Genomic DNA, 56,018 nt, shown 5'->3' with positions numbered 1-56,018 from the left:
GATTACCTCGGGAAAATAACGGCCTGCCACTGCCTTGTTGCTAGTCTCTCCCCCTCGAGGAAGCTATGGATTTAACCAAACTTCAGCACCAATGGATTGAGTTATATTACAAAATGAGTCGTGCCCCCGATCTGGTGGCCGAAAAACTTGCTGCACCTTTTCTCAGTACACTGACTGAAGAAAACAAACAAAACCATTCACGAAACGTACTTTACATAGGAAAGGCGACCGCAAAGGATTGGTACAAACCTAATTTCGAGGCCGAGCCAACAGTTCAGGCTCGACACCAGAAAACATGCGAATTCTTACAATGGATTGAAGGTGGAGGGTCTACCTCAGCTTTTTGGAGGCTTGGAAAACGTTTCAATGATTTAATGGCACAGAAACAGACCGCTTCTTTGTCAAATTTGATTTGGACCAATATCGCAAAAATTGGAGTAGATAGAGGCAACCCGTCACGCACCTACCTCAGACACCAACAAGAGTTAGCAATATTAACGTTAATCGAAGAGATCAAAGGATATAAACCAAAATTGATCGTCTTTGTTTCAAGCGATTACGCCAAAGATATCGTTCGAGAAGTTTTTCAGTCATTCGATGCAGATCAAGACGATCCATCTTGGATTAAGAATGACGAACACATTTGGTGGCGACCAGCATTAGGCCAATTACCTTTCGTTGCTTGCGTCGGACACCCTCAACGCAAAACATGCCAAACTTTGGATACTTGGTTCAGCACCATTCGCACCGAAGCTGGCCTATAAAACAGGCTACTTCCCAAACACCACCACGCTCTCCAAATTCTCCGAATACGGAAACTGGTCAATCGGCGTAGCGGCAAGAACCGAATACCCAGCGCGGCGGAGTGCCCCGGTATCCGCCGCCAGCGCCTCCGGATTGCAGCTCACGTAAATCACGCGCGCCACGTTTGCCTGCACGATAAAGCGCATCTGCGCCGCCGCCCCGGCGTAAGGCGGGTCCAGAACAATGGCGGCGGCTTTCGCCATTTCGGCGGCTTGCAGCGGGCGGCGGTGCAAATCGCGCCGCGCGATGCTCACGCGCCCGGCCAAACCAGCCGCGCGTGTGGCGATCTCGGCGGCGGCGGGCGCGAACATATCACCCTCATACGCCTCCACCCGCGCATGTTGCGCCAGCGGAAAGGTGAGCGTGCCACAACCCGCGAACAGCTCCACGATGCGCGATTTAGCGGTGAGCTTCGGCAGCCCGGCGAGCATGGCGGCCACAATCGCGGCCTCGCCCTCGGGGCTGGCCTGCAAGAACCCGCCCGGCGGCGGGGTAACGGCCACACCGGCAAACCGGATCACCGGGTTACGCAGGATAATCGCGGGCTCCGGGTCCGCATTGCCGGTGGCAATGGCGATGCGCGGCACGTCATGCGTCTTGGCGAAGTCGATGATGCGCTTGCGGTCGGGGAGCTGGAATTCGGCGTCCAAGCGGAGCAGGATGTCCGGCCCGTTCTCGAGCCAGTTGATAACCACCGAGCCCGCCCGGCGGAACGCCAGCAGGCTGCGCAGCAACTCGCGCAGTGGCGGCAGCAGGGGAACAATTTCGGGGCGCAGCAGCGCGCATTCGCGCATGTCCACCACCTCCGCCCCGCGCGCCTTGTGCAGGCCAAGCGAGATGTCCACCCCCTTGCGCGTGGCGGCGAGGTCCACGCGGCGGCGCGTGCCGGGCGGCACCTCCACCAGCGGGGATACGGGCGCATCCAGATACCCGGCGCGGGCCAGGGCACCTTCCAGCAGCGCGGATTTGTCGATAGCGTGGCGGTCCGCGACGGCACAGCCACCGCAGACGCCAAAATGCTGGCAATGCGCCATGATCAGCTCAGGATTCGGCGTTGCCGCCGTTCTCCTCGGGGATCACGTCCGGCGCCTCTTCTTCGTTCACATCCTCCACCACCGGGGTGGCGCCACGGCGGCGGATGAGCATGAAGGCGGGAACGGTCTCGCCGAAGCCGAGCACCGGGGCGCCCAGATCCCTGTCGTAACGCGGCTCGCGGTCACGCTCGCGCTCCCGGCGGGGGCGCTCACGGTCACGCTCACGCGGTGCCTCACGTTCACGGGCTGCCTCACGCTCACGCGGAGCCTCAGGCTTGGGCGCGCGTTCGGGCTGGGGCTTCGCCTCGCGGGCGGCGGGTTTCTCCTTGACGCCCTTCTTGTCGCCACCGCGAACAACACGTCCGCCACGGCCACGCTTGCGGCCATCGCCCTCGGCCCACTCCACAACATCCAGCCCCGGAATCTCGATGCGCGGAATCGGCGCGCCGGTCAGCTTCTCCACCGCCTCCACGGCCAGACGGTCATCCGGCGTGGCGATGGTGTAGGCATGGCCCTCGCGCCCGGCGCGGCCGGTGCGGCCGATGCGGTGCACGTAATCCTCGGCGTGATGCGGCACGTCGAAGTTAAATACATGGGACAGACCGCCGATATCGATGCCGCGCGCCGCGACATCCGAGCAGGCCAGCAGCTTCAGCTCGCCCGCCTTGAACTTCTCCAGCGTGGCGAAGCGCACGCTCTGCGGCAGATCGCCATGCAGCGCCCCGGCGGCAAAGCCGTGCTTGAGCAGGGATTTCAGCAGGATATCCACATCGCGCTTGCGGTTGCAGAAGATGATGGCGTTCTGCACGTCATCCGAGCGGATAAGGCGGCGCAGCGCCTCGCGCTTGTCGTGCTCGTTCACCAGCACGAGGCCGGAGGTGATGGTGGTCGCCACGGTCGCCGGCTTGGAGACGGTGATCTCCTTCGGCGCGGTGAGGAAGGCGTCGGCCAGACGGCGGATTTCCGGCGCCATGGTGGCGGAGAAGAACAGCGTCTGCCGGTTGGCGGGCAGCATCGAGACGATGCGCTCAATGTCGGGGATAAAGCCCATGTCCAGCATGCGGTCGGCTTCGTCGATCACCAGCACGCGCACATCGGTGAGCAGCAGCCCTCCGCGCTCGAACAGGTCGATCAGGCGGCCCGGCGTGGCGATCAGCACGTCCACGCCCTTGGAGAGCACTTCCTTCTGATCGGACATGCTCTCGCCGCCGATGAGCAGCGCATGGTTCAGCTTGAGGTACTTGCCGTATTGGACGAAGTTTTCCGCCACCTGCAGGGCCAGCTCACGCGTCGGCTCCAGGATGAGCGAGCGCGGCATGCGCGCGCGGGCGCGGGAGCCGGAGAGGATATCCAGCATCGGCAGGGTGAAGCCGGCCGTCTTGCCGGTGCCAGTCTGGGCACAGCCCAGCACGTCCTGACCCATGAGCACCACGGGAATGGCCTGCGCTTGGATCGGCGTCGGGTTCAGATAGCCCTTTTCGTGCAGGGCCTTGAGAATGGGCTCGGAGAGGCCGAGCGCGGCGAAGCCGTCCTGCTCCGCTTCCGGCTCCTGCGGTGCCACTTCCTGTTCGGGCTGCGGCTCGGGCGCGGCCTCCTGCGCCGGGGCTTCGGCGGCGTGTGTATTCGTGGTTTCGTCCTGCGCCGGGGGTTCGGCTTGATCGGCTACCGTGTTGTCAGACAAAAATTGGACCCGTTCGGTTTGAGTTGCCGCGCGTGAAAACACGCCTAGCGCACGCCGCGCCAGCTGCAATGCGCCCCGTATCGGCAGTTTGAACCGAGAAGTCAAGAATTAGCGCGGGATAAACGCCCCCGTGCCTCCGCTATTGCCGTGGGTGTGACATGTTTCATCAGCGTTTCCAATGCCGCAGGCGCAGGGCGTTGCCAAGTACGCAGAGAGAGGACGCGGCCATCGCCCCGCCCGCCAACGCCGGACTGAGCAGGCCGAAAGCCGCGGCGGGGATACCAAGCGCGTTATAGATCAGCGCCCAGAACAGCCCCTGCACCAGCACCACCCAGGTCTTGCGCGCCAGCCCGATGGCCTCGGGCGCCAGCTCAGGCGCCGGGCGCAGGAGCGAGATATCCGCCGCCTCGATGGCAACATCCGCGCCCGAGCCCATGGCCATGCCCACGCTGGCGGCGGCCAAGGCGGCGGCGTCGTTAATGCCATCCCCTAACATGGCGGGGCGCTGCCCGGCGGCGCGCAGATCCTGGATCACCTTCAGCTTCATCGCCGGGTCGGCCTGGGCGATGATCTCCACATCCAGCCCCAACGCCTCGGCCGCCGCGCGCCGGTCGCCGGTGAGTAGCAGCACCCGCACCCCCATCTCGCGCAGGCGCTCCACGGCCTCGCGCGCGCCGGGGCGCAGCGTGTCGGTAAAGGCGAAACCAGCGAGCACCACACCGTCCTCCTCCGCCAGCCAGGACCATGTGGCGGCATCGGTGGCGGCGGGCGCATCGGGCACCAGGGCCGTGGAGCCCAGCACATAGGCCTTGCCCGCCACCTCGCCGCGCACGCCCTTGCCCGGCAGGGCAGCGAAATTCTCCGCTGGTTGCACATCCGGCTGGCGCAGCGCGGCGCTCAGGGGGTGCGTGTCCCGCGCCGCCAGCGCGGCCGCGATCTCGCGGATTTGCGCCTCGGACAGGCTACCCACCAGCTCCACGCTTTGCAGACGCGGCTGGCCGGTGGTGAGCGTGCCGGTCTTATCGAACACCAGCGTGTCGATATGCGCGGCCTGCTCCAGCGCGTCGGCGGTGCGGAACAAGATGCCCTGCTTCGCCGCCGCCCCCGTACCCGCCAGAATCGCCGCCGGGGTGGCGAGGCCCATGGCGCAGGGACAGGCGATGACCAACACCGAGACCGCGTTGATGATGGCCTGCGGATAAGCCTCCCCATGCGCCAGCCAAGCCAGCAGGGTGAGCAGCGCCAGCCCCACCACCACGGGCACAAAGACCGCCGCCACCTGATCCGCCAACTTCTGCACGCGCGGCTTGGTGGCCTGCGCGTCCTCGATCATCCGCGCCATGCGGTCGAGGAAGCTCTCCCCCGCCGCCGAGGTCACTCGCAGCCGCAACACCGCGTTCAGGTTCAACGTGCCTGCCAGCAGCTTCGCCCCCGGCCCGCGCGTTACCGGCAAAGCCTCGCCGGTCACCGGGCTCTCATCCAGGCTGCCGGTGCCCTCCGTCACGATGCCATCCACCGGCACGCGCTCACCGGGGCGCAGCTCGATCTCGTCGCCCGGCACCAGAGCCACCACGGCTGCATCCGTGCCATCCACCCGGTGCGCCACCTCCGGCCGCAGCTTATGCAGCGCGGTGATGGCGCGGGCGGCGTCGCGCTTCACCCGGCCTTCCATGTATTTACCGAGCCTCACTAGCGTGATGATGGCCACCGAGGACTCGAAATAAAGCGGCCCGGCGGTGAAATAGTCCCACACCGAGAGCCCCCAGGCCGCCGAGGTGCCGAGCGCCACCAGCAAATCCATATTGCCCGAACCCGCGCGCAAAGCCGCAAACCCGGCACGGTAGAAGCGCGCGCCAAGCCAAACCTGCACGATACTGGCCAACACCAGCGCCGCCACATCCGGCACGCGCAGCACCATGCCCGCCACCACGGGGGCGGAGAGGATGAACGCCGCGATCAGCTCGGCTTTTTCACGCCGCTCGTCATAGGGTTTGGCGGCTTCCAGCGGCGTGGCAGTATAACCGGCGCGCTGCACCGCCGCGATGAGCGTCTGCACCGCCACCTCCGGCCCGGCCTGCACCTGCGCCATCTCGGTAGCCAGATTTACCGACGCTTCCCTCACCCCCGGCACACGGCGCAGCACTTTTTCCACTCGGGCGACGCAGCTCGCGCAGGTCATCCCGCCAATGGCAAGCTCAATCCGGTGGGGGGTAGGCATGGTCTGTTCCATGCCCCAGGATATGGGCAGCCTCCCGGCATAAGGTCAATGCGCTTGGCCCTGATATGCCGAAGCCCCTTATCTGGAACCGATAGGAGACCTGAAATGAGCCAGACCACTCTGACCTTCAACATACCCGATATGGATTGCCAATCCTGCGTCCGCTCGATCACCGCGGCGGTGCAGCAGGTGGATGCCAAGGCCGAGATCAGCGCCGATCTGCCCGCCAAGCGCGTAACGGTACGCGGCACGGGCAGCACGGCAGCTTTTGCCGCGGCCATCGAGGATGCCGGGTTTACCGCGCAACTTGCCGAAAAGACCGCCTAGCCCCATTCAGACAAGCCCCGCCGCCAGCACTCTGCGCGGCACGGCGTTAGCGCGGGGCTTCGGCATTGCCGGTGACGCCTTACGCACAGACGGCGGGACAATAGCCGGCAATCCCTCGCCAATCTGGAACCGCCCGACGAGCTTCGCCAGCTCCCGCGCTTCGGCTGCCAAACCGTGGCTGGCGGCGGTGCTTTCCTCCACCATCGCGGCGTTCTGCTGGGTCACGCGGTCCATCTGGTTCACCGCCTCGTTCACCTCGCCCAGGCCAGCCGCCTGCTCGCCAGCGGATTTGGCAATGCGCCTCGCCAGTTCGTTGAGCTGCTCCACCTGCCCGACAATGCGCGCGAGCGCCCGCCCGGTCTCGCCCACCAGCCGCACACCGGCTTCCACCTGCGCGCCGGATGTGGAGATAAGCCCCTTGATCTCCTTCGCGGCATCGGCGGAACGCTGCGCCAGGGCGCGCACCTCGGTCGCCACCACTGCGAAGCCGCGCCCGGCATCGCCCGCGCGCGCGGCCTCCACCCCGGCGTTCAGCGCCAGCAGGTTGGTCTGGAAGGCGATCTCGTCGATCACGCCGATAATGTTGGAAATCTGGCCTGAAGACGCCTCGATTCCGCTCATCGCCGCCACGGCGTCCCTCACCACGGCGCCCGAGCGCTCCGCATCCTCCCGCGCCATGCGCACCAGCTCATGCGCCTGGTTCGCCCCCTCGCTGCTGGCACGCACGGCGGAGGTAATCTCGCCCAGCGCCGCCGCCGTCTGCTCCAGTGTCGCCGCCTGCTGCTCGGTGCGGCGGGAGAGATCATCCGACGCCGCCGTCATTTCCGACGCGGCGGCGCTCACCCCGCTTGCATGGGCGGCGATGCCCTGCATGGATTGCCGGAACGCATCGATGGTGGTGTTGAAATCCGCACGCAGCGCCTCGTACTCGCTGGCAAAAGCGGTCTCGAAGCGCACGGTCAGATCGCCCTTCGCCAGCCTTGCGAAGCCCTGGGTAAAGGCGCCCATCACGCGGTGCTGTTCGGCGGCCATCTTCTCCTGCCGCGCCTGCGCCGCCACCAGCGCCCGCCGGTCCTGCCAGATGGAGACCATGGCCGGCTGCCCCTGAATGGTGGCGAACATCAGCGTGACGGTAACGGGCAGCGGCGAGCTGTCATGGCGCTGGTGCATCCAGTCGAATCTTATGGCGCCTTTCTTGCCGGACAGTTCGGCGAGCTTACGCATCGCCCCCTCGGAGGACAGTTCGCCATCCGGCTGGCGCTCGGGCGAGAAGCGGTCCGGCGTCATGCCGAGCAACTGCTCCCTGCGGCAGCCGAGCAGTGTTTCCATCGCAGGGTTGCAGTCGATCACCCGGCCATCGCGCAGGACAAAATAGGCATCCGGCGCGTTGTTGAAGATGAAATCCGCGATCTCCTCGCGGGCGGTTTGCTGGCGCGGCGGCTCTGCGCGCGAAAACAAGCGCATTGGCGTATCCCCATTTTTGTTGCTGGGGAGCATCGTAACCGCGCCGTGGTGAACGACTCGTAAACGCCTAGCCTGTGCGCATGCCGGTGAGCACCGCCAGCAGCACTACGAACAGCGTGGCCAACACCACGATAGAAACGCCCCAGCGCAGCGCGAGGTAATTGACCGCGACCACGCCGCGCCCGCGCCCGATCGTCTCCACCACGACGGTGATGAGAAACCCGGCCAGCAGCAGGAACAAAGCCAAGGCGGGGGCATTGAAATGCAGCATCAACGAGAGCGCCACCCAGCCGATCAGCGCAGGGACAATGCCGAAGATAAGCAACTGCCGCTCCGCCCCCAGCACGGCGGGCGGCAGCGGCGTGCCATTCACCGGGTGCGCCGTGTCGCGCAGGGCGAAACCCCAGTGCACCGCACCGAGAAAGGACAGGATGACGGCGCCGTAAGAGATCAGCACCTCGATGGCGGTTTTCGCCGCCACCGGGTCCAGCAGCACAACGGCGCCCAGCATCAGGAACGGTATGGCGCCCGCGAAGCTGAGCAGTACGGCGATGGTGAATGGTTGCTTGAACATGGTGGCTCCTTCTTAATCCTCGATCACATACCCCAGCTGCTCGATCACCGGCTGCAAGCTCTCCAGCACGGGGGCCAGATGCTTCAAATAAGGCCGGTAGCGGTAGCGCGAGCGGCCGTAGAGCTTCTCCGTCACCTGCGCGTAGGAGGCGGTGCGGGCATAGCGCGTGTTCTGCTCGAAGTTCAGGCAGCGCGGGTCGAACGCCACACCGATGAAATCGAGGATCTTCCGCACATTGGCCTCCTGGTCCACCACCATGTCCTCATAGCGCACCGGCAAATAGCGCATATTCACGTTCCGCCGGTAATGCGCGACGAGGTCCGCCACCAGATTATAGTGCCTGGCGATGCTTTCCATCTGCGCCGCGCAGCAGAAGCCATGGGTGAGATGGTTGGAATAGACCGAGAGCAGCACGTCCAGCGGGTGGCGGATGACATGGATGACCGGCGATTGCGGAAACAGCAGCGCGATCAGCCCGAGATTAGTCTCGTTCAGCGGCATCTTGTCGGTGAAGAAATCCGCGCCGGGCTTGAAGATGCCACTCTTGGCCGCGCGGTTCAGGTAATAGTCGCGCAGCTCGTTCAGCCCGTCGCGCTGGTCGCCCATCCATAGCTCGGCCAGCGCCTCGGGGTAGGTGAGCGGGCTCGCCAGCAGGCGAGGCATGATCTGGGTGATGTCGTTGAGGTAGGGCAGCTCGTCGCCCGCCGCGATGCGCGGATGCACTGTCAGCGTCTGCTCGATGAGCGTGGTGCCCGAGCGCGGAAAACCGACGATGAACACCGGCTGGGGCATGCCCGGGCGAAGTTCCGCCACCGGGAGTGTCTTCATTCTCCGCTCGGTGAAGAAGCCCTTCAGCCGTGCCGCCAGATCCACCGCCGCATCGGCCATGTAGGTGCGCCCCCCCATGTCCAGCGCGCGCTGCTTGCCCGCGGCAAAACAGGCGAAGGCTTCGTCATACCGCCCAAGCTGGTCGAGCAGCCGCCCCTTCTCCGACATTTCCGACGGCCCCAGCCGCAAACGCCCGTCTTCCGGCTCGTGCAGGATGGCCAAGGCCTCCTCGGTACGCTTGAGCCGGGCCAGCACCGTGGCGCGGGTGAGTTGCACGGAAGGATTGCCCGGCAGCAGCCTCTCTGCCTCGTCCAGCAGTTCCAGCGCGCGGCCGAACTTGCGGTCGGCCTCCTCCATCTTGGCGTAGCCCAGCACGGTCTGCAGCACCCCCGGCTTCAGCGCCATGGAATGCTCATACAAAGCACGGGCTTCCTCGATCCGCCCCTGGTTTTTCAGGTTCCAGGCCAAGTTGGCCAGGGTGATCGGCTCCTCGCCCTCAGCCAGCTCCAGCACCTTGCGGTAATGATACTCCCCGATCAGCGGGCGGTTCCCCTCGGTGAGCACGAGGCCCATCAGGTTATGCGCCTGGGCGTTTTGCGGCGCGATGCGGATAGCGTTGCGGGCGTGGATCTCCGCCTCGGCCAACGCGCCCTTGTTAATGAGCAGCAATGTCAGCTCGTTGGTCGCCCAGAAATTATTCGGGTTCAGCGCCACCACACGGCGGATCAGCGCCTCGGCCGCCGCCACTCGCCCCTGCTGCTGGCATAGCCGGTAGTGGAACAGCAGTGCGTCCTCCCGCCCTGGCGCCAACTCCAGCAGATGCCGGGCGTAAACCTCCGCCATCGCCATATTCCCGGCATTCAGCGCGGTCTCGGCCTGGGCCAGCATCGGCGCCAGCGCGTTAGTCGCCTCGGGTGGGGAGAGCGTGGCAAAATCCAGTGCACAACAGCGCACACGCCGCAAACCGGAACCGCACGGGCAAGGGGTAAAGTCCACCATGCCCCGGACTGTAATCAGCCCGGGGCCAGCCGGCTAGGCGGGGTCAGAAGGTCAGGTGCCGGTCCAGGGCGGCGGGTCGCTCGCGGGGAATGTCTCGTCCCCGGCTTCGTCAACCACATCGAATTCCGCCGGGGCGGGCAAGGCCAGCGGCTTGCGCAGCTGGAGCAGGCATTTCACCCCGTCGGCGCCGACGGCCTCCAGGCTGGTCAGCATGCCATTCGCTCCCTCGACATGCACAGATTTCGGGTTATGGATGATATGCTCCAGCCCTTCGAGCGAAATCACCAGGATGTCATCCTTGTGGTCGTAGATGACACCTCTAAGCGGCAACCATTCCGCCTCGACCTGGCTGCCAAGCTTCAACCCCGAAACCCGCACCTCGCCTTCCTCACCCGAGAGCTTTTTGGACAGCTCATCCAGATACGGACGCCAGAGCGCTCTCTCCAATTTTTGCATGGTCATTTCCTCATCCCCCTATTATTTGCCTAAAGGTTGGACGTGACACTGAGATAATAAGTTTCCGCCGCTTTACCAGGGGCCAGTTGTGCCTGGCTGGTGCTCCGCGCTATGCCCTTGCGCATGAGCACAACCCATCCCGCCTGCCCGCAATGCTCCCTGGAAGAGGTGCATCTCCAGGGTGCGAATTATGTCTGCGACACCTGTGGCTATGAATGGCCCGCCGAACTTGCCGAAGCGACCGAAGTGGTGCGCGATTCCAATGGCAACGTCCTAGCCGATGGCGACACGGTGGTGCTGATCAAGGACCTCAAGGTGAAGGGCTCCTCCACCACGCTGAAGGTTGGCACCAAGCTCAAGGGAATCCGCATCACCGGCAGCGGCGACCATGCGGTGGAGCATGGCGGCATCATGCTGAAGCAGGAATTTCTGCGCAAAGCCTGACTAAATCACCCGGAACATGACGAACGCATCCACATAGCCCTGTTCCGGGTGCTTGAAGGCCAGCGGAAGCCGCCCAACGACATCAAACCCCAAGGACTGCCACAGCCGCACGGCCCGGTCGTTGGTGCTGACGACGAAGTTGAACTGCATGGCGCGGTAGCCGCGTAATCTCGCATGCGCCAGCGAGTGTTCATACATTCGCCGGGCAACGCCCCGCCCGGTGGCCGAGGCGCTTGTCATGTACCCGCAATTGCACACATGAGCGCCGCCGCCAGCCTGATTCGGGCGTATGTAATAGGTGCCAAGGATCACACCATCCTCCTCGGCCACGAAAGTCTCTTTATCCGCCCCCAGCCAATATGCCAGCGCCTCCGCTTCGCCCATGCTCCGGTCGAGCGCATAGGTTGCGCCAGCCCGGATCGTAGGACCGAGGATTGACCAGATTGCAGTTTTGTCCTCGGGACGAGCAGGGCGGATCAACATGATGAGTTCCTAGGACAAGCCCCCTTCGAGAGCAAACCACCCTTAAATACCGCTCACACAAAAACGGCGCCCGAAGGCGCCGTTTTCAATTTCAGTGAACTTCTTCCGGCGTCTTCTCGTCGTCGCCGTCGGCCTCGGGCTTGGGCAGAGCGGGGGGCACGGCTTCCGTCACGTCGAAGGCCAGCTTGCCGTCCTTCACCGTCACCTTCACCGCACCACCCTTCACCAGCTTGCCGAAGAGCAGTTCCTCCGCCAGCGGCTTCTTGATCAACTCCTGGATCACCCGGCCCAGCGGCCGCGCGCCATAGAGCGGCTCGTAGCCGCGCTCGGCAAGGAACTCCTTCGCCGCCGAGGACAGCTCGATGGTCACGTTGCGATCCGCGAGCTGCGCCTCCAGCTGCATCACGAACTTCTCCACCACGCGGCCGACGATTTCCGGCGTCAGCGGCGCGAAGGGGATGATCGCATCCAGGCGGTTGCGGAATTCCGGCGTGAATAGGCGCTTCACCGCGTCCTCATCCTCGCCGGTGCGCACCGTGCGGCCGAAGCCGATGGCGGGCTTCTGCATATCCGCCGCGCCCGCATTCGTCGTCATGATCAGGATGACGTTGCGGAAGTCGATCTTCTTGCCGTTATGGTCGGTCAGCTTCCCGTGATCCATGATCTGCAACAGGATATTGAACAGATCCGGGTGCGCCTTCTCGATCTCGTCGAGCAGCAGCACGCAATGCGGGTGCTGGTCGATGGCATCGGTGAGCATGCCGCCCTGGTCGAACCCGACATAGCCCGGCGGCGCGCCGATGAGCCGCGAGACCGAGTGCCGCTCCATGTACTCGGACATATCGAACCGCATCAGCTCGATGCCAAGCGTGGTGGCGAGTTGGCGGGCGACCTCGGTCTTGCCGACGCCGGTGGGGCCGGAGAACAGATAGTTGCCAATCGGCTTCTCCGGGTCACGCAGACCGGCGCGGGAGAGCTTCATCGCCGCCGAAAGTGCCTCGATGGCGGCATTCTGCCCGAACACCATCGCCTTCAGGTCACGCTCCAGATTGCGCAGCACTTCCTTGTCGTCGCTGGAGACCGATTTGGGCGGAATACGCGCGATCTTGGAGACCATGTCCTCGATGTCCTTCAGCGTCACCGTCTTGCGGCGCTTGCTCTCGGGCAGCAGCATGCGCGCGGCCCCAGCCTCGTCGATCACGTCGATCGCCTTGTCCGGCAACTTGCGGTCGTTGATGTACTTCGCCGCCAGCTCCACCGCAGCGCGGATCGCCTCCTCGGTATAGCGGACCTTGTGGTGCTTCTCGTAGGCGCCCTTCAGCCCCCTCAGGATCCGCACCGTATCCTCGACCGACGGCTCGTTCACGTCGATCTTCTGGAAGCGCCGGACCAGGGCGCGGTCCTTCTCGAAGTAGTTGCGGAACTCCTTGTAGGTGGTGGAGCCAATGCAGCGCAGCGAGCCTTGGGCCAGAGCGGGCTTGAGCAGGTTGGAGGCATCCATCGCCCCGCCTGAGGTCGCCCCAGCGCCGATCACGGTGTGAATCTCATCGATGAACAGCACCGCGCCGGGCGAGTTCTCCATCTCTGTCACGACCGCCTTCAGCCGCTCCTCGAAATCGCCGCGATAGCGGGTGCCGGCGAGCAGCGCGCCCATGTCCAACGCATAGATGGTGGCGTTGAGCAACACCTCGGGCACGTCGCCATCGATGATGCGCTTGGCCAAGCCTTCCGCGATGGCGGTCTTGCCCACGCCCGGATCGCCCACATAAAGCGGGTTGTTCTTGGTGCGGCGGCAGAGGATCTGGATCGTGCGCTCGATCTCGTGCTCACGCCCGATCAGCGGGTCGATCTTCCCGTCCCGCGCCTTCTTGTTCAGGTTGATGCAGTAGGTGGAGAGCGCATCCTGGCCGCGCTTGGCGCTGGCCTTCTCCTCGCGCTCCGGCTCGGCGTTCTGGTCGGCCCCGGTGGGGGGGCGCGGCGCGGACTTGCCGGGGCTCTTGGCGATGCCGTGCGAGATGAAATTCACCGCATCCAGCCGCGTCATGTCCTGCAATTGCAGGAAATACACGGCATGGCTCTCGCGCTCCGAGAACAGGGCGACAAGCACGTTCGCGCCGGTCACCTCCTCGCGCCCGGAGGACTGCACATGGATGGCCGCGCGCTGCACCACGCGCTGGAACCCGGCGGTGGGCTTGGGGTCGCCCGCGCGGTCGGTAGCCAAGCCCGCAAGGTCTTTGTCGAGGAACTCGGTCAGATCCTTCTTGATCTTCTCGATGTCCACGCCACAAGCGCGCAGCACAGTCACCGCGTCGGCATCATCCACAAGCCCGAGCAGCAGATGCTCCAGTGTCGCGTATTCATGCTTGCGCTCGGCCGCCAGGGAAAGCGCGCGGTGCAGGGTCTGTTCTAGGTTGCGAGACAGCATGGACTAACTTCCTTTGCGCTGGAAACCAGCGCGCTTGATTCCGGACATTCTACCTGCCTGCCGGGCTGGCATCTCGGCTGCGCCGCCACTGTGGCTGCGCATATTCGTAGATAGTGACGCTGATACGAAATACAGCCTCATTCTTTCTCAATCGTGCATTGCAGGGGATGCTGGTTCTGGCGGGCCAGATCCATCACTTGCGTCACCTTGGTCTCAGCCACCTCATAAGTATAAACGCCACACACCCCCACGCCGCGCCGATGCACATGCAGCATGATCTGCGTCGCCTGGTCGCGGGATTTCTGGAAGAAACGCTCCAGAACGTGCACGACAAACTCCATCGGCGTGTAGTCGTCGTTCAGCATGAGAACCTTGTACATGGTTGGCTTACGGGTCTTGGGCCGCGGCTTCACGACCACGCCGGCATTCGTCCCGTCGCCACCTTTACGCTTGTCGTTCTCGCTCATTCTTCAAACACCCTGGGCGACACCATGGTCCCGCCTCCTCTTCAGCCGGGCGGGTTTCACGCCGCCATATGGGGAGCATATCGAAAGCACGGCCGCCTATGAAAGAGAGAATTTCTCTCAACTGCAAAAAACATGGGCACGGCACCGGTAAATATCCAGTAACCAAGCCTGGGGAAGAACAACACTCCACGACAGCAAAAAGGCCGGACACCTTGGGTGGCCGGCCTTTTTGCGCACACGCCTAAAGCGCGCGCCGTATCGGTAGGTTAGCTCCCAATCCCGACGCGCATGACACGCGCCGGGAAAGCGGGAGCAAACCGGATTAGCGGGTCTTCCCGAAGGTCTCGACCGCGAGGGTCACGCGGGCGGTCAGCGGGGCAATGGCCTGCTCGGTCAGCTTCACGGCGGCGTCGGCGAGCTTGTTGGACTCGGCAACGGCCTTCTCGATGCTGGCCTTGGTGTAGCTGGTCTGCAGATCCACGGCTTCCTTCACGGACTTCACGCCGATCAGCGACTTGCCGAACGCGACGGATTCCTCAATGGATTCCTTGGAGGTGGCGGCCAGGTGCTTGGACAGGTCCTGGAAGCCGGTGGCGTAGATCTGGGTGGCCTTCACGAAGGCTTCCAGGTTGCCCTGGCTGAACGCCAGCATTTCTTCAGAGGTCTTCACGGCTTTCTCAACGCCTTCCTTCAGCTTGGCCTGGGAGGACTCCAGACCCTTCGTGGCTTTCTCGATGCCTTCACGCACGGCGGAAAGGGACTTCTCGAAGCCCTTCACGGAGGCTTCGGTCGCGGATTCGATGGTGGCGGCCGCGGTGTCGGCGGCGGCGGTGGAGGCTTTGGCTTTCGTGGCGCTCATTTTAACAATTTTCTCCCGCAAGCAATTAAGAACGAAACTGCACGGCCCCAACCAGGCGAGCAAAACGGCGCATACCGCAATGCAGCATGCGTTTTGTAGAATGATAAATTCCTTTCGTCAACGATTTTGTGCGCCGCACAAAATCGTCATGAGTCCGTCATTTTCACCCCCTGCCCCACCTTGTTCGGGCCGATACCCCAGGTGCCTCAAAAACCCAACTTAACCCTATGTTCTTGGAAAAGATTTTATGGTTTTGCGCTGGACAGTCCGGCAGCGTGGCGATTAAACTGCGGTATGATTTTGCAATGACGGGGTTAAGGGCGATCATGCGAAGCTGGCGGACAAACACCGGAGTCATGGCAGCTTGGTTGTGCGCGGCCGCGTTTACCGCGGCGCCAGCCACCGCGAAGCAGCATCACCATACGGCGCATCATGTCGCGCAGCCGGCGCCGCAGGTGCAGCCCACCGCCGATGATACCGGCTACGGCCCGACCGCGCCGGGTGTCAGCACCATCCTTGTCGACGCGCAATCCGGCCAGGTGCTCGGCGCCAGCGGCGCGGACACGCCGCGCTACCCCGCCAGCCTGACCAAACTGATGACGCTGGACCTCGCCTTCCAGGCGCTGCGCAGCGGGCAGATGACGCTGGACACGCAGATCCCCGTCTCCGCCCACGCCACCTCGGTTCAGCCGGTCAAGCTCGGCCTGGTGCCCGGCTCCACCATCGCCGCGCGGGACGCCATCCTGGCGATGACCACCATGTCCGCCAACGACGCCGCCACCGCCCTCGGCGAGTATCTCGGCGGCGGCTCCGAGTATCGTTGCGCGCAGATGATGACCCAGCGCGCCAAGCAGCTCGGCATGGCGCAGACGAATTTCGCCAACGCCTCCGGCCTGCCCAACCCCAACCAGGTGACCACCGCGCGGGACCTCTCGCTGCTGGCGCGGGACATCGTGCAGAACTTCCCCGAGGACCAGCAGTTCTTCGAGGTGCAGAGCTTCAATTTCCGTGGCCGCACCGTGTTCAGCAACAACCAGATGCTGAAGACCTATCCCGGCGCCACCGGGATGAAGACCGGCTATACCGACCTCGCCCGCCACAACCTCATCACCAGCGCCCAACGCAACGGCCATGTGCTGATCGGCGTGGTGCTGCACGAGCCGAGCTGGGGTGCCACCTACACCCAGATGCGCGCCCTGCTCGACAGCGGCTTCGGCGGCCGCGCCCCCACGACCACCACCGTGGCCTCGGCTGCCAAGCCGGTGATGCCGCAGGGCGGCACGTTGCAGATGGCCTCGAACACTCATCCGCGCACCGCGGCCCCCATCCCCTCCGCCAACCGCTCCCATGCCACACCGGCCAGCGGCTGGGTGGCGCAGCTTGGCGTATATAGCCGCATGGCCAAGGCGCGCACGGCGGCGCTCACCGCGCATCACCTGCGGGGCGAGGGCATCCCGCGCATCGCCAAGGTGGAGACCAAGGGCCATACCATGTGGAGCGCCCAGCTCGCCGGGCTGACCTCCAATGGCGCCCGCGCCACTTGCAGCGCCATGGCCGCGCGGGGCAATTCCTGCAAGGTCATTCCGCCCAGCGCCGATCATCTGGCCATGCTGACCAACGCCGACGGAACTTAACCCCGTCCGGATTTGGCCTGGAGCCGATCTGGCTCTATGTGACGCCGCATGACACTTATCAGCTTAGCCGGGTTGCTCGCGGCAGCGGGCGGCAACAAGTTGTTGCAGGCCTCGGCGGTCATTGCCGGCACCTTCATCCTGGAGGACGCCGCGACTCTGCTGGCCGCCATGCAGGTGGCCAGCGGCGCGCTTTCCCTGCCGCTGGCGCTTGGTTCGCTTTACGCTGGCATCGTGCTGGGCGACCTCGGGCTGTACGGGCTGGGCTGGCTCTCCGGCAAGCATGAATGGGCAAAGCGGCTGGTGCCGGCGCAGCGGCGCGACCTCGGCCAGCGCTGGGTGAAGCAGCGCGTGTTCCCCTTGGTCATGGTGAGCCGTTTTGTTCCCGGGCTGCGCCTGCCCACCTACACCACACTCGGCTTCCTGCACGCGCCGCTGGTGCAGTTCGCCCTGGCCGCCATCGCCGCCACGCTGATCTGGACCTCCGGGCTCTTCTTCGTCAGCCTGCATCTGGGTGTGCTGATGATGCACTACCTGGGGCTTTGGCGCTGGGCCGGTCTTGCTGTATTTTTGTTGATCATCATCACGGTCGGGCGGCTTGCCACGCGGCTCTACTATATAAAAAGAAGGGACACGCCATGAGCGACGCATCTTTCGCCGGGGCGCTGGGCGCACCGGGGCGCGGCAAAGGCAAGTCTCCGGTTTCATTCTTCGAGTTCTGGCCGGGCTGGCTGTTTTACGCGCCGGTGGTGGTGTACTGGGTGCTCAAGTCGCTTCGCTATGGCAGCGTCACCCTCCCTTCCCTCGCCAATCCCCGCATCGCGGCGGGGGGTATCTGCGGCGAGTCCAAGAACGAGATTCTCAACCTCGCCGGTCCCGAAGCCCGGCAATGGATCGCCAATTTCGTAGGCCTGACCACCTCCGGCCATCGTGGTGGCAACGACCTTGCCCTGGCCCGCAACGCCATGGCCGAGACCGGCCTGAGCTACCCCGTGGTGGCCAAGCCGGATATGAGCTGCAACGGCGTCGGCGTGCGGGTGGTGCATAACGATGCCGAGCTGGCCGACTATCTGGCCGCCTTCCCCCGCGCCACGGCGCTGCAATTGCAGGCGCTCATCCCCTATGAGGGCGAGGCCGGAATTTTCTATATCCGCCGTCCAGGCGAAGCACAGGGGCGCATCACATCGGTGACGCTGAAATACGCCCCCATCGTGACCGGCGACGGCAAGCGCAGCGTGCGCGAGCTGATAGCCGCCGATACAAGGCTCAATGCCGTTTCCGCCCTGCTGCTGAGCAAGATCGGCGCCAAGGCCAACACCATCCCCGCCCCGGGCGAGCGCGTTCGGCTGGTGTTCGTCGGCAATCACTGCCGCGGCTCCACTTTCAAGGACGGACTGGACATCGTCACCCCCGCCCTCACCGCGCGCATTGACGAGATCATGCACGACATGCCGGATGTGTATTTCTCCCGCATCGACCTGCGCTACGACACGCTGGACGCCCTGCGCGACGGGCGGGATTTCAAGATCATCGAGTTCAACGGCTCCGGCTCCGAGGCCACCAATATCTGGGACCCGGCGATGACGCTGGGCCGCGCCTACACCACGCAGTTCTTCCACTACGGCGAGTCGTTCCAGATCGGCGCGGAAATCCGCCGCCGCTTGGGGCTGAAGCCGGTAGGGCTGCTCAAGCTGGCGGCTTTGTGGTGGCACCAGAAGCGGCTCATGGCCGCCTATCCGGCGAACGACTGATTACATGAAAGACACCGGGTCGATATCCACATCGACTCGCACCACACGCGGCACTTCCACCCGCGCCAGCCAGTCCCGCAGCAAGGGCTGCACGGCAATCTCTCGTGTTGTCTTCAGCAATAGCCGCCGCCGGAACCGTCCGCGCAGCAGCGCGATGGGCGCGGGTGCCGGCCCCAGCACCTGAATCCCCTGCCCGCGCGGCGCCGCACGGGCGAGATCGCGCGCCGCCTGATCGGCCATGCGCTCATCGGTGGCGCTGATGATGAGCGCCGCCAGCCGCCCGAAAGGCGGCCAATGGCCGGGCCGACGCTGCGCCGCCTCCTGCGCCAGGAACTCCTGCAGATCGCCCGAGAGCAGTGCGGCGATCACCGGATGCTCGGGCGCGAAGGTCTGCAGCAGCACCTGCCCCGGCGCCCCAGCCCGCCCGGCGCGGCCCGCTACCTGATGCAGCATCTGCACCGTATGCTCGCTTGCGCGCAGATCGCCTCCCGCCAGCCCCAGATCGGCATCCACCACCCCCACCAGCGTGAGCAGCGGAAAATGCCAGCCCTTGGCCACCATCTGCGTACCAATGATGATCCCCACCTCGCGCGCATTGATCCGCCGCGCCGCCTCCGCCGCCTGGGCCGGGCCGACGATGATGTCCGACGCCATGACCAGCGCTCCCGTATCGGGGAAGGCTTCGGCCACCTCCTCGGCAATGCGCTCGACACCGGGGCCGATCGGCACGAAGGAATTCTCCGCCTCGCAGGAGGGGCATTGCACCGGCTTGGGGATGGTATGGCCACAGTGATGGCAGATCAGCCGGGCGTGGGAGCGATGCTCCACCAGCCAGGCGCTGCAATGTGGGCAGGCAATCCGGTGGCCGCATTTGCGGCACAGCGTCAGCGGCGCGTAACCCCGACGATTAAGGAACAACATCGCCTGCTCGCCGCGCTCCAGCGTCTCGCGCATCGCCGCCAGCAGCCGGGGCGAGAGGAACTTCCCCCGCTCCGGCGGGGCCTGGCGCAGATCGATGGCGTGGGTCTTGGGCAGGGACGCCCCGCCATGGCGTGAGGGCAGGTCCAGCTTACGGTAACGCCCCTGGGCAGCGTTCTCCACACTCTCCAGGCTTGGCGTGGCACTCACCAACACCACAGGGCAGGCACAGAACTTGGCGCGCACCACCGCCATGTCCCGCGCGTTATACATCACGCCATCCTCCTGCTTGAAGGCGGTCTCATGCTCCTCATCCACCACGATGAGCCCAAGCTTGGGGAACGGCAGGAACAACGCCGAGCGCGCCCCCACCACCACATCGGCCCGCCCTTCGGCCACGGCGCGGTAGGTCTCGCGCCGGTGCGCCGGGGTGAGCTCGGAATGCCAGACCGCCGGGGCAGTGCCGAAGCGCGCAGCGAAACGCTCAAGAACCTGGATGGACAGCGCGATCTCAGGCAGCAGCACCATCACTTGACGGCCCAGGCGCAACGCCTCGGCCACGGCTTCCAGATACACCTCGGTCTTGCCCGAGCCGGTAACGCCGTCGAGCAGCGTCACCTCGAATTTTTGCGCCCACACAGAGGCGCAAAGCGCCGTGGCCGCCGCCTCCTGCGCCGGGGAGAGCACCGGGCCAGGAAGAGCGGGGTCAGCGCCGCCAAACGCGAATTGCTTGGCGCGCTTGGGCGGGGCGACGAGTAGTTGCTCCTTTAGCCCCAAAGCCAGCACATCGCCGCGCCGGGCCAGGGTGTAGCCCGCCACCCAGTCGATGAACTTGCGAGTCGTCTCCGGCAGCGGCGGGACGGCATACACCCCGGCAATGGGCTTCACCTTCACCGCCATATCTGGCGCATCATCCCACACCGCCCCCACCACCACGCGCGAGCCCAGCGGCACTCTTACTAATGTGCCCGGCGCCAACGGTTCGTCAGCCGCATAGGTGAAGGCGGTGTCGAACTTATAGGGGAGCAATACGCTCACACGGGTTGTTTGGGCGGAGGGCTCCATGCTGTATGCTTAACCAGGAACCCAGACCACCGGAAAGTAACCCATGAAATTCTTTGTAGATACCGCCGAGATCAACGAAATCCGCGAGCTGGCCGAAACCGGCCTGTTGGATGGCGTGACCACGAATCCCTCCCTCATCGCCAAGTCCGGCCGCAAGATTCTCGACGTGATCGCCGAGATCTGCGAGGTGGTGGACGGCCCGGTGAGCGCCGAAGTGGCCGCCACCGAGTACAAGCAGATGCTCAAAGAGGCCAAAGTGCTGCGCAAGATCGCCAAGAACGTGGTGATCAAGGTACCCCTGACGCCGGACGGCCTGCGCGCCTGCCACACCCTCTCGCAGGATGGCGTGATGGTGAACGTGACCCTGTGCTTCTCCGCTGCCCAGGCGCTGCTGGCGGCCAAGGCCGGCGCCACCTTCATCTCCCCCTTCATCGGCCGCCTGGACGATATCGGCCAGAACGGCATGGATCTGATCGCCGACATCGTGCAGATCTACGCCAACTACCCGAACATCAAGACCGAGGTTCTGGCTGCCTCCATCCGCAACCCGATCCACCTGATCGAGGCCGCCAAGATGGGCGCCGATGTCGCCACCATCCCGCCGGGCGTGATCAAGCAGCTCTACAACCACCCGCTCACCGACAAGGGCCTCGCCGCCTTCATGAAGGATTGGGCTGCCACCGGGCAGAGCATTGTCTGAGAGCCTCACCGAGGATTTCTGCTCCTGGCTCGGCGCTGAGCGCCGGGCCGCTGAAAAGACGCTGGAAACCTATGCGCGCGATGTGCGCGGGTTTTTGGGCTTCCTCGCCGGGCATACCGGCGAGGCTGTCACCCTGGGCAGCCTGCGCGCCTTAAGCGCCGCCGACTTTCGTGCCTGGCTCGCTTTGGCCGCCAAGGCGGGCGACATCAACGCCACCCGCGCGCGCAAGCTCTCTGCCATCAAAACCTTCTTCCGCTTCCTGAAAAAGCGCCACGGTGTCGAGACCACGGCGCTGGAGCTGATCTCCCGCCCCCGCCCCAAGCGCCCGCTACCCAAGGCCCTGAGCGCCACGGACGCCATCAGCGTGGCCGAAGACATCGGCGAGGTTGAGGATACCCCCGCCCTGCAAGCTCGCAATTCCGCGCTGATGACGCTGCTCTACGGTGCCGGTCTGCGCATCAACGAGGCGCTGTCTCTCAACGTGGGCGACCTCCCGGCTATGGACGCACCGCTGCGCGTCACCGGCAAAGGCAATAAACAACGGATTGTGCCGCTGCTGCCCGCGGTGCGCGAGGCTCTGGCCACGTGGCTGAAATTGCACCCGAATCCGGGACGGGACGAGCCATTATTCGTGGGCACACGCGGGGGGCGGCTAAATGCGGGCGTCGCCCAGAAGGCCCTGCGCGATTTCCGCCGCTTCAACGGCCTGCCCGAGCACGCCACCCCGCACGCGCTGCGCCATTCCTTCGCCACGCATCTGCTGGCGGGCGGAGCGGACCTTCGCGCCATCCAGGAATTGCTCGGCCATGCCAGCCTTTCCACCACGCAGCGCTATACCGATGTCGATACGGCCCAGCTCCTCGATGTCTGGCGCCGGGCGCACCCGCGCACCCGTACATAGATTGCTCCATCGGCTACCCATGTGATAGGTAAGCCTATGAATATAATAGATCATATGTCTGTTCAGCCTGGTTATGCGTTCTCCGGCCTGCTCGTGGGCTTGGCCGTCGGGCTGACGGGTGTAGGCGGCGGCTCGCTGATGACGCCGATTCTCGTACTCTTCTTCCGCTTTCATCCCGCCACAGCGGTCGGCACTGATTTGCTCTTCGCCGCCGCCACCAAGACGGTCGGCACCACCATCCACAGCGCCGGCAAGACCGTGGATTGGGGCATCGTGCGCCGTCTGGCCACCGGCTCCGTACCTGCCACCGTCCTCAGCCTGCTGGCGATCAGCTATTTCGGCATCAACAGCAAGGCGATCACCACGGCCATCACCACGGCGCTGGGCGTGGCGCTACTACTCAGCGCCGTTTCGCTGCTGTTCAAAGATAAAATCGTCCACCTCATCGCGCGTCGCTACCCGGAATTCGGCGAGACCAATTCCTTAAAGCTGACCGTCGTGGTCGGCTTCATCCTAGGCGTGCTGGTATCGCTGTCATCCGTGGGGGCCGGGGCGCTGGGCACCATCGCCCTGCTCGTCCTCTACCCGCGCTTGCCGATCGTGCGCATCGTAGGGTCGGACATTGCCCATGCCGTGCCGCTGACCCTGCTCGCCGGGCTCGGGCACTGGTATCTCGGCACCATCAATTTCACGCTGCTGGAATCGCTGCTGGTCGGCTCCGTCCCGGGCATCATCATCGGCAGCTACGGCGCGCGCTACGCCCCGGATGTGGTGCTGAAGATTCTGCTGGGCATCATCCTCTTCCTCGTCGGGCTCAAGATGCTGACACACTGAAGTCCAGCATCCAGCCACCAACAAAAAAGGCTCTCCCCTGCGGGAGAGCCTTTTTAATTCGCCGCCTCTTGGCTCGCTAACTATTCCGCCTTGCCGGGGGCGATGGAGTCGACCATCGCCTGTGCGGAGATCAGCTGGTCGGAGACCTCGCGATAGGCGTCGGCATTGTTCAGATCCGCCGCCTCATACGCCGCCTTGGCCTTGGCCAGGGCGTCCGCCGCCTTGGCCGGGTCGAGATCGGCCTGACGGACGATCTCATCGGCCAGCACGGCGATGCGCGATTCGGTGATCTCGGCGAAACCGCCGGAGACGAAGAAACGGTCGGTGACCTGGTCCTTCTCGTAGATGTCCACCAGCCCGCCGCGCAGACCGGTGATCAGCATCGAGTGCCCCGGGAGCACGCCGATATCGCCCTCCGTGCCAGGAATGACGACCATATCGACGTCACGCGCCAGCAGCAGCTTTTCCGGGCTGATGATTTCCAGGGCGATCGGCATTGATTACGCCTTCGCGGCCAGGGTTTCGGCCTTGGCGATCGCTTCCTCGATGGTGCCAACCATGTAGAAGGCGGCTTCCGGCAGGTGATCGTACTCGCCGTTCACGATGCCCTTGAAGCCGCGGATGGTGTCCTCGACCTTCACGAACTTGCCCGGCGAACCGGTGAACACTTCGGCCACATGGAAAGGCTGGGAGAGGAAGCGCTCGATCTTACGGGCGCGGGCCACAACCTGCTTGTCCTCTTCCGAGAGCTCGTCCATGCCCAGAATGGCAATGATGTCCTGCAGGGACTTGTAGGTCTGCAGGATGCGCTGCACGTCGCGGGCAACCTTGTAGTGTTCCTCGCCGACGATACGCGGGTCGAGCGAGCGGGAGGTGGAGTCCAACGGGTCCACGGCCGGGTAGATGCCCTTTTCTGCGATCGCGCGGTTGAGCACCGTGGTCGCGTCGAGATGGGCGAAAGTCGCGGCCGGGGCCGGGTCGGTCAGATCGTCCGCCGGCACGTACACGGCCTGCACGGAGGTGATGGACCCCTTCTTGGTGGAGGTGACGCGCTCCTGCAGGGCGCCCATGTCGGTGGCCAGCGTCGGCTGGTAACCCACCGCGGAGGGGATACGGCCCAGCAGCGCGGACATCTCGGCACCCGCCTGGGTGAAGCGGAAGATGTTGTCCACGAAGAACAGCACGTCCTGGCCTTCCACGTCGCGGAAGTACTCGGCCATCGTCACGCCGGAGAGGGCGACGCGGGCGCGCGCACCCGGCGGCTCGTTCATCTGGCCATAAACCAGCGCCACCTTGGAACCTTCGGTGTCGTTCTCGTTCAGCTTGATAACGCCGGCATCGACCATTTCGTGGTACAGGTCGTTACCCTCACGGGTACGCTCACCCACGCCCGCGAACACGGACACGCCGCCATGGCCCTTGGCGATGTTGTTGATCAGCTCCTGGATGAGCACGGTCTTGCCCACGCCGGCGCCGCCGAACAGGCCAACCTTACCGCCCTTCAGGTAGGGAGCCAGCAGGTCAACCACCTTGATGCCGGTGACGAGGATCTCGGCCGAGCCGGCCTGCTCCTCGAAGGAGGGGGCGGAGCGGTGGATCGGGGAGTGGGCGGCGGCGGGGATGGCGCCACGCTCGTCGATCGGCTCACCGATCACGTTCAGGATGCGCCCCAGCACGCCCGGGCCGACCGGCACGGAGATGGCGGCGCCGGTGTCAGTCACCTGCTGGCCGCGCACCATGCCGTCGGTGCTGTCCATGGCGATGCAGCGCACGGTACGCTCGCCGATTTCCTGCGCGACTTCCAGCACCAAGCGGCGGTCACCCACCTTGGTTTCCAGCGCGTTCTGGATGAAGGGGAGCGCGCCGTCGAACTGCACGTCGACGACCGCACCCATGATCTGCGTCACTCGGCCGGTGTTGTTGCTTGTCATCTCTCTATCCTCAAACGGCTTGCGCGCCAGCAATGATTTCAATCAGTTCAGTCGTGATGTTCGCCTGCCGCGCCCGGTTGTAGCTGAGCGTCAGCTTCTTGATCATCTCGCCCGCATTACGCGTGGCGCTATCCATGGAGGTCATCTGTGCCGCGTAGAAGCCGGCGCTATTGTCCAGCAAGGCGGCATAGATCTGCACCGCGAGGTTGCGCGGCAGCAGACGCTCGAGGAGCGAACCATCATCCGGCTCCACCTCGTAGTTGTGCTCCATCTTATTGTCGTTGGCCGTGGGCTGGGCCGCCGGGACCAGCGGCTGCTCGGTCGGCTTCTGGACCATCACGTTCTGGAAGTGGTTGTACACCAGGGTGATGACGTCGTATTCGCCAGCCTTGAAGCCGCGCACCAGTTCCTGCGCCACTTCTTCGGCGTCGGCGAAGCTGGCGGCCTTCTTGCCAACGAAGTTCTTGGTGCCGACGATCTTGTCCTTCATGTCCAGGCGCAGGGCGTCATTGCCCTTACGGCCCAGCGTGAAGATCTTCACCGTCTTGCCCTCAGCCTCCAGCGCCTTAGCCTTGGTGCGGACCGCCTTGGCGATGTTCGCGTTGAAGGCGCCCGCAAGACCGCGGTCGGCGGTCACGGCGACGAGCAGATGCGTCTTGCTCTTGCCGTTACCCACCAGCAGCGGGCTGGCATTGGGGTTGCCCGCCTCGGAGGCGGCTAGCGCCGCGAGCATCTCGCCCATGCGGCAAGCATAGGGGCGTGCCGCCTCGGCCTGCGCCTGCGCGCGGCGCAGCTTGGCGGCCGCCACCATCTTCATGGCGCTCGTGATCTTCCGCGTCGATTTGACGGAGTTGATCCGGTTGCGCAGGGATTTCAAGGAGGCCATGGGCTTATCCGAACGTGCGGAGCAGGTTCTCGATGAAGGCGATCAGCTTCGTCTCGGTGTCCGGCTTGATCTGCTGGTCAGCCTCGATGGCCTGCACGATCTCCGGCGCGGTGGCCTGGATCGTGGTCAGCAGCGCCGCCTCGAACTTGCCGACATCCGTCACCGCGACGGTATCGAGATAGCCGCGGGTACCAGCGAACACGGAGATGACCTGCTCAGCCACGGAGAGCGGCTTGAACTGCGGCTGCTTCAGCAGCTCGGTCAGGCGCGCGCCACGGGCCAGCAGCTTCTGCGTGGCGGGGTCGAGATCGGAGGAGAACTGGGCGAAGGCCGCCATTTCGCGGTACTGCGCCAGGTCCAGCTTGATCTTGCCGGCCACCTGCTTCATCGCCTTGATCTGCGCGGCAGAGCCGACGCGCGAAACGGAGAGGCCAACATTGATGGCGGGGCGGATGCCCTTGAAGAACAGCTCCGTCTCCAGGAAGATCTGACCGTCGGTGATGGAGATCACGTTGGTCGGGATGTAGGCGGAGACGTCACCGGCCTGGGTCTCGATGACCGGCAGAGCGGTGAGCGAGCCAGCGCCCTTGTCGTCGGACATCTTGGCCGCGCGCTCGAGCAGGCGCGAGTGCAGATAGAACACGTCTCCGGGATAGGCTTCACGGCCCGGCGGACGGCGCAGCAGCAGCGACATCTGGCGGTAGGCGACAGCCTGCTTGGAGAGGTCGTCGTAACCGATGAGGGCGTGCATGCCGTTGTCGCGGAAGTACTCGCCCATGGCGGTGCCGGTGTACGGGGCCAAGTACTGCATCGGGGCCGGGTCGGAGGCGGTGGCGGCGACGACGATGGAGTACTCCATCACGCCGTACTCCTCGAGGGTGCGCACCAGCTGCGCCACGGTGGAGCGCTTCTGCCCGACCGCAACGTAGATGCAGTACAGCTTCTTGCTCTCATCGCCAGTAGCGTTGACGGCCTTCTGGTTGATGATGGAGTCGATGATCAGCGCGGTCTTGCCGGTCTGGCGGTCACCGATGATCAGCTCGCGCTGGCCGCGGCCGACGGGCACCAGCACGTCGATGGCCTTGATGCCGGTCTGCATCGGCTCATGCACGGACTTACGGGGAATGATGCCCGGGGCCTTGGTCTCGACGAGGCGGCGCTCGGAGGCCACGATCGGGCCCTTGCCGTCGATCGGGGTGCCCAACGCGTCCACCACGCGGCCCAGCAGGCCCTTGCCCACCGGCACGTCGACGATCTGGCCGGTGCGGGTGACGGTGTCGCCCTCGCGGATGGTCTTGTCGTCGCCGAAGATCACCACGCCGACATTGTCGGCCTCGAGGTTGAGCGCCATGCCCTTGATTCCGGCGCCGGGAAATTCCACAAGCTCGCCGGCTTCCACATTGCTCAGGCCGAAGACGCGGGCAATGCCGTCACCCACGGAGAGGACCTGGCCGGTCTCGGCCACGTTTGCTTCGGTGTCGAAATCCGCGATCTGACGCTTCAGGATCTCGGAGATTTCGGCTGGGCGGATCTCCATGTCAGGCAGCTCCCTTGAGAGAATAGTTGAGCCGGTTAAGGCGTGACTTAAGGCTGGTATCGAAAAGTTTGGCGCCGACTTTCAGCACCAGCCCGCCGAGCAGGCTGGGGTCGGTGTGCTCGACAAGACGGACATTGCCATAGCCGGCTTCCGCCAGGCGGGCACGCAGCTGGGTGCGCTGCAATTCGGTAAGCTCGTGCGAGGAGGTGACATCGGCCACGACCTCGCCGCGCTTGGCGGCGACATAGGCGGCGAAACCGGCGACCGGGGCCGGCAGGTCGCGCAGGCGGCGATTCGCCACGACGACATTGACGAAATTGCGCACCAGCGTGCCGAAACCCTGGGCGGCGAGGGCATCGGCCAGAACCTGGCGGGCCTTGGCGGCGTCGGTCAGCGGGTTGGCCAGGAACTGCTTGAGCGGCGCGCTCTCGGCGATCAGCCGCCCGAGAGCCTGCATCTGCTCAATTACCTCGTTCAGGGCGTTCTGCTCAAAAGCCAGTGCATACAGAGCAGCCGCGTAACGCGCGGTCAACCCGGTCTCGCCAGTGCCTGTGATCTCGGCCAATATTTTTGTCCCGCCTAGTTGCCATGGTCTAAAATTCAAGCCCCCTTAGCCGGGGCTGCGCGGGGCAGTAACATAGCGTTTTACGCGCAGCAAGGCCGTAAACGTTTCATCGGACGTCTAGTTTCAGCGGTTTTCATCCTCAGCCGGGGCTGGGCGGGCCCTGGCGGCGATCGGCCCGGCCTCGTCATGCGCGTAACAGCTGTTGAGAAGCCCGCGCGCCAGCCGCGGCTCCGCGCCCAGATGGTGCGCCGGCGCGGACTTATCCGTGGGTTTACGCAGCCCCTGGCGGGTCTGGTAGGCCACGGTGGCCACCTGCTGGATCAGCTCGCGCAGATGCGTGCAGCCCTCCACCCCGCGCACGCGCTGCGCCGCCTGGGTAAGAAACCCCTTGCCGATGACCAGCCCCTTGAGCCGCTCGAAATTCGGCGCCACTCCGGGACATATGGAATAAGGTGTGGCGTCCATCGCGGCCTCGCAGGCCACGATCTCCAGCTCCTGCGTCAGCGTCATGCGCAGCCACATATCGTGCAGCGGCTCCCCGGCCTGGATGCCATTCCGGTCAATATTGCTGGCGCTGTAGGTCTTGATATCGGTCATATGCGCCTCGACATCCATGAGCCCGTCCTCGCGCTCATAACCGCTCAGGCGGATGTCGCGCATGTGCAAGAGGCGGCGCGGAACGGTATGGCTGAGCGGCATGGTGGGTTGGCCCTTGAACTTAAGAACTGCGCGAGGCTTGTTCTATTCCCGCAGTGCGGGAAAAACGCAAATACGGGAGAGTGCACAGGCATGACGGCAAACGCCAGCGCCACGGCAATACCGGAACAACGCGACTACAGCCATGCCGAACGGCTGCGCGTGGTCACGGGGGTTATCACCTGCATCCTGCTGGTGGCGCTGGACCAGTCGGTGGTGCTGCCCGCCATACCGCAGATCGCCGCCAACCTGCATGGCGACGCGCATCTTTCCTGGGTGGTCTCGGCCTATCTGCTCACCACCACCGCCACCACGCCCATTTACGGCAAACTCTCCGACCATATCGGGCGCTACAAGGTCCTGGCCCCGGCGCTGTTGGTGTTTCTGGCGGCCTGCGTCGTCTGCGCCGTGGCGGATTCGGTGCCGATGCTCGCTCTGGGCCGGGCGCTGCAGGGCCTGGGCGGCGGGGCGCTGGCGGCCGTTGGCCAGGCGGCGGTGGCCGATGTGGTGCCGCCGCGCGAGCGCGGGCGCTACCAGGGCTGGTTCGCCTCCATGTGGGCACTCTCGTCCCTTGCCGGGCCGGTGGTGGGCGGTTTCATCACCCAGCATCTCTCCTGGCGCTGGATCTTCTGGGGCAATTTGCCGCTGGCGGTCATCGCGCTTGTCATGAGCACCCGCGCCTTGCGGAGCCTGCCCGTGGCGGGAACCAAAGGGCGCATCGACTATGCCGGGGCGGCGCTGCTGATGTTCAGCGTGGCCGCCACCGTGCTGGCGCTGAGCGAGGGCGGCACGGATTTCCCCTGGCTTTCCTGGCAGGAGGCGGCGATCTGGGCCGCCGCCCTGCTCGGCTTCGCCCTGCTCGCGGCGCAGCAGCGCATAGCCCCGGCGCCGCTGCTGCCGGCGGCGTTGCTGAGCCGGGTCGGGGGCGTCGCGTTGCTCGGCGGGCTGACTTCGGCGGCCTTGTTCACCGCCATCTTCCTGCTGCCGCTGCTGCTGCAATGGATCTACGGTGAAACCGCCTCCACCGCGGGCCTGCATCTGGTGCCGATGCTGTTCGCCAGCACCATCGGCGCCTTTGCCGCCGGGCAAACCACCCGGCGCACCGGGCAGGTGAAGCCCGTGCTGACGGCGGCGCTGCTGATCGGCACCATTGGCTACGGCCTGCTCTGCTTCAGCCTGCATGCCGCAAGCCCGCTTTGGCCGGTCGGCTTCGCCGCGCTGGGGGGCATTGGCCTGGGCGGGCTGATGCCAACCACGCTGGTGGCGGTGCAAAGCCTTGCCCATCGCGGCGAGATGGGCGCTGCAACCGGCATCTTGCTGGTGGTGCGCGCCATGGGCGGCACATTCGGGGCCACGCTGGCGGGGGTGGCCATAACCCTGGCCGGGCATGCCAGCCTCTCGGGCTTCCGCCTCGGCTTCCTCGCCGCCGCCATCTTCCTGGTGCTAGGCGTCGCCCTGGTGGTACGGCTGCCGCGGATCGACCTGCACGCCAGCGTGACCACCGGCAAACCGGCATGAAAAAACCGGCCAGAGGGCATCCCCCTGGCCGGTTCGTAGCGTGCGATGTTGCTGGCTTACGCCGCCTTGGCGGGCTTGCTCAGCAGCAAATAGAACAGCGCCCCGGCGACGAAGGAGACGATGAAGGTGGAATCGCCAATCTGCGGGAACTTGGCCGCCACCGGGCCGACATAAAGTGCCTGGTTATAGAACGGCCAGGACACGGCGATGGCCCCCACCCAGGCGATGAACGCGGCACTCACCGGCAGGCGGGAGACGCGGTCGGTAACATGGCACAGCAGGGTGATAGCAATCCACGGCATGGTCCAGTAGCCGAGCACCAGCAGGAAGTTCTCGTAATTGGTGATGAAGTTCGCCGCCGCCAGGGCGGAGAGCGTGGCGGAGTAGATGTTGATGATGTTGGCACTGATCGTGCCCAGGATGACGGCGATGAGGAACGGCACCTTGAACCAGTCGGGCATCCAGGTGGTGAACAGGTCAGACGGCTTGGTGAAGGACACGGCGGCCCCCAGCAGCGCGCCCAGCGCCTCGATCCACACGGTGGAGATCACCGAGCCGAGGAAGGCGTAGGAGAACACGGTCTTCTTCACCCCGGCGGCGCCGGTCTCGGTACGCAAATAGCGGGTATAGTCGGAGGAATAGGGAATCCAGCCGACCATGTAGCCCACCATGATCGAGACGGTGAGGATGAACGCGCCGGAGAAGCCGCCCACCGCCGCCTCGGCCTTCACGTTCTCAGGCACAGAGAGGCCCAGATGCTGCACCGCCACCACGGTGAGCGCCAGGAAGGCCAGGGTCAGGAAATAGACCAGGTATTTCTCCGCCGTCTGGATCAGGTCATGCCCGAAGAAGGCGATGGCGACCTGCACCAGCGAGAGCGCGACCACGCCGATGATGAGGCTGCCGCCGAAGAAATATTGCAGCGCATAGGCCCCGGCGATGGTGTTGACCGCGAACCACGAAAACCCGCCGAAGAAATTCAGCAGCGAGGGCAGCTTGTTGCCCAGCTCGCCGAACCAGTTGGCGCCCTGGATCATCTGCGGGCGGCCGTAATCCACCCCGAAAGTGCTGAAGAAGGCCAGCACCAGCCCGCCCAGCACATTGGCAATAACGATAGCCAGCAGCGCCGCCGAGAAAGACAGGCCCAGCCAGCCCGTGGCCAGCGCGCCGGTGGTCAGGGTCGCGAATTCGATATTCGCGGCCATCCACAGGCCGAACACGGCCTTCGGGTTACCGTGGCGCTCCTGCGGGGAGACCTCGGCAATGCCTTTTTCTTCGATAATGCCATAAAGTTCGGGGGTTACTTCGGCGGTCATTCTGCACTCCCTCAGGGGCCCGGCCCTCAAAATTGCCCCGCGCGCAAGGCCGGATACCGCCGGCTCAGTTACGGGAAGTAACAGAGCACCTGCCGTTTTATGACAAAACCGTCAAGTAAATCGAACCAGGCGGCTATTGCTGTATGGCGCTCTGTAGCGACGAGGATGCGGGAAGCCCACCGGGCGAGCTGAACCCCGGCACGACACGATGCAGCAGCAGCAGAACGCAGAGCAGCAGGATGATCCACCCCAGCCCGCCGCCAATGATACGCATGGTCAAGACCACCACGGCGACGACCATGAGCAGCAGAAAATCAAGCTGCAACCCGGGGTTGACCACCCCCGCCGCCCGCATGAAGACGGAGAAGCCGTCATCGATAATGCCGATTCCGGTCATCACGACATGGGCAACGTAATAGATCCCGGAGCCGAACTCGTTGATGATCTCTTGCATGACCGCCCCCTGTTACGGAGACGTTATAGCATGTCTTCTTCGGGGGTTAAGCTTTATTCCAGCCTCTCCACATTCCGTAGCGCCGGGAACAGCCGCATCCACAGCAGCGCCACCGCCACCGTGCCAAGCCCGCCCAGCACAACCGCTGGTACGGTACCGAACAGCGCGGCGGTGAAGCCGCTCTCGAACTCGCCGAGCTGGTTGGAGGCGTTGATGAACAGGAAGTTCACCGCCCCCACCCGCCCGCGCATGTCGTCGGGAGTGCGCAGCTGCACCAGGGAAAGCCGGATGACCACGCTCACCATGTCCGCCGCCCCCATCACGAACAGCGCCGCTACCGACAGCCACATGAAATGCGACAGGCCGAACACTATGGTCGTCACCCCGTAAAGGATGACGGCCTGGAACATCCGCATCCCCACCCGGCTGGCGATGGGCGAATGGGTCATCCAGCCACTGACCAGCAGCGCCCCCATCGCCGGAGCGCCGCGCAATACACCCAGCCCCCATGGCCCAGTGTGCAGAATGTCATGCGCATAAACGGGCAGCAGCGCGGTGGCGCCGCCCAGGATCACGGCAAACAGGTCGAGCGAGATAGTGCCCAGGATTTCCTGGCTCCGCCGCACGAACCCCACCCCGGCGAACAGGGCTTTCAGCGTCGGCGGCTCCTTGGGCATCACCGGACGCTCCACATGAAGCATCCCGGCCATGGCCGCCGAGACGCCCCAGGCCGCGGCCATCACCGCGTAAGGCGCGGCGGAGGAGAGCGCGTAGATCAGGCCGCCCAGCGCCGGACCGAGGATGGTGGCTGTCTGGAATGCCGAGGACGACATGGCCGTGGCCTTTTGCAACATCCCCGCCGGCACCACGGCAGGCAGCAGGGCGCTCACCGCCGGACTCTCGAAGGACCGCGCCGCCCCCATCACCACCACGGCGGCGAAGATCTCGGCCACGTTCAGCCAACCGCCCCAACCGCCCCAGGCCAGGAACAGCGCGACCGTGCCTTCGATGCCCTGACAGGCCTGGGTCACGCGGCGGCGGTCGAACTGGTCGGCGGCGTGACCAGCGAAGAAGGTGAGCCCCGCCGAGGGCAGGAACTGCACCAGCCCGATCAAGCCCAGCGCCAGCACGCTATGGGTAAGGGCATAAACCTGCCAGCCTATGGCGACCGCGCCGATCTGGTAGGAGAAGCTGGAAAAGGCACGCCCCAGCAGGAACAGCAAAAAGGGGCGATGGCCAAACAGCTCACGCGTGCGGGCAGACGCGACAGACTCTATGCCGGAACTCATAAGAAAGTTGTAGCAGCCATGCCGCCCAAAGCCAGGGCGATTCGGGCGCCCCGCTTGCACTTTGCCGTCTTTGGCCCTACTCCACCCTGCACTTTTCTTCAGTTTGGAGTTTTGGTCATGTCTTACAGGGTTGCGGTTGTCGGTGCCACCGGTGCGGTTGGGCGCGAAATCCTCAAAACCCTCGCGCAGCGCAACTTCCCCGTGTCGGAAGTCGCCGCCCTCGCCTCCGGCCGTTCCGCCGGGCAGGAAGTCTCCTTCGGCGAAGACAAGGTGCTGAAGGTGCAGAACCTCGAGACCTTCGACTTCACCGGCTGGGATATCGGCCTGTTCTCCCCCGGCGCCTCGGTGTCCGCCGTCCACGCCCCGCGCGCGGGGGCGCAGGGCTGCGTGGTCATCGACAACACCTCCCAGTTCCGCATGGACCCGGACGTGCCGCTGGTGGTGCCCGAGGTGAACCCGCATGACCTCGCGAAGTTCGCCAAGAAGAACATCATCGCCAACCCCAACTGCTCGACCATCCAGATGGTGGTGGCGCTCAAGCCCCTGCACGAGAAGTACAAGATCAAGCGCGTGGTGGTGAGCACCTACCAGTCCGTGTCCGGCGCGGGCAAAGAGGGCATGGACGAGCTCTACAACAACACCAAGGTGCAGTTCGTGAACGACCACGGCAAGCCGCAGGTGTTCCAGAAGGACATCGCCTTCAACTGCATCCCGCAGATCGACGTGTTCATGGATGACGGCGCCACCAAGGAAGAGTGGAAGATGGCCGTCGAGACCAAGAAGATCCTCGACCCGAACGTGCCGGTCATCGCCACCTGCGTACGCGTGCCGGTGTTCATCGGCCACTCCGAGGCCGTGTATGCCGAGTTCGAAAACCCGGTGGACGTGGCCGAGGCCCGCAAGCTGCTGAGCAAGGCGCCGGGCATCATCGTCGAGGACCAGCACGTGCCGGGCGGCTACACCACGCCGATCGAGTGCAAGGGCGAGGACGCGGTGTTCGTCTCGCGCATCCGCCGCGACCCGACCGTGCCGCACGGCCTCGCCTTCTGGTGTGTGTCCGACAATCTGCGCAAGGGTGCTGCCCTCAACGCCGTGCAGATCGCCGAGGCGCTGATCGCCCAGGGGCTGCTGGCCAAGAAGGCGGCGTAACGCCGCATCTTCCGGCATCCGCCATGACATAAGAAAAGGGGCCTCGTCCGGGGCCCCTTTTTCATGCAACGCGGCCCATGACAGCCGCCCCCCTTTTCGCGTAAAGCTCCCCCATGACCGGCACACCTCTCGACCTGATCCGCAACTTCTCCATCATCGCGCATATCGACCATGGCAAATCCACGTTGGCCGACCGGCTGATCCAGCATTGCGGCGGCCTGACCGCGCGCGAGATGACCGAGCAGGTGCTCGACAACATGGACATCGAGAAGGAGCGCGGCATCACCATCAAGGCGCAGACCGTGCGCCTGAGCTACCCCGCCAAGGACGGCAAGACCTACGTCCTCAACCTCATGGACACCCCAGGCCATGTGGACTTCGCCTATGAGGTCAGCCGCTCGCTCGCCGCCTGCGAGGGCTCGCTACTGGTGGTGGACGCCTCCCAGGGCGTGGAGGCGCAGACGCTGGCCAACGTGTACCAGGCCATCGACGCGCATCACGAGATCGTGCCAGTTCTGAACAAGATCGACCTTCCCGCCGCCGACGTGCCGAAAGTGAAGCAGCAGATCGAGGACGTGATCGGCATCGACGCCTCGGACGCGGTGGAGATTTCCGCCAAGACCGGCCTGAATATCGAGGGCGTGCTGGAAGCGCTCGTTACCCGCCTGCCACCGCCGAAGGGCGACGCCAAGGCCGAGCTTCAGGCCCTGCTGGTGGATAGCTGGTACGACCAGTATCTTGGCGTGGTCATCCTGGTGCGCATCAAGAATGGCGTGATGAAGAAGGGCCAGAAGATCCGCATGATGTCCACGGGCGCGGTGCATCCGGTGGAGCAGATTGGCGTGTTCACCCCCCGCATGCGCCCGGTGGAGGAGCTTGGGCCGGGCGAGATGGGCTACATCACCGCCGCCATCAAGACCGTGGCCGATTGCAACGTGGGCGACACCATCACCGAGGACCGCCGCCCTGCTCCCGAGGCTCTGCCGGGCTTCAAGCCCTCGGTGCCGGTGGTGTGGTGCGGCCTGTTCCCCGTGGACGCCGACGATTTCGAGAAGCTCCGCGACTCCCTGGGCAAGCTGCGCCTCAACGACGCCAGCTTCCACTACGAGGCCGAAACCTCGGCGGCGCTGGGCTTCGGCTTCCGCTGCGGCTTCCTCGGGCTGCTGCATCTGGAGATCATCCAGGAGCGCCTCTCCCGCGAGTTCGACCTCGACCTGATCGCCACCGCGCCGTCGGTGGTCTATCATATCTTCAAGTCCAACGGCGAGATGGAGGAGCTGCACAACCCGGCCGACATGCCGGACGGCTCGGTTATCGACCATATCGAGGAGCCCTGGATCAAGGCCACCATCATGGTGCCGGATGACTATCTCGGCTCCATCCTCACCCTCTGCTCCGAGCGCCGCGGCCAGCAATTGGACCTGACCTATGTCGGCAACCGCGCCATGGCCGTGTACCGCCTGCCACTGAACGAGGTGGTCTTCGACTTCTACGACCGCCTGAAATCGGTGAGCCGCGGCTATGCGAGTTTCGACTACCAGATGGACAATTACGCCGAGGCTGATCTCGTGAAGATCTCCATCCTGGTAAATGCCGAGCCGGTGGACGCGCTCTCCTTCATCGCCCACCGCTCCCAGGCGGAAACGCGCGGGCGCGCCATCTGCGGCAAGCTCAAGGACCTCATCCCCAAGCAGCTGTTCAAGATCGCCATCCAGGCGGCCATCGGCGGGCGCGTCATCGCCCGCGAAACCATCTCGGCGCTGAGCAAGGACGTGACGGCCAAATGCTATGGCGGCGATATTTCCCGCAAGCGCAAGCTGTTGGAAAAGCAGAAAGAGGGCAAGAAGCGCATGCGCCAGTTCGGCAAAGTGGAGATCCCGCAGAGCGCATTCCTCGCCGCACTTAAAATGGATGCTTAAAGCCTCTTGGCAGGGGGCTTTGCTTTCGCTAGAGAGTGCCCCCACGCCGAGCTGGAGAGATGGCCGAGCGGCTTAAGGCGCACGCTTGGAAAGCGTGTGTACGTTAATAGCGTACCCAGGGTTCGAATCCCTGTCTCTCCGCCACCTGCACAAACAAAAAACGAGACACCCACCGAAGTGTTCGTTTTTTCTGGGCATTTTTCAAAGACACGTTGGTTACCAAGCTGTAACTTAATCTTTATTCACCCGTCACTTGCCTTTTCAAAGCTCTATAGAGCTTGTAACTTAAAATCCGTGCGGGCTAGCCGTCCAACTTTCATCCTGTAAGGAGGCGCGCAAACCCTCCAATTATGGATATTTGGTTAGCCGTGCGTCAATATGCTTTATCCGAGGCTCTGCCTGGAAGCTGATTGCCGCTGGCAAACGACAAATATCCGTCAGCACAGGGGCTGGTCGGGTTTTGAAGAACGAAGTACAAATTCTCTACATCGGGCTGGGCGTTCTCGGCTTTGGCATCGTCCTCCTGCTTCTGGACCTCGTGCGCCGGGCGCGCCGACGGCGGCGGGAGGAGAGGCCGATCGACACGTCCATCTTCACGCTCACCACAAGCGGTGAGGAGTTGCGCTTCGTCCCCGAGACCGCCAGCGCCAGCCCCCAGCAATCGCGCGAGAGCGAACTGGCCGAACTCGAACGGCACTTCAAAAAGGTCAAGGACAAGAAGAACAGGAAAAAGCCGGAAATCGCCTTCCTGCCGGCTGAGCCCGCCGAGGAAAAGCCGCTGCTCGATTACCTGCACCTGCCGCCCGAGCCCGAGGAACTGACGCAGGATCTCAGGGTGGACCCCCGGCTGGAGCCGATCACCGAGCCGCATCCCACCGCCATACTAGAACATATCGACCTGCCGCCCGAGCCGGTGGAAGCCGAGTCCGTGGCGGCGCTATCAGAAGAGGAAGCCCCTCTCGACCTGCATCCTGTGGCCAAACCCGAGCCGGAGCCTGTGTTTGAGCTTCCGCCCGAACCGGCGCCGCAGCCAGCTCCGGCCGCCGCCATCCTCACCTGCGCCGGGTTTGGTGTCGGATTCGGCGGCAAGGTGATCCTCGACAATGTCACGCTGGCCATCCCGGCCCAGGGCATCACCACGCTCATGGGTCCGGTCGGTACCGGCAAATCCACCCTGCTGCGCTCGCTCGCCGGGCTGTACGGCCAGAACGCCCTGTTCAAGAGCTGGGGCGAGGCGCTGTTCAAGGACCAGCCCATCACGATGGAAAACCGCCCGCTGCTGGTCGCGCAGCGAATCCAGCTCACCCAGCGCTCGGCGCTGGAGAGCCTGCTATTCCACGTGAAGAGCCAGATGGAAGGCGTGCCGGAAGCCGAGCAGCGCGACTGGGCCAGCCAATGGCTCCGCCAGGTCGGGGCGGAGAACATGATCGCCAAGCTCGACACGCCGTTCATGGAGCTGGACACGCTCTCACAGCGCGTCGTCACCATTCTGCGCGAGGCGGCGGCGGATTCCGCCCTGCTGATGATCGACGAACCGACCTCCGGCCTCTCCGATGCCGATGCCGATGTCGTCCTCAACCTGCTGCAAACGCTGGGGGCGCATGGCGCGCTGCTGGTAGTGCTGCATAACCAGAAGCAGGCGAAGATGATCTCCAACGAGATCATCCTGCTCGCCGGTGGCCGGGTGCAAGAGCAGGCCACGCCGGATCTGTTCTTCAGCAACACCGCCAATCCTGTGGTGGCGCAGTTCGTGGCCACGGGCAGCGTGGCTGTCCCCGCACCGGACGCCCAGGCCGCCGTTCTGGCCGACCACGTCCAGCCCCCCGCCCCGCTCTCCGCCGATGCCATGGCCGCCATCAAGTCGGAAATCCGCGCCGCGCTGGCCCCCGCGCCAGAACCGGAGCCAGACCCCGTGGCCGAGGAACCGGCACCCGCCATGCTTGCCCCCGTGGCCGTGGCTCTGGCCCAGCCCGAGCATGTGGCGGTGACCCGCTACCCCGGCGCCTCCTCCGGCCCGCGCGGTTTTGTCTGGATCGAGGAAGGACGCCTCGCCGCGACGCCAATGCCTGGCGTGGCGGCGGATATGGATTACGACCTCGACCTGCTGAAGAATGTCGGCGTGACCACGCTCATCACCCTCACCGAGCAGGATTTCCCGCAGGACGCCCTGACCCGGCACGGGCTGAAGAACGTGCATCTGCCCATCGCCGACCGCAAGGCGCCCACCCCGGCCGAGATGGACATGCTGGTCGGGCGCATGCGCGAGCTGATGGACAACGGCAAGGTGCTGGCCGTGCACTGCCTGGCCGGGCTTGGCCGCACCGGTACCATCCTCGCCGCCTATCTGGTGAAGGAGAAGGGCATGTCGGCCCAAGGGGCGCTCAACCAGATCCGCCGCTTCAACCGCCAGTTCGTGCAGTCGGACGATCAGGAGGACTTCCTGACCGAATACGAAGTGCAGCAGGAGCAGAACCTGTTGCGCGACCGCGTGGCCGGCGGCAACAAAGAGCCGTAAGACAACAACGTCTGGGGATAAACCGATAAGGGACCAGAGGCCGCCACAAGCGGCCCCTGCCCGCCATCAATAAAATTAAGCCTTACAAGGAGCTACCAGACGATGAGCACCACCTCGAATCTCGATGCGGCTGTGACCCAATCGATCGCGACCATCCCCGAATGCATCGCCGCCGGCTATATCGATGTCGGGTCCGGCTTCCTGCTCAGCATCAAGACCGTTGATTCCCACCCGCGCGAAGTGGTCGATCTCGTCGCCGCCGCCACCTCGGACCTGTTCCAGGGCCCCAATGTCGCCACCGTCGAGGCGATCTGGAAGCGCGCGCGGGGGGTGGAGTCCGCCCGCCATTACTTCCAGGAGTTCATCGTCAACAGCGACAACAACATCCACGTCTTCATCCGCGGCAAGAAGTACCAGGATTACGTGGGCGTGTTCGTGTGCCGCAACACCGCCAATATCGGCATGGTGCTGGCCAAGTCCCGCATGGCGATGCCGCTGATCGAAAGCGCCGTCTAAGCTACTCGTCCTTGCCACGCGGCCAAACGCCGCGTGGCAAAACCGCGCCTAGTCCTCCACGCCCAACAACCGCAACAATTCCGCCATACCGTGCGTTGCCGGTGCGGCGATGACATGGTCATACACCTCAACCCCGGTCGGGTTGGGGTTGATCTCGAATAACTCGCAGCCGCGCCGGTTATGCACGGCCTCCGCCGCGAACCCGGCAGCCGGGTACACCAGCCCAGAGGTGCCTATGGCGCAGAAGATATCCGCCTCGCCCAGCGCCGCCCCGATCTCGTCCATATGATAAGGTATCTCACCGAACCAGACGATGTCCGGGCGCATCGTGCCCGCGCGCCCGCAGGCCGGGCAGGCCAGCTCCAGCCCGGCATCCTGCGCGTGCGGGTGTGTCTCCTCACACATGGTGCAGCGTAGGCGGCGCAGCTCGCCATGCATGTGCAACAGGCGGCGGCTGCCCGCGCGCTCGTGCAGGTCGTCCACATTCTGCGTCACCAGCAGAAAATCCCCCCGCCCCTCCCAGGCCCGCTCCAGCGCCGCAAGGGCGAAATGCGCGGCATTGGGCGCGACTTCGTGCAACTGGGCACGGCGGGCGTTATAGAAGCGATGAACCAGATGCGGGTCGGCCTCGAAGCCTTCCGGCGTCGCCACGTCCTCCAGCCGGTGGTTTTCCCACAGCCCGCCGGTGTCTCGGAAGGTGGAGATGCCTGATTCGGCGGAGATGCCGGCACCGGTAAGGATCACGATGTTCTTGCGGGTCATGGGCTTTCCGTCCTGTTGGCGCCACCGGATGTGGCGCAGACATAGCACGGCTCCATATAGAACTTATAACCGCGCATTGCGGGATTGCGAATATTAAGTCTATCGCGCTGACCATTTTTGCTATTTGCCGGACATCATGCCCAATCTGCCGGATATCATCCCCAAACCGGACGAGCTCATCTTCGCCCTAAAGACCTTCGCCGGGGCGATGGCGGCATTGTACATTTCGCTCTGGCTTGGGCTGGACGCCCCCTATTGGGCATTGGCCACCTCCTACATCGTCTCCCTGCCCTTCGCTGGGGGTATGCGCTCCAAGTCGCTCTACCGTATCGTCGGCACGCTCATCGGCGGCGCGGCGGCGGTAGCCATGGTACCCAATCTGGTGAACGCCCCGGTGCTGCTCTGCTTGGCGCTGGCGCTATGGATCGGCATGTGCCTCTACATCTCGCTGCTGGATCGCACGCCCCGCGCCTACCTGCCCATGCTGGCTGGCTATACGGCGGGCATCATCGGCTTTCCCTCCGTGTTCACGCCGGACCATGTCTTCCATACCGCCGTCACCCGCATGGAGGAAATCTCCATCGGCATCGCCTGCAGCACCGTGGTCGGCACGCTGATCTTCCCGCGCGCTCTGGGGCCCGTGCTGTCCCGGCGCATCGGCGGCTGGGCCAAGCCCGCGCGCGAATGGGCCATTGCCGCGCTCTCCGGCGATGAGGCCAACCCCGCCGCCGCCGAGGGCCGCCGCCGCCTGCCCGTCGAGACGACCGAGATCACCGGGCTGATCACCCAGCTTGCCTATGACACCTCGCCGATGCAATCGGCGGTGCGCTACGTCACCCGGCTACGCCTCTACCTCATCAGCCTGGTTCCGGTTCTGGCCTCGATCGGTACCCGCGTGACGCAGCTGGAACGCCTCGGCGCCATCACCCCGCAGCTGCGGCGCGTTCTGGACGACACCAAGCGATGGATGGAGGCGGGCAACTCGGAAGACGCCGATGCGCTGGTGGCTGACATCATCACCTTGGAAGAGGAGGATGAGCACGACTGGGCCGGGCTTCTGCGCGCCAGCCTGGCGCTGCGGCTGCAGGAGCTGGTGAGCTTGGTGCGCCATTCGCGCGCCATCCGCCGGCATATCCGCGATGGCGACCCGCTGCCCTCCAACGACATACTGGACCGCGAGTTCGTCGCCTCCATCGTGCAAAACCGCGACCACACCCTGGCACTGCTCTCGGCCTTGGCGGCGGCCCTGGCGGTGCTGCTGGTCTGCGCCATGTGGATCTGGACCGACTGGCCCAACGGCGCGGGTGCGGCCGTGATGGTCGCCATCGCCTGCTCCTTCTTCGCGACGCAGGACAACCCGGCACCGGCCATCGCCAGCATGGTGAAGGCCTCCTTCTTCTCCCTCGCCGGTGTCGGGATTTACGACTACGCCGTGCTCACCCGCATCTATACCTTCGAGGGCCTGTGCTTGGCGCTGCTGCCTGCGGGCCTGCTGATCGGCGTCCTCATCTCCCGCCCCAAGACCTTCATGATGGGCATGAACATCACCGCCACCGGCGCCACCCAGCTGGCGCTGGAAAATGGCTTCACTGGCAGCTTCCCCGCTTGGGCCAACAACTCGCTCGCCGTGATCTTTGGCTTGATCAGCGCGCTGGTGATGACGTTGCTGATCCGCTCCTTCGGCGCCGCCTGGACGGCCGACCGCCTGATGCGCGCAAGCTGGCGCGGGATCGCCCGTGCCGCCGAGGGGCGCGGCACGGAGGATGGCAGCGTGCTGATCGGCCTTACGGTGGACCGGCTGGGCCTGATGCTGCCGCGCCTCGCCGGGCAACGCGGCATCGACGCCGATGCAAGCGTGCGCGCCGAACTCAATAATCTGCGCGTGGGGCTGGACATGCTCGGCCTGCACCATGAACTGTGGCGCGTCTCCCCCACCGCGCGCATGGCCTGCGAGACGATCTTCACCGGCGTGGCCGCGCATTACCGGGGCAATCCACGCCGCCCGGCGCCGCCCGCCTTGTGCGAGGCGATCGATAACGCCATCAATCTACTCGTCGATGACCCACACATTCACAAAACGGCTCTGATGCACCTCTCCGGCCTGCGCAGCGTGCTATTCCCCGAGGCGGCGCCTCCCGCCATTCCCGCCTGGACTACCGAAGGTAAATTCGCATGATCGGTGAAATCGACCTGTTTGGCGTGTTCCTGCCGCCGCTGCTGGTCTGGGTGGTCATCGCCCAGCTCATCGGCACGGTGATTCACCGCGTGCTCGCCGCCTACGGCCTGTACCGCTATGTATGGCACAGGCCGCTGTTCGACTTCTCAATCCTCGTCATCCTCACCGGGCTGGTAAGCCAGGTGATGAACCACGTCTTTTGAATCCCACCGGAGCCCCATGACCCCCGCATCCTTCACGCTTCGCTTCCTCACCACGCTCCTGGTCCTGGCTGTGGCCGCTGTCGTGGGCTGGCAACTCTGGAACTACTACATGGAGGCCCCCTGGACCCGCGATGGCCGCGTGCGCGCCGACATCATCTCCCTGGCGCCGGACGTGACCGGCCCGGTGGTGCAGGTCTTCGTGCATGACAACCAGGTGGTGCATGTGGGCGACAAGCTGTTCCAGATCGACCCGGTGCGCTTCACCCTGGCGCTACAGCAGGCCCAGGCGGCTGTGGCCCGCACCCATGCCGCCATGGAGGACGCCAAAAGCACGGCGGCCCGCTATGCCGCCGCCTCGTCCAGCGCCACCTCCGGCCTTAACCGCGACCAGGTGAGCGCCGCCGCCCAGGAGGCCGAGGCCGAGTACAATCAGGCGCTGGCGAATCTTGGCGTGGCCCAGCTGAACCTACACCGCAGCACCGTGTACGCCACGGTGAACGGGATGATCACCAATTTCTCCATGCAACCGGGCGACTACGTGACCGCCGGCGCGCCCGTGCTGGCGATCGTGGATAGCGATTCGCTCTATGTCGATGCCTATCTGGAAGAAACCAAAATGCGCGGCATCGCCCCCGGCGACGCGGCGAAGATCACCCTGATGCAAGGCGGCCCGGCCATTACCGGCCATGTCAGCGGCATCGCGGCGGGCATTGCCGACGTGGAGCGCAGAACCGCCCCCACCCTGCTCGCCGACGTGAACCCGACCTTCACCTGGGTGCGCCTGGCCGCACGTATTCCCGTGCGCGTCGAACTGGATCATGTGCCGGACGGGGTGCGGCTGGTGGCGGGCATGACCTGCACCGTCTCCATCACCCCGCGCGACACGGATAAGGACCAGAAGCCTCAGTAAGCGCCGAGACCAGCCCGGGGGTCGAAGCTGGGCTGGTCCCAGCCCTTGAGAAACTCTTCCAGCGCCGCATCCGCCGGGCCGACCACAATGCGCAGCTTCACGTGCAGGTCACCGGCATGGTGGTGGCCATGGGCTGGCACGCCGCGCCCACGCAGGCGCAGTTCGGTGCCGCTCTCGGTATGGGGCTTCACGGTCATCACCACATCACCCGCCGGGGTCGGCACGGTCACCTTGCCCCCCAGCACCGCCTCCTTCAGCGAGATCGGCAGCTCCAGGTGGATGTTGCGCCCCTCGCGCCGGAACAGCTTGTGCGGGGTGACGTGGATCTCGATCAGCGCATCACCGGCCGGGCCGCCACCGCGCCCGGGCTGGCCGCGCCCGCGCAGGCGCAGCACGTCGCCCTCCGTGGTGCCGGGCGGGATCTTCACATCCAGGCTTTGGCCGTCGGGCAAGGTAATGCGCTTGGTGCCGCCATTCACCGCCTCCAGGAACCCGGCCTTCACCGAATAGCGATCATCCTGCCCCCGGGCTGGACCATGGGCGCGCTGCTCGAAGATATTCGAGAAGATATCCTCGAACCCGCCGAAGCCGCCCGGCCCCGCCCCCGCGCCAGCACCGGCGTAATTGCGCCAGTTGCCCTGGGGCGCGCGCTCGGCGCCCGCGGCGTCGATCTCGCCACGGTCGTAGCGGCCGCGCTTTTCCGGGTCGGAGAGAATGTCATTGGCCAGCGATACCGCCTTGAACTTCTCCTCCGCCGCCTTGTCGCCGGGGTTGAGGTCGGGGTGGTACTTCTTCGCCAGCTTGCGGTAGGCGGAGCGGATCTCATCCGCCGCCGCATCTTTCTTTACGCCAAGAACCTTATACGGGTCGTCTGCCATGCCGTGTCTCAAATCGCCTGATCAATCGGTTTGGCCACCTAGATAGGGATCACCCCGTGGCCGCCACAACTTGTTTGTTACGCAACGCCGGTCAGTGGCGCCTTGCGCTGGAGAGGAACTGCCGGAACCGCTCGGATTTGGGGTTGGTGAACATCTCCTCCGGCGTGCCTTCCTCCTCCACTCGCCCTTGGTGCAGGAACATCACGCGGTCGGCCACCTCGCGGGCGAAGCCCATCTCATGCGTGACGACAAGCATGGTGCGCCCCTCATTGGCCAGGTCGCGCATCACCTTCAGCACCTCCCCGACCAATTCCGGGTCCAGGGCCGATGTCGGCTCGTCGAACAGCAGCACATCCGGCTCCATGGCCAAGGCGCGGGCGATGGCCACGCGCTGCTGCTGCCCACCGGAGAGCTGGGCCGGGTAGGCGTCCAGCTTGTTCGAGAGCCCGACCTTCTCCAACATCGCCTCTGCGCGGGCGATGGCTGTTTTCTTGTCCAGCTTCAGCACATGCACCGGCGCCTCGATCACGTTCTGCAGCACGGTCATATGTGCCCAGAGGTTAAACTGCTGGAACACCATGGAGAGCCGGGTGCGCAGCCGCTCGATCTGCCTGGGGTTGGCGGCGGCGCGGTTCTTGCCGTCCTTCATCTCGATCAGCTCGCCCCGGATGGACACGCGCCCCTGATCCGGCATCTCCAGCAGGTTGATGCAGCGCAGGAAGGTGCTCTTGCCCGAGCCCGAGGAGCCGAGGATCGCGATCACGTCATGCTCATAGGCAGTCAGCGACACGCCCTTGAGCACCTCCACATTGCCGAAACTCTTGTGAATATCCTCGACCACCAGCGTGGGGGCGGGCTTGGGCGTTTCTGACATAAGGCCGTTAAATCCTTGTTTTTACCGCGCGATAAAGAAACAGCTTTGCAAAACCCGTGCCCTGGGGCAAAAGGAGCCCGTCCTTATTCGGACGCAGGAGAGAGCGCGGGAATTACCCCCTCGCCGCCGAAGGCGCAACCGGCCCCCGGAACCGCTCAGGCACAAAGGGCTGCGGCTTGTAAAAGGGGCACTCTGGAAAGCCGGTGGCCGCGCCACCGCACCGACGGGGTCAAGGGCCGGACAAGCCCGAATCTCTCAGGTCCACAGACAGAGGGGGGTCAGAACTTTCCGGCGCTTTAAGCCGGGAGCTGATCTTATGGGGGTTCGCTTGCTTAAAACACCTTTGGACGGGCTGCACCGCCGCCTTGGCGCGCGCATGGTCGAGTTCGCCGGTTACGAGATGCCGCTGCAATATGCGGGCATCATCGCCGAGCATAACGCCTGCCGCACCGGCGCCGCACTGTTCGACGTTTCGCACATGGGCCAGGTGGAGATCGCCGATGCCCGCGCATTCGAGCGTCTGGTGCCGGGCGACATCACCGGGCTGAAAGCGGGCCGCCAGCGTTATACCCTGCTGCTTAATGAGGCAGGCGGGATCATCGATGACCTGATGGTGGCCAATCTCGGCACCCGTCTGCAGGCGGTGCTGAATGCCGGGCGCAAGCAGGTGGACGTGGCGCATATCCAGGCCCAGGGCGTGGAGGTGGTCACCCATTTCGAGCGCGCCCTGCTCGCCCTGCAAGGCCCCAAGGCCGTCACCCTGCTGCCCGAGGGTGCCGCGCTGAAATTCATGGACGCGGCTGAGTTGACCATCGAGGGCATCCCCTGCGTCGTCACCCGCTCCGGCTATACCGGCGAGGATGGGTTCGAGATCGGCTGCCCCGGCGATGCAGGCGAGCATCTGGCCGAAATCCTGCTCGCGCGCGGCGCGGTACCCGCTGGCTTGGGGGCCCGCGATTCGCTGCGCCTGGAGGCCGGGCTTCCGCTCTATGGCAATGATATCGGCGAGACCATCACCCCCGTCGCCGCCGGGCTGAATTTCGCCCTCTCCAAGAAGCGCCTCGCCGCCGCCGATTTTCTGGGCGCTGGCCCGGTGAACGCCGCGCTGGCCAACGGCACGGCGGAGAAGCTGGTTGGCATCCGGCTCGAAGGCCGCGCCCCCGCCCGCGCCCATGCCGAAATCCGCGTCGGCGCTGAGCGCGTGGGTGAAGTCACCTCCGGCGTGTTCTCCCCCACGCTGAACGCCCCCATCGCGCTCGGCTACGTCCGCGCGGACTTCGCCACCCCCGGTACGGCGATCGACCTCATCGTGCGCGACAAGCCGCTGCCCGGCAGCGTCGTCGCCCTTCCTTTCGTTCCCCATAACTACGTTCGCTGAATTAAGGAGCCTCTTCACATGTCCCAGATTTATTTCTCCAAGGATCACGAATGGGTTTCCGTCGGCGCTGACGGTCTCGCCACCATCGGCATCACCGACCATGCGCAGCAGGCGCTTGGCGATATCGTGTTCGTCGAGCTGCCGGACGCTGGCCGCAATGTCGCCTCGGGCGAGGCTTGCGCCGTGGTGGAGAGCGTGAAGGCCGCCTCGGACGTGTACGCCCCGCTGGCGGGCACGGTGGCCGAGGTGAACCAGGCGATCGTGGACGAGCCGGCTTTGGTGAACAGCGGCGCCGAGGGCGATGGCTGGTTCTTCAAGCTGCGCCTCGAGGACCCGGCCTCCGTATCCAGCCTCATGGATCGCGCCGCCTATGACGAATATCTGAGCACGCTGGCATGAGCGCGCTGACCGAACTGCTGGCCCTGGAAAACGCCGACGCATTCGCGGCGCGCCATATCGGGCCGGATGCGGCGCAGATCGCCGCGATGCTCGGTGTTGTCGGCGCCGCGAGCCTGGACGACCTGATCGCCCAGACCGTGCCGGAATCCATCCGCAGCAATGCCGGGCTCAAGCTCCCCACGGCGCTCAGCGAAGCCGCCGTGCTGCGCCAGCTCCGCACCCTGGCCCAGCGCAATGTGATGAAGAAATCGCTGATCGGGCTTGGCTATCATGGCACCATCACCCCGCCGGTGATCCAACGCAACGTGCTGGAAAATCCGGGCTGGTACACGGCCTACACGCCGTATCAGGCCGAGATCTCGCAAGGCCGCCTGGAAGCCATCCTCAACTTCCAGACCATGATCGCCGAGCTGACCGGGCTGGAAATCGCCAACGCCTCGCTGCTCGATGAAGCCACGGCGGCGGCAGAAGCCGTCTCCATGGCGCATGCGCTGCACAAGGCAGGCAGCAAGGTGATCGCCGTGGCGGCGGATGTGCATCCGCAGACCCGCGCCGTCATCGCCACTCGCGCTTGGCCGCTGGGCTGGGATCTGGTGGATTTCCACCCGGGCGATATCGAGGCCATCGCGGGCGCCAAGCCCTTTGCCGTGGTGCTGAACTATCCCGGCAGCACGGGCGAGCTGCGCGACCTCTCGGCCGAAATCGCCGCCGCCAAAACCGCTGGGGCACTCGCCATCGTCTGCGCTGATCTCCTGGCGCTGACCATCCTCACCCCGCCAGGCGAGATGGGCGCGGATGTGGTGGTCGGCTCGGCCCAGCGCTTCGGCGTGCCCATGGGCTTTGGCGGCCCTCATGCCGGGTATTTCGCCACCAAGGACTCGTTCAAGCGCTCCATGCCTGGCCGTCTGGTCGGTGTGTCCGTGGATGCCGCGGGCCGCCCGGCCATGCGCCTCGCGCTGCAAACGCGCGAGCAGCATATCCGCCGCGAGAAGGCGACCTCCAATATCTGCACCGCGCAGGTGCTGCTGGCCGTGATGGCCGGGTTCTACGCCGCATGGCACGGGCCGGAGGGGCTGAAGGCCATCGCCAAGCGCGTGAACCTGCAAGCCCGCCTGCTGGCCGACGCTGCCCGCCAGGGCGGCCTCACGCTGCGGCATGACATGTTCTTCGACACACTGGCCATTGAGGCCGGTGCCAAGTCTGGGGCGCTGCTCCAGGCGGGGCTGGAGGCCGGGTTCAACTTCCGTCGCATCGACGCCACCGGCATCGGCATCGCGCTGGACGAGACCGTGACCCGCGCCGAGCTGGAGACCCTGGCTGGGCTGCTCGGCGGCAAGCTGGAAGCGGCACCCGAGTCGATCCCCGCCGCGCTGCGCCGTGGTTCGGCCTTCTGCGAGGCGGCGGTGTTCAACACCCATCGCTCCGAACATTCCATGCTGCGCTACCTCAAGCGGCTGGAGGACAAGGACGTCGCGCTCAACCGCTCGATGATCCCGCTGGGCTCCTGCACGATGAAGCTGAACGCTGCCGTGGAGATGGCCGCCATCACCTGGCCGGAATTCGCCGAGATCCACCCCTTCGCCCCCGCCAACCAAACCGAGGGCTTCAAGGTGCTGATCGACGAACTGGCGGCGCTGCTGGCGGAAGTCACCGGCTTCGCCGGGGTGTCACTCCAGCCCAACTCCGGCGCGCAGGGCGAATATGCCGGGCTGCTGGCCATCCGCGCCTTCCACGAGGCACGCGGCGAAGGGCATCGCAACATCTGCCTCATCCCGGCCTCGGCGCATGGCACCAACCCGGCCTCCGCCGCCATGGCGGGGTACAAGGTCGTCGTCGTCGCCTGCGACAAACTGGGTAATGTCGATGTCCCCGATCTCGAGAAGAAGATCGCCGAGCATGGGCCGAACCTCGCGGCGCTGATGATCACCTACCCGAGCACGCATGGCGTGTTCGAGACCTCCATCCGCGACATCTGCCGCGCGGTGCATGAGGCTGGCGGGCAGGTCTACATGGATGGCGCGAACATGAACGCCCAGGTGGGGCTGACCAGCCCCGCGAATATCGGCGCGGATGTCTGCCACCTGAACCTGCACAAGACCTTCTGCATCCCGCATGGCGGCGGCGGGCCGGGTGTGGGGCCCATCGGCGTGGCGGCTCATCTGCTGCCGCATCTGCCCAACCACCCGCTGCGCGCCGACGCCGGACCCGCCACAGGTTACGGCCCCGTGGCGGCGGGGCCGTTCGGCTCGGCGCTGATCCTGCCCATCCCCTACGCCTATATCCGGCTGATGGGGCCCGAGGGCATCACCCGCGCCACCAAGGCGGCGATCCTCAACGCCAACTACATCGCGGCACGGCTGGAGGGCGCGTATCCCATCCTCTACCGTGGCGAGAATGGCCGCGTGGCGCATGAATGCATCGTCGATTGCCGCGGCTTCGGCGCGACGTCCGGCGTGCAGGTGGAGGACATCGCCAAGCGCCTGGCCGATTACGGCTTCCACGCGCCCACCATGTCCTGGCCCGTGGCCGGCACGCTGATGATCGAGCCGACCGAGAGCGAGGACAAAGCCGAGCTGGACCGCTTCTGCGACGCGATGCTCTGCATCGCCGACGAGATCGCCTCCATCGAGGATGGCGCCTGGCCGCGCGAGGACAACCCGCTGAAGAACGCCCCGCACACCGCGGCGGAGGTGATGGCGGAAACGTGGACGCACCCGTATTCACGCGAGCAGGCGGCTTTCGCCCTGCCTTATATCGCGGCGCAGAAATACTGGCCGCCCGTTAAACGCGTGGACAATGTGTACGGCGACCGCAACCTCGTATGCTCTTGCGTGCCGCTCGAAGCCTACGCCGACGCCGCCGAATAGCGGCATGAGAAAACTCCCGGCCAGGGCAGCAAAAAATCATGGCCGGGAGTAAAAATATCACTTGCATCCAGGGGGGTATGGCCTCATAAGCCCCCCCTCATTGGCCCAGGGGGGCGCGGTAAGGTGCCGCGTTCTACAGGCTGTCTACTAGTTGAGGGGGTTCGCAATGAACGCACTTGCCCGACTGGGGATGGTCTCGGAGACTCCGAGCGAAAACCAGGCGATGTCCACGGTCTCCCCGGAGCCGCAGAAGGATTACTACGTCGAGAAGGATGGCGTGAAATACGCCGGCATGCACCTGATCATCGATCTGTGGGGTGCTTCCAATCTCGATAGCCCTGAGCTGATCGACAAGACGCTGTGCGACGGCGCGATCGCTGCCGGCGCCACCATCCTGCATCACCATTTCCACCACTTCACCCCGAATGGTGGCGTGTCCGGCGTGGTCGTGCTGGCGGAGAGCCACATCTCCATCCACTCCTGGCCCGAGCGCAACTTCGCGGCCCTGGATGTGTTCATGTGCGGCTGCTGCGATCCGTACAAGCTGATCCCCTTCCTCAAGGAAGCGTTCACGCCGAGCCACATCCAGATCAACGAGCAGAAGCGCGGCCTCATCGCGTAAGCGATAGACGCGAGAGCTTTAAAAAAGGGGGCGTAACAACGCCCCCTCTCTGTTTGGGAGCCTTCCATGACCGATACCTGGTTTAACGAGACGCTGTACCCGGATTGGGGTCAGCGCTTTAAGTTCGTGCGTCAGCTGGCCCGGGTGCAGAGCCCGTTCCAGGACATCGCCGTGTTCGAGACCGACAGCCATGGCCGCGTGCTGACGCTGGATGGCGTGGTGCAGATCACCGAGCGCGATGAGTTCGTGTACCAGGAGATGCTCACCCATGTGCCGCTGCTGGCCCATGGCAACGCCAAGAACGTGCTGATCATCGGCGCGGGCGATGGCGGCGTGCTGAAGCATGTGCTGATGCACAAGGGCGTTGAGCGCGCCGTGATGGCGGAGATCGACGGCGAGGTGATCCGCCTCTCCAAGGAATTCCTCCCCGGCATCGGCGGCGACGCCTGGACCAACCCGCGCGCCGAAGTCATCGTCGGCGATGGCATCGACTATGTGAAGAAGGCGCCGGATGCCTCCTTCGACGTCATCATCGTCGACTCCACCGACCCGATCGGCGTGGGCGAAGTGCTGTTCACCGACGAGTTCTACAAGAACGCGGCGCGCATCCTCACCCCGCAGGGGCTGATCGTGAACCAGTGCGGCGTGCCCTTCATGCAGGCCGACGAGCTGCACGAGACCTCGCTGCGCCGCAAGCAGTTCTTCCCGCATGTCACGGCTTACATCGCCGCGGTGCCGACCTATGTCGGCGGTTACATGACGCTGGGCTGGGCGGGCAAGGATGCCAGCCTGACGCAGCATTCGGTGGAGACCATCGCCGCACGCGCCGCGGAAGCTGGCATCACCGGCGAATACTGGTCGCCGAACGTGCATGTGGCGAGCTTCTGGCTGCCGCCCTATATCGCCAAGCACCTGCCCAAGTAATCTGCGGTTTCGAGAATCTGCCGGTCCAGGCTGGCAGGTTCCAAACCCAGCGATTTCGCATGGGCCAGATACTGAACGGCGCCGCCGAGATAACGATCGGCGGCGCCGTTTTGCCATGCGGGGCGAATAACCTCCGCCTCAGGCCAGCCCAGCAGCGCCGCGGCGCGGATGGTAAGGCCGGAAAGCTCGATGGGCTCGCCCCACGTGTCGAACACTGGCGGCGACTCCCCGCGCAGCAGCAGCCCAAGCGCGATATTCAGCACATCCCCCACATGCGCATAGCCGCGCCAAACCGGATGCCCCGCCCGCAGCTCAACCGGACAGCGAGCCTGGATATCGCGGATGATGCAGGCCAGCGCGTAGGAGTTCACTTTGTTTATGAACGGGCCAGATAGATTGAACACACGGGTGAGCACTGTGGGAATCCCCAGTTCGCGCCCGAGCGAGGCAAAGCGTACCTCATCCGCCAACTTTCCCTCTCCATACGGGTTGGGCGGTGGCGCATAGACCGCACCGGAGGATGGCACGAACACTCCTCGCGCACCGTTGCGACGGATAAAATTTTCCACCATGTCAGAGATCGCCCGATTGGTGGCGATATAGTCCTCCACCGCCATCTCCCCCACATGCTCGCGGGTGAGGAAGGCGAAATGAAGCACAATCGCACTAGGCACATCATACCTGCCCAGCAATGAGTGCGGATGGATCTCCAAAGGCGCACCATCCCGCAAATGGTACAGGCGCGGCGTCTTGCCAAACGCATAGATCTCCGCTCCGGCCCGATGCGCCATCTCCAGCGCCGCCTGCCCCAGCCATCCCCCCGCCCCGGTGATGACGACCGGCACACCGTGCAGAGGCTGCAAAATCTCAAGCATACAGGCGGAAGAATTCGTCAAAGCTCGCCAGCACGTAGTCGAGATGCGGCTGCTCCAGCCCGGGGAATACGCCGATCCAGAAAGTCGCGTTCATCACCAGATCGGCATTGGGCGTCGGCCCGGCCACGCGGTAATTCTGCCCCTTCATGTAAGGCTGGTGGATGAGATTGCCGCCGAACAGATAGCGTGTGCCGATGCGCGCACGGTTGAGATGGTTCACCAGCAGATCGCGCGTATAAGGCGTGCCGGGCCGGATGGTGAGCGGCAGGCCGAACCAGGAAGGCTCCGCATTCGGCATCGCCTCAGGCAAGATGAGGAACTCCTCGAACCGCTTCAGCCCGGCGCGCAGATAAGCGTAATTGGCATTGCGCGCGGCGACGAACTCATCCAGCCGGTCCAGCTGCTTCACGCCCACCGCCGCCTGCATGTCGGTCATCTTCAGATTATAACCGAGATGCGAGTAGATATATTTGTGGTCATACCCCACCGGCAGCCCACCAAGCTGCCAGGAGAAGCGCTGCTTGCAGGTGTTGTCATGCCCCGGCGGGCACCAGCAATCACGCCCCCAATCACGCAACGACTCAAGAATCCGCTTGAACTGGCTTGACTTAGTGAAAACCGCCCCGCCCTCACCGGTGGTGATGTGATGCGCCGGATAGAAACTCAGCGTGCCGATCTCGCCAAAACTGCCCACGGCCTCGCCGTCATATTTCGCGCCCAGCGCGTCGCAGCAATCCTCGATCAGGCGCAGATCATGCTTCTTCGCAATCGCGGTGATCGCGCCAAGATCAAACGGATTCCCCAGCGTATGCGCGAGCACGATGGCGCGAGTGCGCGGCGTGATCGCCGCCTCGATCGCCGCGACGTCGATATTATAGGTAGGCAGCGAAACATCGACGAACACTGGCACCAGCCCGTTCTGCAGCACCGGGTTCACCGTGGTCGGGAAGCCGGTGGCGCAGGTGATGACTTCATCACCCGGCTTCAGCGCAGCCACCCCCAGGCTTGGGCTGGTCAGCGCCGTCACCGCCAGCAGATTGGCTGAAGACCCGGAATTCACTGTCAACGCGTAACGGCTCTTTGCCGCCTTGGCGAGCTTGGCTTCGAACTCGTCGTTGAAGCGGCCGGTGGTAAGCCAGAAATCCAGCGAGGAATCCACAAGATTCACCAATTCCGGCGCGCCATACACCTTGCCCGAAACCGCCACGGCAGACTCTCCAGCCACGAATGGCTTGGGAGCGTGCGCGAGCTCCGCGTAGCGTGCGGACAGCTCCAAAATCTGGCGCCGCAGCGCCTCTGCTTCACTCATATTGGCCGAATGCCTTAATCTGGGAGAGAGTAAAATCGCGCATCGACTCACCGGCCTGAAAAGCGCGGTACCACGCCACCGTGGCGGCGAGCGCCTCGTCCAGCGTCATCCCCGGCCGCCAGGCGAGATCCTGCCACGCCTTCTTCGCGTTCAGGCGCAGCACCGGCGCCTCATGCACCGGGTTTTCGTCGGGCATCACGGTAAAAAACGCCCCCTGCCCCCACAGCGCGCAGAGCTTACCGGCGATTGTCTGCACGGTCACAGTACTGCTCTGCGACGGGCCGAAATTCCACGTGTTGCGCTGCTCATCATTCGTCCACATATGCTCTGCGGCTAGCAGATAACCGCAGAGCGGCTCCAGCACATGCTGCCATGGCCGAATGGCCCGCGGGTTGCGGATAGTCAGGAACTCACCCGCCATGATGGTCTTGAAGAAATCCGGCAGCAGACGGTCCTGCGCCCAATCGCCCCCGCCAATCACATTACCCGCCCGCACCGTCGCCAGCTTCAACCCCTCCGGCAATGGGAAGGACGCAGCCACCAGCTCGGCACAGGCCTTCGAGGCGCTATACGGATCATGCCCGCCCAGCCTCGATGTTTCCTCATGCGCCTCGGCGTTCTCGGCGTACACCTTGTCGCTGGTCACAATCACCGCCACCTGCACGCTCGGCGTCTGGCGGGCCGCATCCAGCACATTCGCCGTGCCCATGATGTTGGTGGCGTAGGTTTCCATCGGGCGCGCGTAGGAGGCACGCACCAGAGGCTGCGCCGCCAGATGCAGCACGATATCCGGTTTGAACTCCTGCATCGCCGCCGTCAGCGTTTCACCATCGCGGACATCGCCGAGCTGATGCTCGATCAGCCACTCAACACCGCAACTGGTAAAGATGTTCGGCTGCGTATCAGGGGGCAGCGCGTAACCGCGCAGCACCGCCCCGAGTTGCGAAAGCCACAGCGTTAGCCAACCACCTTTGAACCCCGTATGTCCCGTAATGAAAACGCGTTTGTTCACCCAGAACTGCGAACGTGGAACCGCATGCGTCAGACTTGCCATGTCATCCAGGGTCCTTGCCCAGCTTCGCAAAGGTGTTCGAGTGCCATCCGGTCTCGCAGCGTATCCATGGGCTGCCAGAAGCCGTTATGGCGATAAGCCTGCAACTGCCCCGCAGCAGCCAGCCGCTCCATCGGCGCTTTTTCCCACAGCGTTGCATCGCCATCGATCAGGTCCAGGGCCTTTGGGTTAAGCACAAAAAACCCACCGCTGATCAAGCCGGATTCCTCAGCGGGTTTTTCCTCGAACCGATCCACGGCATCGCCATCGATATGCAGCGCACCGAACCGCGCCAACGGCCGCACCGCCGCCACGGTGGCCAGCTTGCCATGCGCACGGTGGAAGGCGATCTCGTCAGTGATATCGATATCCGCCACGGCATCGCCGTAGGTCATACAAAAGACCTCGTCCTGACCCAAATATTTCCGAATCTTCCGCAACCGTCCACCGGTCTGCGTCTCTAGCCCGGTCTCCACCAGCGTCACCCGCCAATCCTCGGCCTGGCTCTGATGGATGGTGGCGCCGGAACGCAAATCAACAGTAATGTCGGACGAATAGAGATTATAGTTGTAGAAATAATCTTTGATCTTCTCGCCCTTGTAACCCAGGCAGATGATGAAGTCCGAAATGCCATGCTCGGCATAGATCTTCATGATATGCCACAAGATCGGCCGCCCGCCGATCTCGACCATCGGCTTCGGCTTGGTATCGGTCTCCTCCGAGAGACGCGAGCCGCGCCCACCCGCGAGGATAACCGCCTTGATCCCGCGCGAGCTGTCGATCATGCCTCGCTCCACATGTTTTCCGCCAGCTCCTCACGTGAGAGAAATGGCGCCATGTCATGCAGCGGAGAGGACACCATCCGCCCATCCTCCAACTTGCGCGAGGACAGCTTGGGCGCAAAAGTCTGAGCCGGGTCCAGCATGATTTCGCAGAATTGCGGCCCGGGTGCCGCCAGCACCTCAGCCAACACCGCAGGCAGCTCCGCATGTGTAGAAACACGATGCACCGGCAGGCGGAATGCGGCGGCAACGGCGCAGAAATCCGGGAAGGTCACGCCATTACTTTCATCGCAGCCGAACATATTGTCCGGGAAGAACGCGCTCTGCGTCTGCTTGATCGAGGAATACCCCGCATTGTTCAGCAAGAAGATCTTGATATTGAGCTTCTGCGCCACGATGCTTTGCAGCTCCTGCATATTCATCATGAAGCTGCCATCGCCAGAGAGACAGATGATCCGCCGCTCCGGTGCCGCATAAGCCGCGCCAATGGCCGCTGGCAGGTCATAACCCATCGAGGCCGAGCCGGAATTGGAAAACATCCTCTGCCCGGCTTTTAGTTTCGCCGCTTGGAAGGTAGTGACACAGGCCGTGGCATTGGCGGTGACGACAACATCCGTCTCACCCGCCTCATCAAACAACCGGTCCGCAAAAATGTACGGGTTGATGCCGCGCGAATCATCAATGTATTCCGGCTGCACCACGGGGTAGCGGCTGCGGCGCTTCTGGCACCAAGCGAGATAGCCACGCTGCGTTTCACTGGGCGTGAAATTGCCCAGTTCGCGCACCAGCGCCGGGATGAACGTTTTCAAATCCGCCAGAACTGGCTTCTCGATCTTCAACGTCGGCTTGGCCAG

At 64.5% G+C, this 56,018-nt stretch carries 51 protein-coding genes, 1 tRNA gene and 2 riboswitches (1 of these 54 running past the window's edge); of the genes, 23 read left to right on the top strand and 29 right to left on the bottom strand.

Features of this window, described 5'->3' with window-relative positions; translation table 11 throughout:
* Positions 1–65 precede the first annotated feature (65 nt).
* Positions 66–764 (top strand): hypothetical protein, encoded by a 699-nt coding sequence (locus HNP71_RS06220; protein ID WP_183266008.1) that lies wholly within the window; start codon positions 66–68, stop codon positions 762–764.
* 6 nt (positions 765–770) lie between these two features.
* On the opposite strand, the gene HNP71_RS06215 is transcribed toward HNP71_RS06220, so the two are convergent.
* From HNP71_RS06215 to HNP71_RS06205, 3 genes are all read right to left on the bottom strand, one after another.
* Entirely contained in the window at positions 771–1,838 is a 1,068-nt protein-coding gene (locus tag HNP71_RS06215; RefSeq protein ID WP_183266007.1) for a class I SAM-dependent RNA methyltransferase, read from the bottom strand.
* A gap of 7 nt (positions 1,839–1,845) precedes the next feature.
* The gene (locus tag HNP71_RS06210; protein ID WP_183266006.1) at positions 1,846–3,519 is read right to left on the bottom strand and encodes a DEAD/DEAH box helicase; all 1,674 of its coding nucleotides are present in this window, start codon (positions 3,517–3,519) and stop codon (positions 1,846–1,848) included.
* A gap of 166 nt (positions 3,520–3,685) precedes the next feature.
* Complete coding sequence (locus HNP71_RS06205; protein WP_183266005.1) at positions 3,686–5,737, bottom strand: heavy metal translocating P-type ATPase; 2,052 nt, start codon at positions 5,735–5,737, stop codon at positions 3,686–3,688.
* Between the two features lie 105 nt (positions 5,738–5,842).
* On the opposite strand from HNP71_RS06205, the gene HNP71_RS06200 reads away from it, so the two are divergent.
* Entirely contained in the window at positions 5,843–6,064 is a 222-nt protein-coding gene (locus HNP71_RS06200) for a heavy-metal-associated domain-containing protein (RefSeq protein WP_183266004.1), read from the top strand.
* Positions 6,065–6,070: 6 nt separating this feature from the next.
* Here the strand turns inward: HNP71_RS06200 and HNP71_RS06195 are convergent, their stop codons facing one another.
* The 4 genes from HNP71_RS06195 to HNP71_RS06180 form a co-directional block, all read right to left on the bottom strand.
* The gene (locus tag HNP71_RS06195) at positions 6,071–7,528 is read right to left on the bottom strand and encodes a methyl-accepting chemotaxis protein (protein WP_183266003.1); all 1,458 of its coding nucleotides are present in this window, start codon (positions 7,526–7,528) and stop codon (positions 6,071–6,073) included.
* Positions 7,529–7,595: 67 nt separating this feature from the next.
* On the bottom strand, positions 7,596–8,102 hold the full coding sequence (locus HNP71_RS06190; protein WP_183266002.1) for a DUF3429 domain-containing protein: 507 nt from the start codon (positions 8,100–8,102) through the stop codon (positions 7,596–7,598).
* 12 nt (positions 8,103–8,114) lie between these two features.
* Positions 8,115–9,884: a tetratricopeptide repeat-containing sulfotransferase family protein gene (locus HNP71_RS06185; protein WP_343062269.1), complete on the bottom strand. Its 1,770-nt coding sequence runs from the start codon at positions 9,882–9,884 to the stop codon at positions 8,115–8,117.
* Between the two features lie 96 nt (positions 9,885–9,980).
* Complete coding sequence (locus HNP71_RS06180; protein WP_183266000.1) at positions 9,981–10,385, bottom strand: DUF5335 domain-containing protein; 405 nt, start codon at positions 10,383–10,385, stop codon at positions 9,981–9,983.
* A 123-nt stretch (positions 10,386–10,508) separates the two neighbouring features.
* Between HNP71_RS06180 and HNP71_RS06175 the strand changes: the two genes are divergently transcribed.
* Positions 10,509–10,829 carry a zinc ribbon domain-containing protein YjdM gene (locus HNP71_RS06175; RefSeq protein ID WP_183265999.1) on the top strand — a complete coding sequence of 107 codons (321 nt, stop codon included), beginning with the start codon at positions 10,509–10,511 and terminating at the stop codon, positions 10,827–10,829.
* Here the strand turns inward: HNP71_RS06175 and HNP71_RS06170 are convergent, their stop codons facing one another.
* The 4 genes from HNP71_RS06170 to HNP71_RS06155 form a co-directional block, all read right to left on the bottom strand.
* A complete protein-coding gene (locus HNP71_RS06170; RefSeq protein ID WP_183265998.1) occupies positions 10,830–11,312 on the bottom strand; it encodes a GNAT family N-acetyltransferase in 483 nt (160 codons plus the stop codon).
* Between the two features lie 91 nt (positions 11,313–11,403).
* Positions 11,404–13,737, bottom strand: coding sequence for an ATP-dependent Clp protease ATP-binding subunit ClpA (gene clpA, locus HNP71_RS06165; RefSeq protein ID WP_183265997.1), 2,334 nt, complete (start codon positions 13,735–13,737; stop codon positions 11,404–11,406).
* Between the two features lie 137 nt (positions 13,738–13,874).
* Positions 13,875–14,204 (bottom strand): ATP-dependent Clp protease adapter ClpS, encoded by a 330-nt coding sequence (gene clpS, locus HNP71_RS06160; protein WP_183265996.1) that lies wholly within the window; start codon positions 14,202–14,204, stop codon positions 13,875–13,877.
* 322 nt (positions 14,205–14,526) lie between these two features.
* A complete protein-coding gene (locus tag HNP71_RS06155; RefSeq protein ID WP_183265995.1) occupies positions 14,527–15,063 on the bottom strand; it encodes a phasin family protein in 537 nt (178 codons plus the stop codon).
* Between the two features lie 356 nt (positions 15,064–15,419).
* Here HNP71_RS06155 and HNP71_RS06150 point away from each other — a divergent pair, with 356 nt between their 5' ends.
* From HNP71_RS06150 to HNP71_RS06140, 3 genes are read left to right on the top strand one after another with little or no spacing between them, the layout of a single operon-like run.
* A complete protein-coding gene (locus HNP71_RS06150; protein ID WP_183265994.1) occupies positions 15,420–16,697 on the top strand; it encodes a D-alanyl-D-alanine carboxypeptidase family protein in 1,278 nt (425 codons plus the stop codon).
* A gap of 48 nt (positions 16,698–16,745) precedes the next feature.
* Positions 16,746–17,336 carry a DedA family protein gene (locus tag HNP71_RS06145; RefSeq protein WP_183265993.1) on the top strand — a complete coding sequence of 197 codons (591 nt, stop codon included), beginning with the start codon at positions 16,746–16,748 and terminating at the stop codon, positions 17,334–17,336.
* Entirely contained in the window at positions 17,333–18,445 is a 1,113-nt protein-coding gene (locus HNP71_RS06140) for a D-alanine--D-alanine ligase (protein WP_183265992.1), read from the top strand. The genes HNP71_RS06145 and HNP71_RS06140 overlap by 4 nt, the downstream gene beginning before the upstream one ends.
* On the opposite strand, the gene HNP71_RS06135 is transcribed toward HNP71_RS06140, so the two are convergent.
* Entirely contained in the window at positions 18,446–20,428 is a 1,983-nt protein-coding gene (locus tag HNP71_RS06135; protein WP_183265991.1) for a primosomal protein N', read from the bottom strand.
* Between the two features lie 43 nt (positions 20,429–20,471).
* Here HNP71_RS06135 and fsa point away from each other — a divergent pair, with 43 nt between their 5' ends.
* The 3 genes from fsa to HNP71_RS06120 are packed head-to-tail and all read left to right on the top strand — an operon-like array spanning position 20,472 to position 22,863.
* Positions 20,472–21,128, top strand: coding sequence for a fructose-6-phosphate aldolase (fsa, locus tag HNP71_RS06130; RefSeq protein ID WP_183265990.1), 657 nt, complete (start codon positions 20,472–20,474; stop codon positions 21,126–21,128).
* Positions 21,121–22,029 carry a tyrosine recombinase XerC gene (locus HNP71_RS06125; protein WP_183265989.1) on the top strand — a complete coding sequence of 303 codons (909 nt, stop codon included), beginning with the start codon at positions 21,121–21,123 and terminating at the stop codon, positions 22,027–22,029. Before fsa ends, HNP71_RS06125 begins: the two co-directional genes overlap by 8 nt.
* A 54-nt stretch (positions 22,030–22,083) precedes the next feature.
* Positions 22,084–22,863, top strand: coding sequence for a sulfite exporter TauE/SafE family protein (locus HNP71_RS06120; protein ID WP_246344091.1), 780 nt, complete (start codon positions 22,084–22,086; stop codon positions 22,861–22,863).
* Between the two features lie 80 nt (positions 22,864–22,943).
* Here the strand turns inward: HNP71_RS06120 and atpC are convergent, their stop codons facing one another.
* The 6 genes from atpC to HNP71_RS06090 all read right to left on the bottom strand — a co-directional run bounded on the left by atpC (position 22,944) and on the right by HNP71_RS06090 (position 28,481).
* On the bottom strand, positions 22,944–23,360 hold the full coding sequence (gene atpC, locus HNP71_RS06115) for an ATP synthase F1 subunit epsilon (protein ID WP_183265987.1): 417 nt from the start codon (positions 23,358–23,360) through the stop codon (positions 22,944–22,946).
* Positions 23,361–23,363: 3 nt separating this feature from the next.
* Positions 23,364–24,794, bottom strand: a complete 1,431-nt coding sequence (gene atpD / locus HNP71_RS06110; protein WP_183265986.1) for a F0F1 ATP synthase subunit beta — start codon at positions 24,792–24,794, stop codon at positions 23,364–23,366.
* Between the two features lie 10 nt (positions 24,795–24,804).
* The gene (locus HNP71_RS06105) at positions 24,805–25,680 is read right to left on the bottom strand and encodes a F0F1 ATP synthase subunit gamma (RefSeq protein ID WP_183265985.1); all 876 of its coding nucleotides are present in this window, start codon (positions 25,678–25,680) and stop codon (positions 24,805–24,807) included.
* Between the two features lie 4 nt (positions 25,681–25,684).
* Positions 25,685–27,217, bottom strand: coding sequence for a F0F1 ATP synthase subunit alpha (gene atpA / locus HNP71_RS06100; RefSeq protein WP_183265984.1), 1,533 nt, complete (start codon positions 27,215–27,217; stop codon positions 25,685–25,687).
* 1 nt (position 27,218) lies between these two features.
* Entirely contained in the window at positions 27,219–27,782 is a 564-nt protein-coding gene (gene atpH / locus HNP71_RS06095) for an ATP synthase F1 subunit delta (RefSeq protein ID WP_221246644.1), read from the bottom strand.
* Between the two features lie 123 nt (positions 27,783–27,905).
* The gene (locus tag HNP71_RS06090) at positions 27,906–28,481 is read right to left on the bottom strand and encodes a DUF2889 domain-containing protein (RefSeq protein ID WP_183265983.1); all 576 of its coding nucleotides are present in this window, start codon (positions 28,479–28,481) and stop codon (positions 27,906–27,908) included.
* A gap of 90 nt (positions 28,482–28,571) precedes the next feature.
* Here HNP71_RS06090 and HNP71_RS06085 point away from each other — a divergent pair, with 90 nt between their 5' ends.
* Positions 28,572–29,996, top strand: a complete 1,425-nt coding sequence (locus HNP71_RS06085) for an MDR family MFS transporter (protein WP_183265982.1) — start codon at positions 28,572–28,574, stop codon at positions 29,994–29,996.
* A 56-nt stretch (positions 29,997–30,052) separates the two neighbouring features.
* Here the strand turns inward: HNP71_RS06085 and HNP71_RS06080 are convergent, their stop codons facing one another.
* The 3 genes from HNP71_RS06080 to HNP71_RS06070 all read right to left on the bottom strand — a co-directional run bounded on the left by HNP71_RS06080 (position 30,053) and on the right by HNP71_RS06070 (position 33,055).
* Positions 30,053–31,312 carry a purine-cytosine permease family protein gene (locus HNP71_RS06080; RefSeq protein ID WP_183265981.1) on the bottom strand — a complete coding sequence of 420 codons (1,260 nt, stop codon included), beginning with the start codon at positions 31,310–31,312 and terminating at the stop codon, positions 30,053–30,055.
* A gap of 133 nt (positions 31,313–31,445) precedes the next feature.
* Positions 31,446–31,766, bottom strand: a complete 321-nt coding sequence (locus HNP71_RS06075) for a hypothetical protein (RefSeq protein WP_183265980.1) — start codon at positions 31,764–31,766, stop codon at positions 31,446–31,448.
* A 53-nt stretch (positions 31,767–31,819) separates the two neighbouring features.
* A complete protein-coding gene (locus HNP71_RS06070; RefSeq protein WP_183265979.1) occupies positions 31,820–33,055 on the bottom strand; it encodes an MFS transporter in 1,236 nt (411 codons plus the stop codon).
* 117 nt (positions 33,056–33,172) lie between these two features.
* Between HNP71_RS06070 and HNP71_RS06065 the strand changes: the two genes are divergently transcribed.
* From HNP71_RS06065 to HNP71_RS06045, 5 genes are all read left to right on the top strand, one after another.
* Positions 33,173–34,204 carry an aspartate-semialdehyde dehydrogenase gene (locus tag HNP71_RS06065; protein ID WP_183265978.1) on the top strand — a complete coding sequence of 344 codons (1,032 nt, stop codon included), beginning with the start codon at positions 33,173–33,175 and terminating at the stop codon, positions 34,202–34,204.
* Between the two features lie 113 nt (positions 34,205–34,317).
* Positions 34,318–36,123 (top strand): translation elongation factor 4, encoded by a 1,806-nt coding sequence (gene lepA / locus HNP71_RS06060; RefSeq protein ID WP_183265977.1) that lies wholly within the window; start codon positions 34,318–34,320, stop codon positions 36,121–36,123.
* A 53-nt stretch (positions 36,124–36,176) separates the two neighbouring features.
* Positions 36,177–36,267: transfer RNA gene (locus HNP71_RS06055), tRNA-Ser, on the top strand.
* Between the two features lie 316 nt (positions 36,268–36,583).
* Positions 36,584–38,638: a phosphatase domain-containing protein gene (locus HNP71_RS06050; RefSeq protein ID WP_183265976.1), complete on the top strand. Its 2,055-nt coding sequence runs from the start codon at positions 36,584–36,586 to the stop codon at positions 38,636–38,638.
* A gap of 102 nt (positions 38,639–38,740) precedes the next feature.
* Positions 38,741–39,154, top strand: coding sequence for a hypothetical protein (locus tag HNP71_RS06045; RefSeq protein ID WP_183265975.1), 414 nt, complete (start codon positions 38,741–38,743; stop codon positions 39,152–39,154).
* Positions 39,155–39,202: 48 nt separating this feature from the next.
* On the opposite strand, the gene HNP71_RS06040 is transcribed toward HNP71_RS06045, so the two are convergent.
* Positions 39,203–39,916 carry an NAD-dependent deacylase gene (locus HNP71_RS06040; protein WP_183265974.1) on the bottom strand — a complete coding sequence of 238 codons (714 nt, stop codon included), beginning with the start codon at positions 39,914–39,916 and terminating at the stop codon, positions 39,203–39,205.
* A 136-nt stretch (positions 39,917–40,052) separates the two neighbouring features.
* Here HNP71_RS06040 and HNP71_RS06035 point away from each other — a divergent pair, with 136 nt between their 5' ends.
* The 3 genes from HNP71_RS06035 to HNP71_RS06025 are packed head-to-tail and all read left to right on the top strand — an operon-like array spanning position 40,053 to position 43,205.
* Positions 40,053–42,092, top strand: a complete 2,040-nt coding sequence (locus tag HNP71_RS06035) for an FUSC family protein (RefSeq protein ID WP_183265973.1) — start codon at positions 40,053–40,055, stop codon at positions 42,090–42,092.
* The gene (locus HNP71_RS06030; RefSeq protein ID WP_183265972.1) at positions 42,089–42,295 is read left to right on the top strand and encodes a DUF1656 domain-containing protein; all 207 of its coding nucleotides are present in this window, start codon (positions 42,089–42,091) and stop codon (positions 42,293–42,295) included. The genes HNP71_RS06035 and HNP71_RS06030 overlap by 4 nt, the downstream gene beginning before the upstream one ends.
* 16 nt (positions 42,296–42,311) lie before the next feature.
* On the top strand, positions 42,312–43,205 hold the full coding sequence (locus HNP71_RS06025) for an efflux RND transporter periplasmic adaptor subunit (protein ID WP_183265971.1): 894 nt from the start codon (positions 42,312–42,314) through the stop codon (positions 43,203–43,205).
* On the opposite strand, the gene HNP71_RS06020 is transcribed toward HNP71_RS06025, so the two are convergent.
* A complete protein-coding gene (locus HNP71_RS06020; protein WP_183265970.1) occupies positions 43,199–44,083 on the bottom strand; it encodes a DnaJ C-terminal domain-containing protein in 885 nt (294 codons plus the stop codon). The genes HNP71_RS06025 and HNP71_RS06020 overlap by 7 nt on opposite strands.
* A gap of 91 nt (positions 44,084–44,174) precedes the next feature.
* A complete protein-coding gene (locus tag HNP71_RS06015; RefSeq protein WP_183265969.1) occupies positions 44,175–44,957 on the bottom strand; it encodes an ABC transporter ATP-binding protein in 783 nt (260 codons plus the stop codon).
* A gap of 84 nt (positions 44,958–45,041) precedes the next feature.
* Positions 45,042–45,139, top strand: a riboswitch (glycine riboswitch).
* A riboswitch (glycine riboswitch) is annotated at positions 45,140–45,238 on the top strand.
* A 35-nt stretch (positions 45,239–45,273) separates the two neighbouring features.
* On the opposite strand from HNP71_RS06015, the gene gcvT reads away from it, so the two are divergent.
* The 5 genes from gcvT to speE all read left to right on the top strand — a co-directional run bounded on the left by gcvT (position 45,274) and on the right by speE (position 51,147).
* Positions 45,274–46,335, top strand: a complete 1,062-nt coding sequence (gene gcvT / locus HNP71_RS06010; protein WP_183265968.1) for a glycine cleavage system aminomethyltransferase GcvT — start codon at positions 45,274–45,276, stop codon at positions 46,333–46,335.
* Positions 46,336–46,353: 18 nt separating this feature from the next.
* Positions 46,354–46,734, top strand: a complete 381-nt coding sequence (gene gcvH, locus HNP71_RS06005) for a glycine cleavage system protein GcvH (protein ID WP_183265967.1) — start codon at positions 46,354–46,356, stop codon at positions 46,732–46,734.
* Positions 46,731–49,601 (top strand): aminomethyl-transferring glycine dehydrogenase, encoded by a 2,871-nt coding sequence (gene gcvP, locus HNP71_RS06000; protein WP_183265966.1) that lies wholly within the window; start codon positions 46,731–46,733, stop codon positions 49,599–49,601. The genes gcvH and gcvP overlap by 4 nt, the downstream gene beginning before the upstream one ends.
* A 166-nt stretch (positions 49,602–49,767) precedes the next feature.
* A complete protein-coding gene (gene speD / locus HNP71_RS05995) occupies positions 49,768–50,223 on the top strand; it encodes an adenosylmethionine decarboxylase (protein WP_183265965.1) in 456 nt (151 codons plus the stop codon).
* A gap of 66 nt (positions 50,224–50,289) precedes the next feature.
* Complete coding sequence (gene speE / locus HNP71_RS05990) at positions 50,290–51,147, top strand: polyamine aminopropyltransferase (RefSeq protein ID WP_183265964.1); 858 nt, start codon at positions 50,290–50,292, stop codon at positions 51,145–51,147.
* On the opposite strand, the gene HNP71_RS05985 is transcribed toward speE, so the two are convergent.
* The 5 genes in view from HNP71_RS05985 to HNP71_RS05965 are tightly spaced (each overlapping or abutting the next) and all read right to left on the bottom strand, a layout consistent with a single transcriptional unit that may run on beyond the window.
* Positions 51,120–52,022, bottom strand: a complete 903-nt coding sequence (locus tag HNP71_RS05985; RefSeq protein ID WP_183265963.1) for an NAD-dependent epimerase/dehydratase family protein — start codon at positions 52,020–52,022, stop codon at positions 51,120–51,122. The two genes, speE and HNP71_RS05985, sit on opposite strands and share 28 nt — an antisense overlap.
* Entirely contained in the window at positions 52,015–53,331 is a 1,317-nt protein-coding gene (gene rfbH, locus HNP71_RS05980; RefSeq protein WP_183265962.1) for a lipopolysaccharide biosynthesis protein RfbH, read from the bottom strand. Before rfbH ends, HNP71_RS05985 begins: the two co-directional genes overlap by 8 nt.
* Positions 53,324–54,385 (bottom strand): CDP-glucose 4,6-dehydratase, encoded by a 1,062-nt coding sequence (rfbG, locus tag HNP71_RS05975; protein WP_183265961.1) that lies wholly within the window; start codon positions 54,383–54,385, stop codon positions 53,324–53,326. Before rfbG ends, rfbH begins: the two co-directional genes overlap by 8 nt.
* Complete coding sequence (gene rfbF, locus HNP71_RS05970; protein ID WP_221246643.1) at positions 54,373–55,167, bottom strand: glucose-1-phosphate cytidylyltransferase; 795 nt, start codon at positions 55,165–55,167, stop codon at positions 54,373–54,375. Before rfbF ends, rfbG begins: the two co-directional genes overlap by 13 nt.
* On the bottom strand, positions 55,164–56,018 hold the end of the coding sequence (locus tag HNP71_RS05965) for a thiamine pyrophosphate-binding protein (RefSeq protein WP_183265960.1). 924 nt of this gene lie beyond the right edge of the window; 855 of the gene's 1,779 nt are visible here — the last part of the coding sequence; its start codon lies beyond the right edge, outside the window; the stop codon is at positions 55,164–55,166. The genes rfbF and HNP71_RS05965 overlap by 4 nt, the downstream gene beginning before the upstream one ends.

Source organism: Acidocella aromatica, assembly GCF_014201825.1.
GTDB classification, from domain to species: domain Bacteria; phylum Pseudomonadota; class Alphaproteobacteria; order Acetobacterales; family Acetobacteraceae; genus Acidocella; species Acidocella aromatica.
This window is presented reverse-complemented; position numbering and strand designations above follow the sequence as displayed.

Excerpts from the sequence above, each read along its gene's own strand:
- HNP71_RS06220 (WP_183266008.1), top strand. The coding sequence starts at position 66 with ATGGATTTAACCAAACTTCAGCACCAATGGATTGAGTTATATTACAAA.
- HNP71_RS06215 (WP_183266007.1), bottom strand. The coding sequence starts at position 1,838 with ATGGCGCATTGCCAGCATTTTGGCGTCTGCGGTGGCTGTGCCGTCGCG.
- HNP71_RS06205 (WP_183266005.1), bottom strand. The coding sequence starts at position 5,737 with ATGCCTACCCCCCACCGGATTGAGCTTGCCATTGGCGGGATGACCTGC.
- HNP71_RS06200 (WP_183266004.1), top strand. The coding sequence starts at position 5,843 with ATGAGCCAGACCACTCTGACCTTCAACATACCCGATATGGATTGCCAA.
- HNP71_RS06195 (WP_183266003.1), bottom strand. The coding sequence starts at position 7,528 with ATGCGCTTGTTTTCGCGCGCAGAGCCGCCGCGCCAGCAAACCGCCCGC.
- HNP71_RS06190 (WP_183266002.1), bottom strand. The coding sequence starts at position 8,102 with ATGTTCAAGCAACCATTCACCATCGCCGTACTGCTCAGCTTCGCGGGC.
- HNP71_RS06180 (WP_183266000.1), bottom strand. The coding sequence starts at position 10,385 with ATGCAAAAATTGGAGAGAGCGCTCTGGCGTCCGTATCTGGATGAGCTG.
- HNP71_RS06175 (WP_183265999.1), top strand. The coding sequence starts at position 10,509 with ATGAGCACAACCCATCCCGCCTGCCCGCAATGCTCCCTGGAAGAGGTG.
- HNP71_RS06170 (WP_183265998.1), bottom strand. The coding sequence starts at position 11,312 with ATGTTGATCCGCCCTGCTCGTCCCGAGGACAAAACTGCAATCTGGTCA.
- clpA (WP_183265997.1), bottom strand. The coding sequence starts at position 13,737 with ATGCTGTCTCGCAACCTAGAACAGACCCTGCACCGCGCGCTTTCCCTG.
- clpS (WP_183265996.1), bottom strand. The coding sequence starts at position 14,204 with ATGAGCGAGAACGACAAGCGTAAAGGTGGCGACGGGACGAATGCCGGC.
- HNP71_RS06155 (WP_183265995.1), bottom strand. The coding sequence starts at position 15,063 with ATGAGCGCCACGAAAGCCAAAGCCTCCACCGCCGCCGCCGACACCGCG.
- HNP71_RS06150 (WP_183265994.1), top strand. The coding sequence starts at position 15,420 with ATGGCAGCTTGGTTGTGCGCGGCCGCGTTTACCGCGGCGCCAGCCACC.
- HNP71_RS06145 (WP_183265993.1), top strand. The coding sequence starts at position 16,746 with ATGACACTTATCAGCTTAGCCGGGTTGCTCGCGGCAGCGGGCGGCAAC.
- HNP71_RS06140 (WP_183265992.1), top strand. The coding sequence starts at position 17,333 with ATGAGCGACGCATCTTTCGCCGGGGCGCTGGGCGCACCGGGGCGCGGC.
- HNP71_RS06135 (WP_183265991.1), bottom strand. The coding sequence starts at position 20,428 with ATGGAGCCCTCCGCCCAAACAACCCGTGTGAGCGTATTGCTCCCCTAT.
- fsa (WP_183265990.1), top strand. The coding sequence starts at position 20,472 with ATGAAATTCTTTGTAGATACCGCCGAGATCAACGAAATCCGCGAGCTG.
- HNP71_RS06120 (WP_246344091.1), top strand. The coding sequence starts at position 22,084 with ATGTCTGTTCAGCCTGGTTATGCGTTCTCCGGCCTGCTCGTGGGCTTG.
- atpC (WP_183265987.1), bottom strand. The coding sequence starts at position 23,360 with ATGCCGATCGCCCTGGAAATCATCAGCCCGGAAAAGCTGCTGCTGGCG.
- atpD (WP_183265986.1), bottom strand. The coding sequence starts at position 24,794 with ATGACAAGCAACAACACCGGCCGAGTGACGCAGATCATGGGTGCGGTC.
- HNP71_RS06105 (WP_183265985.1), bottom strand. The coding sequence starts at position 25,680 with ATGGCCTCCTTGAAATCCCTGCGCAACCGGATCAACTCCGTCAAATCG.
- atpA (WP_183265984.1), bottom strand. The coding sequence starts at position 27,217 with ATGGAGATCCGCCCAGCCGAAATCTCCGAGATCCTGAAGCGTCAGATC.
- HNP71_RS06090 (WP_183265983.1), bottom strand. The coding sequence starts at position 28,481 with ATGCCGCTCAGCCATACCGTTCCGCGCCGCCTCTTGCACATGCGCGAC.
- HNP71_RS06085 (WP_183265982.1), top strand. The coding sequence starts at position 28,572 with ATGACGGCAAACGCCAGCGCCACGGCAATACCGGAACAACGCGACTAC.
- HNP71_RS06080 (WP_183265981.1), bottom strand. The coding sequence starts at position 31,312 with ATGACCGCCGAAGTAACCCCCGAACTTTATGGCATTATCGAAGAAAAA.
- HNP71_RS06075 (WP_183265980.1), bottom strand. The coding sequence starts at position 31,766 with ATGCAAGAGATCATCAACGAGTTCGGCTCCGGGATCTATTACGTTGCC.
- HNP71_RS06070 (WP_183265979.1), bottom strand. The coding sequence starts at position 33,055 with ATGAGTTCCGGCATAGAGTCTGTCGCGTCTGCCCGCACGCGTGAGCTG.
- HNP71_RS06065 (WP_183265978.1), top strand. The coding sequence starts at position 33,173 with ATGTCTTACAGGGTTGCGGTTGTCGGTGCCACCGGTGCGGTTGGGCGC.
- lepA (WP_183265977.1), top strand. The coding sequence starts at position 34,318 with ATGACCGGCACACCTCTCGACCTGATCCGCAACTTCTCCATCATCGCG.
- HNP71_RS06045 (WP_183265975.1), top strand. The coding sequence starts at position 38,741 with ATGAGCACCACCTCGAATCTCGATGCGGCTGTGACCCAATCGATCGCG.
- HNP71_RS06040 (WP_183265974.1), bottom strand. The coding sequence starts at position 39,916 with ATGACCCGCAAGAACATCGTGATCCTTACCGGTGCCGGCATCTCCGCC.
- HNP71_RS06035 (WP_183265973.1), top strand. The coding sequence starts at position 40,053 with ATGCCCAATCTGCCGGATATCATCCCCAAACCGGACGAGCTCATCTTC.
- HNP71_RS06030 (WP_183265972.1), top strand. The coding sequence starts at position 42,089 with ATGATCGGTGAAATCGACCTGTTTGGCGTGTTCCTGCCGCCGCTGCTG.
- HNP71_RS06025 (WP_183265971.1), top strand. The coding sequence starts at position 42,312 with ATGACCCCCGCATCCTTCACGCTTCGCTTCCTCACCACGCTCCTGGTC.
- HNP71_RS06020 (WP_183265970.1), bottom strand. The coding sequence starts at position 44,083 with ATGGCAGACGACCCGTATAAGGTTCTTGGCGTAAAGAAAGATGCGGCG.
- HNP71_RS06015 (WP_183265969.1), bottom strand. The coding sequence starts at position 44,957 with ATGTCAGAAACGCCCAAGCCCGCCCCCACGCTGGTGGTCGAGGATATT.
- gcvT (WP_183265968.1), top strand. The coding sequence starts at position 45,274 with ATGGGGGTTCGCTTGCTTAAAACACCTTTGGACGGGCTGCACCGCCGC.
- gcvH (WP_183265967.1), top strand. The coding sequence starts at position 46,354 with ATGTCCCAGATTTATTTCTCCAAGGATCACGAATGGGTTTCCGTCGGC.
- gcvP (WP_183265966.1), top strand. The coding sequence starts at position 46,731 with ATGAGCGCGCTGACCGAACTGCTGGCCCTGGAAAACGCCGACGCATTC.
- speD (WP_183265965.1), top strand. The coding sequence starts at position 49,768 with ATGAACGCACTTGCCCGACTGGGGATGGTCTCGGAGACTCCGAGCGAA.
- speE (WP_183265964.1), top strand. The coding sequence starts at position 50,290 with ATGACCGATACCTGGTTTAACGAGACGCTGTACCCGGATTGGGGTCAG.
- HNP71_RS05985 (WP_183265963.1), bottom strand. The coding sequence starts at position 52,022 with ATGCTTGAGATTTTGCAGCCTCTGCACGGTGTGCCGGTCGTCATCACC.
- rfbH (WP_183265962.1), bottom strand. The coding sequence starts at position 53,331 with ATGAGTGAAGCAGAGGCGCTGCGGCGCCAGATTTTGGAGCTGTCCGCA.
- rfbG (WP_183265961.1), bottom strand. The coding sequence starts at position 54,385 with ATGGCAAGTCTGACGCATGCGGTTCCACGTTCGCAGTTCTGGGTGAAC.
- rfbF (WP_221246643.1), bottom strand. The coding sequence starts at position 55,167 with ATGATCGACAGCTCGCGCGGGATCAAGGCGGTTATCCTCGCGGGTGGG.